This is a genomic window from Arthrobacter sp. 01T428, assembly GCF_056398685.1.
Map to the genome: position 1 here is coordinate 113,134 of NZ_JBFTPW010000005.1, position 55,551 is coordinate 168,684.

General features: G+C 64.0%; 57 protein-coding genes (2 of these 57 cut by a window edge). 35 read left to right on the forward strand and 22 right to left on the reverse strand.

The window, feature by feature from the left end:
* From trxB to AC1DJB_RS08215, 4 genes are all read right to left on the reverse strand, one after another.
* Positions 1-237, reverse strand: the 5' portion of a protein-coding gene (trxB, locus tag AC1DJB_RS08200) for a thioredoxin-disulfide reductase (RefSeq protein ID WP_306963420.1). 720 nt of this gene lie to the left of the window's left edge; only the first 237 of its 957 coding nucleotides appear in the window; it begins with the start codon at positions 235-237; its stop codon lies beyond the left edge, outside the window.
* Positions 238-505: 268 nt separating this feature from the next.
* Positions 506-2,173 (reverse strand): ABC transporter substrate-binding protein, encoded by a 1,668-nt coding sequence (locus AC1DJB_RS08205; protein WP_441432829.1) that lies wholly within the window; start codon positions 2,171-2,173, stop codon positions 506-508.
* Between the two features lie 143 nt (positions 2,174-2,316).
* The gene (gene murJ / locus AC1DJB_RS08210; RefSeq protein ID WP_306963492.1) at positions 2,317-4,380 is read right to left on the reverse strand and encodes a murein biosynthesis integral membrane protein MurJ; all 2,064 of its coding nucleotides are present in this window, start codon (positions 4,378-4,380) and stop codon (positions 2,317-2,319) included.
* A 60-nt stretch (positions 4,381-4,440) separates the two neighbouring features.
* Positions 4,441-4,941, reverse strand: a complete 501-nt coding sequence (locus tag AC1DJB_RS08215; protein ID WP_059388857.1) for an NUDIX hydrolase — start codon at positions 4,939-4,941, stop codon at positions 4,441-4,443.
* Between the two features lie 216 nt (positions 4,942-5,157).
* Here AC1DJB_RS08215 and AC1DJB_RS08220 point away from each other — a divergent pair, with 216 nt between their 5' ends.
* From AC1DJB_RS08220 to AC1DJB_RS08240, 5 genes are all read left to right on the forward strand, one after another.
* Entirely contained in the window at positions 5,158-6,654 is a 1,497-nt protein-coding gene (locus tag AC1DJB_RS08220) for a CCA tRNA nucleotidyltransferase (protein ID WP_441432830.1), read from the forward strand.
* Positions 6,655-7,239, forward strand: a complete 585-nt coding sequence (locus AC1DJB_RS08225) for a histidine phosphatase family protein (protein ID WP_059388855.1) — start codon at positions 6,655-6,657, stop codon at positions 7,237-7,239.
* A 580-nt stretch (positions 7,240-7,819) separates the two neighbouring features.
* Positions 7,820-7,960: a hypothetical protein gene (locus AC1DJB_RS08230; RefSeq protein WP_172465581.1), complete on the forward strand. Its 141-nt coding sequence runs from the start codon at positions 7,820-7,822 to the stop codon at positions 7,958-7,960.
* Positions 7,961-8,127: 167 nt separating this feature from the next.
* Complete coding sequence (locus AC1DJB_RS08235; protein ID WP_306963423.1) at positions 8,128-9,681, forward strand: glycosyltransferase family 87 protein; 1,554 nt, start codon at positions 8,128-8,130, stop codon at positions 9,679-9,681.
* A complete protein-coding gene (locus AC1DJB_RS08240; protein ID WP_476910134.1) occupies positions 9,674-11,119 on the forward strand; it encodes a phytoene desaturase family protein in 1,446 nt (481 codons plus the stop codon). The genes AC1DJB_RS08235 and AC1DJB_RS08240 overlap by 8 nt, the downstream gene beginning before the upstream one ends.
* Positions 11,120-11,319: 200 nt before the next feature.
* On the opposite strand, the gene AC1DJB_RS08245 is transcribed toward AC1DJB_RS08240, so the two are convergent.
* Positions 11,320-11,925 (reverse strand): NAD(P)-dependent oxidoreductase, encoded by a 606-nt coding sequence (locus tag AC1DJB_RS08245; RefSeq protein ID WP_284751018.1) that lies wholly within the window; start codon positions 11,923-11,925, stop codon positions 11,320-11,322.
* Positions 11,926-12,007: 82 nt separating this feature from the next.
* Here AC1DJB_RS08245 and AC1DJB_RS08250 point away from each other — a divergent pair, with 82 nt between their 5' ends.
* Positions 12,008-12,400, forward strand: a complete 393-nt coding sequence (locus AC1DJB_RS08250) for a winged helix-turn-helix transcriptional regulator (protein WP_059388853.1) — start codon at positions 12,008-12,010, stop codon at positions 12,398-12,400.
* A 72-nt stretch (positions 12,401-12,472) separates the two neighbouring features.
* On the opposite strand, the gene AC1DJB_RS08255 is transcribed toward AC1DJB_RS08250, so the two are convergent.
* On the reverse strand, positions 12,473-13,171 hold the full coding sequence (locus AC1DJB_RS08255; protein WP_441432832.1) for an ABC transporter ATP-binding protein: 699 nt from the start codon (positions 13,169-13,171) through the stop codon (positions 12,473-12,475).
* A 39-nt stretch (positions 13,172-13,210) separates the two neighbouring features.
* Positions 13,211-14,302 (reverse strand): ABC transporter permease, encoded by a 1,092-nt coding sequence (locus AC1DJB_RS08260; RefSeq protein WP_441437806.1) that lies wholly within the window; start codon positions 14,300-14,302, stop codon positions 13,211-13,213.
* A 269-nt stretch (positions 14,303-14,571) separates the two neighbouring features.
* Here AC1DJB_RS08260 and AC1DJB_RS08265 point away from each other — a divergent pair, with 269 nt between their 5' ends.
* The 9 genes from AC1DJB_RS08265 to AC1DJB_RS08305 all read left to right on the forward strand — a co-directional run bounded on the left by AC1DJB_RS08265 (position 14,572) and on the right by AC1DJB_RS08305 (position 25,097).
* The gene (locus AC1DJB_RS08265) at positions 14,572-15,828 is read left to right on the forward strand and encodes a sensor histidine kinase (protein ID WP_284988544.1); all 1,257 of its coding nucleotides are present in this window, start codon (positions 14,572-14,574) and stop codon (positions 15,826-15,828) included.
* Positions 15,825-16,484: a response regulator transcription factor gene (locus AC1DJB_RS08270; protein ID WP_284988543.1), complete on the forward strand. Its 660-nt coding sequence runs from the start codon at positions 15,825-15,827 to the stop codon at positions 16,482-16,484. Before AC1DJB_RS08265 ends, AC1DJB_RS08270 begins: the two co-directional genes overlap by 4 nt.
* Positions 16,485-16,675: 191 nt before the next feature.
* A complete protein-coding gene (locus tag AC1DJB_RS08275) occupies positions 16,676-18,667 on the forward strand; it encodes a penicillin-binding transpeptidase domain-containing protein (protein ID WP_441432834.1) in 1,992 nt (663 codons plus the stop codon).
* A gap of 160 nt (positions 18,668-18,827) precedes the next feature.
* Positions 18,828-19,007, forward strand: a complete 180-nt coding sequence (locus tag AC1DJB_RS08280) for a hypothetical protein (RefSeq protein ID WP_441432835.1) — start codon at positions 18,828-18,830, stop codon at positions 19,005-19,007.
* A gap of 204 nt (positions 19,008-19,211) precedes the next feature.
* Complete coding sequence (locus AC1DJB_RS08285; protein ID WP_441432836.1) at positions 19,212-20,492, forward strand: FAD-dependent oxidoreductase; 1,281 nt, start codon at positions 19,212-19,214, stop codon at positions 20,490-20,492.
* Between the two features lie 23 nt (positions 20,493-20,515).
* The gene (locus AC1DJB_RS08290) at positions 20,516-21,094 is read left to right on the forward strand and encodes a TetR/AcrR family transcriptional regulator (protein ID WP_284988539.1); all 579 of its coding nucleotides are present in this window, start codon (positions 20,516-20,518) and stop codon (positions 21,092-21,094) included.
* 34 nt (positions 21,095-21,128) lie between these two features.
* Positions 21,129-22,811 (forward strand): ABC-F family ATP-binding cassette domain-containing protein, encoded by a 1,683-nt coding sequence (locus AC1DJB_RS08295; protein ID WP_284751030.1) that lies wholly within the window; start codon positions 21,129-21,131, stop codon positions 22,809-22,811.
* A 325-nt stretch (positions 22,812-23,136) separates the two neighbouring features.
* Positions 23,137-23,907 carry a DeoR/GlpR family DNA-binding transcription regulator gene (locus tag AC1DJB_RS08300; RefSeq protein ID WP_306963444.1) on the forward strand — a complete coding sequence of 257 codons (771 nt, stop codon included), beginning with the start codon at positions 23,137-23,139 and terminating at the stop codon, positions 23,905-23,907.
* On the forward strand, positions 23,904-25,097 hold the full coding sequence (locus AC1DJB_RS08305) for an MFS transporter (protein WP_307055025.1): 1,194 nt from the start codon (positions 23,904-23,906) through the stop codon (positions 25,095-25,097). The genes AC1DJB_RS08300 and AC1DJB_RS08305 overlap by 4 nt, the downstream gene beginning before the upstream one ends.
* A gap of 187 nt (positions 25,098-25,284) precedes the next feature.
* On the opposite strand, the gene AC1DJB_RS08310 is transcribed toward AC1DJB_RS08305, so the two are convergent.
* The 5 genes from AC1DJB_RS08310 to AC1DJB_RS08330 are packed head-to-tail and all read right to left on the reverse strand — an operon-like array spanning position 25,285 to position 30,042.
* Positions 25,285-25,698, reverse strand: a complete 414-nt coding sequence (locus AC1DJB_RS08310; protein WP_059388844.1) for a hypothetical protein — start codon at positions 25,696-25,698, stop codon at positions 25,285-25,287.
* A 60-nt stretch (positions 25,699-25,758) separates the two neighbouring features.
* The gene (locus AC1DJB_RS08315; protein ID WP_059388845.1) at positions 25,759-27,006 is read right to left on the reverse strand and encodes an ABC transporter permease; all 1,248 of its coding nucleotides are present in this window, start codon (positions 27,004-27,006) and stop codon (positions 25,759-25,761) included.
* Positions 27,003-27,749, reverse strand: a complete 747-nt coding sequence (locus AC1DJB_RS08320; RefSeq protein WP_306963449.1) for an ABC transporter ATP-binding protein — start codon at positions 27,747-27,749, stop codon at positions 27,003-27,005. The genes AC1DJB_RS08315 and AC1DJB_RS08320 overlap by 4 nt, the downstream gene beginning before the upstream one ends.
* Complete coding sequence (locus AC1DJB_RS08325) at positions 27,739-29,277, reverse strand: efflux RND transporter periplasmic adaptor subunit (protein ID WP_284988533.1); 1,539 nt, start codon at positions 29,275-29,277, stop codon at positions 27,739-27,741. The genes AC1DJB_RS08320 and AC1DJB_RS08325 overlap by 11 nt, the downstream gene beginning before the upstream one ends.
* 57 nt (positions 29,278-29,334) lie before the next feature.
* Positions 29,335-30,042 carry a phosphatase PAP2 family protein gene (locus AC1DJB_RS08330; protein WP_441432837.1) on the reverse strand — a complete coding sequence of 236 codons (708 nt, stop codon included), beginning with the start codon at positions 30,040-30,042 and terminating at the stop codon, positions 29,335-29,337.
* 37 nt (positions 30,043-30,079) lie between these two features.
* On the opposite strand from AC1DJB_RS08330, the gene AC1DJB_RS08335 reads away from it, so the two are divergent.
* The 6 genes from AC1DJB_RS08335 (at position 30,080) to AC1DJB_RS08360 (ending at position 37,038) form a co-directional block, all read left to right on the forward strand.
* Positions 30,080-31,585, forward strand: a complete 1,506-nt coding sequence (locus AC1DJB_RS08335; RefSeq protein WP_307055017.1) for a bifunctional phosphatase PAP2/diacylglycerol kinase family protein — start codon at positions 30,080-30,082, stop codon at positions 31,583-31,585.
* Positions 31,586-31,752: 167 nt separating this feature from the next.
* Positions 31,753-32,751, forward strand: a complete 999-nt coding sequence (locus AC1DJB_RS08340; protein ID WP_441437808.1) for an ABC transporter ATP-binding protein — start codon at positions 31,753-31,755, stop codon at positions 32,749-32,751.
* Complete coding sequence (locus AC1DJB_RS08345) at positions 32,748-33,638, forward strand: ABC transporter permease (protein WP_284988529.1); 891 nt, start codon at positions 32,748-32,750, stop codon at positions 33,636-33,638. The genes AC1DJB_RS08340 and AC1DJB_RS08345 overlap by 4 nt, the downstream gene beginning before the upstream one ends.
* A gap of 64 nt (positions 33,639-33,702) precedes the next feature.
* Positions 33,703-34,989 (forward strand): sensor histidine kinase, encoded by a 1,287-nt coding sequence (locus tag AC1DJB_RS08350; RefSeq protein WP_306963455.1) that lies wholly within the window; start codon positions 33,703-33,705, stop codon positions 34,987-34,989.
* Positions 34,986-35,681 (forward strand): response regulator, encoded by a 696-nt coding sequence (locus tag AC1DJB_RS08355; protein ID WP_059388839.1) that lies wholly within the window; start codon positions 34,986-34,988, stop codon positions 35,679-35,681. The genes AC1DJB_RS08350 and AC1DJB_RS08355 overlap by 4 nt, the downstream gene beginning before the upstream one ends.
* A gap of 55 nt (positions 35,682-35,736) precedes the next feature.
* A complete protein-coding gene (locus AC1DJB_RS08360) occupies positions 35,737-37,038 on the forward strand; it encodes a M18 family aminopeptidase (protein WP_441437809.1) in 1,302 nt (433 codons plus the stop codon).
* 1 nt (position 37,039) lies between these two features.
* Here the strand turns inward: AC1DJB_RS08360 and AC1DJB_RS08365 are convergent, their stop codons facing one another.
* Both AC1DJB_RS08365 and AC1DJB_RS08370 read right to left on the reverse strand, forming a co-directional pair.
* Complete coding sequence (locus tag AC1DJB_RS08365; protein WP_284988526.1) at positions 37,040-37,711, reverse strand: DUF1345 domain-containing protein; 672 nt, start codon at positions 37,709-37,711, stop codon at positions 37,040-37,042.
* A 171-nt stretch (positions 37,712-37,882) separates the two neighbouring features.
* The gene (locus tag AC1DJB_RS08370) at positions 37,883-38,221 is read right to left on the reverse strand and encodes a YnfA family protein (protein ID WP_059388837.1); all 339 of its coding nucleotides are present in this window, start codon (positions 38,219-38,221) and stop codon (positions 37,883-37,885) included.
* 259 nt (positions 38,222-38,480) lie between these two features.
* Here AC1DJB_RS08370 and rpsF point away from each other — a divergent pair, with 259 nt between their 5' ends.
* From rpsF to AC1DJB_RS08405, 7 genes are all read left to right on the forward strand, one after another.
* The gene (rpsF, locus tag AC1DJB_RS08375; RefSeq protein ID WP_028267876.1) at positions 38,481-38,786 is read left to right on the forward strand and encodes a 30S ribosomal protein S6; all 306 of its coding nucleotides are present in this window, start codon (positions 38,481-38,483) and stop codon (positions 38,784-38,786) included.
* Between the two features lie 55 nt (positions 38,787-38,841).
* On the forward strand, positions 38,842-39,417 hold the full coding sequence (locus AC1DJB_RS08380) for a single-stranded DNA-binding protein (RefSeq protein ID WP_078107100.1): 576 nt from the start codon (positions 38,842-38,844) through the stop codon (positions 39,415-39,417).
* Between the two features lie 125 nt (positions 39,418-39,542).
* A complete protein-coding gene (rpsR, locus tag AC1DJB_RS08385; protein ID WP_003800144.1) occupies positions 39,543-39,782 on the forward strand; it encodes a 30S ribosomal protein S18 in 240 nt (79 codons plus the stop codon).
* A gap of 17 nt (positions 39,783-39,799) precedes the next feature.
* The gene (gene rplI, locus AC1DJB_RS08390; protein WP_059388834.1) at positions 39,800-40,252 is read left to right on the forward strand and encodes a 50S ribosomal protein L9; all 453 of its coding nucleotides are present in this window, start codon (positions 39,800-39,802) and stop codon (positions 40,250-40,252) included.
* Between the two features lie 187 nt (positions 40,253-40,439).
* A complete protein-coding gene (locus AC1DJB_RS08395; RefSeq protein ID WP_441437814.1) occupies positions 40,440-41,276 on the forward strand; it encodes a PhzF family phenazine biosynthesis protein in 837 nt (278 codons plus the stop codon).
* 100 nt (positions 41,277-41,376) lie between these two features.
* Entirely contained in the window at positions 41,377-42,003 is a 627-nt protein-coding gene (locus AC1DJB_RS08400) for an FMN reductase (protein WP_284988525.1), read from the forward strand.
* A 75-nt stretch (positions 42,004-42,078) separates the two neighbouring features.
* The gene (locus AC1DJB_RS08405; protein WP_284988524.1) at positions 42,079-42,438 is read left to right on the forward strand and encodes a TFIIB-type zinc ribbon-containing protein; all 360 of its coding nucleotides are present in this window, start codon (positions 42,079-42,081) and stop codon (positions 42,436-42,438) included.
* A 25-nt stretch (positions 42,439-42,463) separates the two neighbouring features.
* Here AC1DJB_RS08405 and AC1DJB_RS08410 read toward each other — a convergent pair whose 3' ends face one another.
* Both AC1DJB_RS08410 and AC1DJB_RS08415 read right to left on the reverse strand, forming a co-directional pair.
* Complete coding sequence (locus tag AC1DJB_RS08410; protein ID WP_284988523.1) at positions 42,464-43,039, reverse strand: hypothetical protein; 576 nt, start codon at positions 43,037-43,039, stop codon at positions 42,464-42,466.
* A 3-nt stretch (positions 43,040-43,042) separates the two neighbouring features.
* Positions 43,043-43,522, reverse strand: a complete 480-nt coding sequence (locus AC1DJB_RS08415; protein WP_441432842.1) for a hypothetical protein — start codon at positions 43,520-43,522, stop codon at positions 43,043-43,045.
* A 627-nt stretch (positions 43,523-44,149) separates the two neighbouring features.
* Between AC1DJB_RS08415 and dnaB the strand changes: the two genes are divergently transcribed.
* A complete protein-coding gene (gene dnaB / locus AC1DJB_RS08420) occupies positions 44,150-45,532 on the forward strand; it encodes a replicative DNA helicase (RefSeq protein WP_059388830.1) in 1,383 nt (460 codons plus the stop codon).
* Between the two features lie 184 nt (positions 45,533-45,716).
* Here dnaB and AC1DJB_RS08425 read toward each other — a convergent pair whose 3' ends face one another.
* Together AC1DJB_RS08425 and AC1DJB_RS08430 are read right to left on the reverse strand one after the other, a co-directional pair.
* Positions 45,717-46,685, reverse strand: coding sequence for an acyl-CoA thioesterase (locus AC1DJB_RS08425; protein WP_284988522.1), 969 nt, complete (start codon positions 46,683-46,685; stop codon positions 45,717-45,719).
* Between the two features lie 104 nt (positions 46,686-46,789).
* Positions 46,790-47,224, reverse strand: a complete 435-nt coding sequence (locus tag AC1DJB_RS08430) for a DoxX family protein (RefSeq protein ID WP_059388828.1) — start codon at positions 47,222-47,224, stop codon at positions 46,790-46,792.
* A 193-nt stretch (positions 47,225-47,417) separates the two neighbouring features.
* Between AC1DJB_RS08430 and AC1DJB_RS08435 the strand changes: the two genes are divergently transcribed.
* The 3 genes from AC1DJB_RS08435 to AC1DJB_RS08445 all read left to right on the forward strand — a co-directional run bounded on the left by AC1DJB_RS08435 (position 47,418) and on the right by AC1DJB_RS08445 (position 49,743).
* The gene (locus tag AC1DJB_RS08435) at positions 47,418-48,761 is read left to right on the forward strand and encodes an MATE family efflux transporter (RefSeq protein ID WP_284988521.1); all 1,344 of its coding nucleotides are present in this window, start codon (positions 47,418-47,420) and stop codon (positions 48,759-48,761) included.
* Between the two features lie 9 nt (positions 48,762-48,770).
* Complete coding sequence (locus AC1DJB_RS08440; protein ID WP_059388826.1) at positions 48,771-49,325, forward strand: hypothetical protein; 555 nt, start codon at positions 48,771-48,773, stop codon at positions 49,323-49,325.
* 67 nt (positions 49,326-49,392) lie between these two features.
* Complete coding sequence (locus tag AC1DJB_RS08445; protein ID WP_059388825.1) at positions 49,393-49,743, forward strand: hypothetical protein; 351 nt, start codon at positions 49,393-49,395, stop codon at positions 49,741-49,743.
* Between the two features lie 128 nt (positions 49,744-49,871).
* On the opposite strand, the gene AC1DJB_RS08450 is transcribed toward AC1DJB_RS08445, so the two are convergent.
* Positions 49,872-50,420, reverse strand: a complete 549-nt coding sequence (locus tag AC1DJB_RS08450; protein WP_441432843.1) for a CGNR zinc finger domain-containing protein — start codon at positions 50,418-50,420, stop codon at positions 49,872-49,874.
* Positions 50,421-50,490: 70 nt separating this feature from the next.
* Between AC1DJB_RS08450 and AC1DJB_RS08455 the strand changes: the two genes are divergently transcribed.
* Positions 50,491-51,516, forward strand: a complete 1,026-nt coding sequence (locus AC1DJB_RS08455; RefSeq protein WP_284988518.1) for an EamA family transporter — start codon at positions 50,491-50,493, stop codon at positions 51,514-51,516.
* A gap of 40 nt (positions 51,517-51,556) precedes the next feature.
* Positions 51,557-51,829 (forward strand): DUF2277 domain-containing protein, encoded by a 273-nt coding sequence (locus AC1DJB_RS08460; protein ID WP_059388822.1) that lies wholly within the window; start codon positions 51,557-51,559, stop codon positions 51,827-51,829.
* Between the two features lie 113 nt (positions 51,830-51,942).
* On the opposite strand, the gene AC1DJB_RS08465 is transcribed toward AC1DJB_RS08460, so the two are convergent.
* From AC1DJB_RS08465 to AC1DJB_RS08475, 3 genes are read right to left on the reverse strand one after another with little or no spacing between them, the layout of a single operon-like run.
* On the reverse strand, positions 51,943-54,507 hold the full coding sequence (locus tag AC1DJB_RS08465; RefSeq protein WP_441432844.1) for a heavy metal translocating P-type ATPase: 2,565 nt from the start codon (positions 54,505-54,507) through the stop codon (positions 51,943-51,945).
* A gap of 8 nt (positions 54,508-54,515) precedes the next feature.
* Positions 54,516-54,755 carry a heavy-metal-associated domain-containing protein gene (locus AC1DJB_RS08470; protein WP_059388821.1) on the reverse strand — a complete coding sequence of 80 codons (240 nt, stop codon included), beginning with the start codon at positions 54,753-54,755 and terminating at the stop codon, positions 54,516-54,518.
* Between the two features lie 49 nt (positions 54,756-54,804).
* Positions 54,805-55,206, reverse strand: a complete 402-nt coding sequence (locus AC1DJB_RS08475) for a metal-sensitive transcriptional regulator (protein WP_441432845.1) — start codon at positions 55,204-55,206, stop codon at positions 54,805-54,807.
* A gap of 215 nt (positions 55,207-55,421) precedes the next feature.
* Here AC1DJB_RS08475 and AC1DJB_RS08480 point away from each other — a divergent pair, with 215 nt between their 5' ends.
* Positions 55,422-55,551 carry the 5' end (the start) of an extracellular solute-binding protein gene (locus AC1DJB_RS08480; protein WP_441432846.1) on the forward strand. The gene runs 1,163 nt beyond the window's last position, so 130 of the gene's 1,293 nt are visible here — the first part of the coding sequence; it begins with the start codon at positions 55,422-55,424; the stop codon falls past the right edge of the window.

Consider the following 55,551-nt stretch of genomic DNA (forward strand, 5'->3'; position numbering starts at 1 on the left):
CGCCTGCTTTTCGAAGCTCTCCATGAGATCAGGTCCCATGACGCCCTCGGGGAAACCGGGGTAGTTCTCGACGTCTGTTGTGTTCATCAGTTCGCCACCTGCAGTCACGGAACCGGCGATGAGCAGCGGGTTCATGTTGGCGCGTGCCGTGTAGACGGCCGCCGTGTAACCGGCAGGCCCTGAGCCTACGATGATGACATCACGTACGTTGGACGCGGTGTTTTCTGCGTTGCTCACTGGTGGGTGAACCTCTTCCTTAGTCGATGCACCGGATCCTTGCGGCCGGCCACATGGCACAACCCTATGTCGGCGCGGAATATTCCGATGTTCCCGGGGACCCTAATATCCGCCACCATTCAGGGTACCTTCCGGGAGCACAAGGCATCGAAGGAGCAAGACTCCGTTACCGGAGTTGACGGCCGCCCGGGACGCACGCGCCCCAAGCTCCCAGCGGAAGCAAACGCCAGAGCGGTGACAAGCGGCCGAAGGGTCTTCCCGCCGTCGGCTACTGGACCTTGATCTCCGCAAGGCGCAGGCCGAAACCGTAGCGCGTCTTCGGCGCGGTCAGCTTGGGCAGGGACTTAATGGAGATGATGACGTATTGGGCCGTTACAGGGGAACTGAGCGGCATGGTGAGCTCCGGTGAGGTGAAGCTGTTGGTGCCAACCAATTTGGCGCCGTCCATAGCCGGACGATCGTTGGTATAAACGTTGATGTTTCCACCGGAAGCGCCCAACTGGCTCAATGTGACGGATGTCACTTGCGAGGGTGCCTTGAGCTTGACGAGCAGCGAAACTCCATCAGGAGCGAGTCCACCCCAGTCCGCAGTGGCGAACTCCATGTCCGACCAGTAACTCGCGGCATTGCCGTCGTAAGCCTTGACCAGGTCTTTGTCGTAGGTCGCAGCGAACTCGAAATCGCCCATGCGAGTGACTCCATCAATGGCCGGAGGCGCTGCGACCGGAGGTGCTGATGCGCTGCTGCTCGGCTGGCCGGTCACCGTTTGGGACGCTGTGGAGGATTGCTTGGCAGCAGGCGGCCCGCCGGGGATCAGGTTGCCGAGGTTGGTGACTGCCAGGATCAAACCCACGATCAAGACGGCGGCAAGGACCCCGCCCACGAGCCAACGGAAGGAACGGGGCTCGCGTACTGGTTCCTCGTCGTAGTATTCGTCCTCGTCGAGCGGCTCTGCCTGCTCACGCGCAGTCGACGGGAAGCTCGATGCTCCTCGGCTGTATCCCCCGGTAGCGGCAGCCGCTTCGCGGGAAGCGCCTGCGCCGCGGGAGCGGGCGTCGTCGTTAACGAAGCCGTAGTCGTCTTCGGACCAGAGGGAGACCTTGGATTCCTGGGCCGGGTTCGCTGAGGTAGGCGCCGGAGGGGAGGACGCTTGAACAGCCTGCGTGGCAGGGGGCGCCTGGATTTGCTGGGGAGCGGTCCGGTTAGACTCATCGGCCCGGTTCGATGGGGCGGCAGCCGAAGCGGATCCGGGCCCCCCGGAAGGTGCGGCTTCGACGTCGTCGCTGTTTGACTTGCCGGTGCCCTTAACGGCGGCCGCGGCCGCAGCGGCAGCCGCCCCTGCTCCGGCTGCCGCAGCGGCGATCCGGGAACCGATGCCTCCCGGGGCCGACGCCGGCCGGCTGGCGGGCATGGGAGGAACCACCGGGCGGCGCGGGTCCGCGGGTGACGCGGCGCCTGGTAGTGGTTCGCCGGCCGGATTCGGCTCGACCTCGTCGTAACTGATGTACTCGGCGTCGTGCTCTTCGTCGTCGTACAGTCCGTCGTAGGTCTCGGGCTCGTGGGACCGGGCCTGGCCGAAGATCTCGCTGCCGAGGGTGTCCGTGAAGAACGGTTCGACGTAAGGCGGGTTGGTAGCCACCACGAGGTCCAGCAGGTCAGGAGCGCTGCTGTGGTTGGTGATGAGGTACGTGGTGCTGTCGCTGACGCCGAGATCGAGGATCTGGACATGCCCGGGCCGTTCGCCAGTGGCTACCTCGCGGGCGCTCTTGGCAACCTGATCGGCGTTTCCGGGGCCCGCCACGAGGATGCTGACGGGTCTGTTGAGGACCTGGTCCACGCCGTCGAGCACCAGATCTTGGTCGTGCGAAGTCAAGACGGTGGCTGTGACTTTGTAGCGGCCGCCAAGCACTGATCCGACATCGATCGGGTGGGACACGGGTTCCTCCTATGACTGTCCGGAAGCTGCGGGTCCTGAATACGGGATCCGGCCAGCCGGGTGACCCGTGGTCTGCAACTACCTGTATTAGTTTCTGATCCTAGCTGATTGGGCCGTTCTGGCTCCCGGTTTGCGAGGATGCGTCACCTTTTGCGGCGGGGTCCACCGCGGAAATAGGGGTTGTTTCCCAGCGTCCCCTGATAGGTGCGGCGGCCGGGCAACGGGATGCCTGGGCGGCCTGCGGCCCCCTGCGCGGTGCTGGGGATGTCTTCATCGGGCAGGTATGCCTTCTCGACGTCGGACCAAGCGTCCACCTTATCTTTCCCTTCGGCAGTAGCTCCATCGCGGACGTCATCCCACCCGTCCTTGGAAGGGATTGTCTGCAAGGCGGGTCCGGCGCGGAAGGATGCGGCGTCGAACTCGCCCGAGATGCGCGGAATGAGCCCGGTGTCGTCCGAAACTGTGGCGCGGACCGCCGTCGTGGGCTGCTTTCCGCCCGCGGACGGTGCCTTGGCGACCGGAACTCCCCGGCCGAGCCGGCCGAGCACCGGGCGGAGCAAATCGCGCAGCTCACTGACGTGGAAGACGCGCAGGAGGAACAGATACGCAACGAGCATGACGGGGCCGACGACGACCACCGTCACCAAAGCGGCGAGCCTGCTGCTCCAGGCGAAGCCGTCAGCGTGATAGCTGCCCAGGAGCCATAGGGCCAAGGCGCCGGCGATCGCCGATCCCAGAGCGGCGTAGCCCATGCGAATGTACGAGTTTGCGATCCGGGGGCCGTCCACGTGGCCGAGGAGGCGACGCAGGAACCAGACGCTGATGACCACGGAAAGGATATTGCCGAGCGTATACAGGACGGCGATCGCGAAGATGATCCGGCCCACCGGCAGGAATTGGATGATGAACGCGCCCACAACGTTGAGCAGGGCCAGCATGAGCTGGATGTAGAAGGGCGTCCGGGCGTCTTCGTTGGCGTAGAAGACCCGGGACATCATGAAGTTGGCGCTCATGAACGGCGTGCTCAGCGCGAGGATCGTCAGCGTCTGGGCGAGCATGACGCCGTCCTGGGGGTTCCCGCCGGAGAAGAACATGCCCAGCGGTCCGGCGAGGGCGAACAGGGCCAGTGCCCCGAAGACAGTGGCGACGGCCATGGTCCGCAGCCCGTGCGAAAGTGCTTCGCGGAGCTCGGCTTTGTTGCCTGCCTGGGAGGCGTGGGCCATCCGGTTGAACAGCACCGTGGCGAGCGACAACGCGATGATCGAGTGCGGGAGCAAGTACAGCTGGCTGGCGACTTCCAGGACCGCGTTACCGGGGAGGGTGGCGGCAGCAGGGTCCCCTTCGTGCGCCAGGCGGAGCCGCTCGGAGCCGGGAATCGTGGCAATCCTCATGACGTAAAGGAAAGCGAGCTGCCCGACGGCGGCGGTCAGGAGCGTCCAGACGCTCAGTTTTGCTGCCTGGCCCAGTCCCACGCCCCGCCAGCCGAAACGCGGCCGGAGCCCGAGCCTCAGGCGGATCACCGGGACGAGGAGTATGGCGGTCTGCGCGATCACGCCGACGGTCGAGAATCCCGCGATCAGGAAGGTCTGGAAAGGTCCCCAATTGTCCAAAGTGTGGGGGTTGGTGATGTTGGCGCCGAGGATCCAGATGAACATGCCCAGTCCAGCGATGGCCACCACATTGTTCAGGATCGGCGCCCACATGGCGGGCCCGAAGGCGCCGTTGGCGTTGAGGACCTGGGTCAGGAGCGCATACAAACCGTAGAAGAAGATCTGCGGCAGGCAATAGAACGCGAAGGTTACGGCCAGCGATTTCTGCTGGGGTGAATAGCCCTGGGTCGTGAGGTCGATAACGATCGGCGCGGCCAGTGTGACCAGCGCCGTCAGCGCCAAGAGAACCAGCACCGCCAGCGTCAGGAGCCGGCTGATGTAGTCCGCGCCGCGGTCCGGGCCCTTGCTGGCTTTGATGATTTGCGGGACAAGCACGGCGTTGAACACACCGCCCGCCACCAGGAGGAAGATCAGGTTGGGCAGGTTGTTGGCGTTGATGAACGTGTCGTTAACCGTCGATCCCAGGCCCAGCGCGGCGCCAAGCATCCAGGTTTTGGCGAAGCCGAGGAACCGTGAAACGAGCGTCCCTGCGGCCATGACGGCGCTGGAACGGGTTTCTCCGGACTGGGTTGACTGGGTTGTTTTGGCGGCAGACATTGTCATTATCGTCCCATGAGCCGGGCTGCCTGATGCGTCAAGACCATATAAAAGGCCGCGTTAGAGGTGTTCGGGCAGGACTTCCCGGGCAAGATCGGCGATGCGCCGCTCATTGGGAAAGGACAACTTGCGGGCCAATTCCTGGAGCGGAACCCAAGCGGCATCGATGGCCTCTTGGTCGGGATCGTTCTCGATGGTCAGCTCTCCGCCCGTCGCACGCAGGAGGAAATGGTGCACCGTTTTGTGCACGCGGTGCCCGCTTACGGTGAACCAGTAGTCGATGCTGCCGAGCGGAGCGAGGACGTTGCCTTCGATCCCGGTCTCCTCCGCAATCTCGCGCACGGCTGCTTCTTCGTTGTTTTCCTTGCCCTCCGGGTGCCCCTTCGGCAGGCACCACTCGAGCCGGCCACCCCTATTAAGGCGGGCGATGATCGCAACCCTCAGTTCGCCGTCGGACGTGTCCACTACGACGCCGCCGGCGGAGACTTCTTCCACGGTCGGAAGGGCGGCCTGTGCCGGGTGCGGAGCGGGCGCGACGTGGGCACCAATTGCCGACGGCAATGGTGCGTTCGTCCTCCTGCCAGGAGCACTCGGGATCGGGTTGGCCATGAAGTCCACTCTAACGACTCTTGCCCGTTGGTGATGACCGGGACATGGACTCAGGGTGACGTGCGGATGGCGTTCGGCCGTGATCCCGGTGCAGTCGCCATGCAATCGCAGCGCAATGACAAGGATCCGGTGGGATGGCGCAGCGAAATCTGACAAGCTTAAGGAACTATGGCGCAAGTATTGGACAGTTCTTCAGTCAATTTCCAGATGGATCCAGTGGTCCTGGACCTCGGCCAGCGGTTTGTGGACGCTGGCTTCGAACTGTCGCTGGTTGGCGGGCCCGTGCGTGACCTCTTCCTGGGCCGTGTTTCGCCGGACCTGGATTTCACCACCGACGCCACGCCGGACCAGACCCTTTCCATCATCAAGAGGTGGGCCGACAATTTCTGGGAGATCGGCCGCGCTTTTGGAACGATCGGGATGAAGAAGTCCGGCTTCCAGATCGAGATCACCACCTACCGCGCCGAGGCCTACGACGCCGATTCCCGCAAGCCCGCGGTGGCCTTCGGCTCCTCGCTCCTGGACGACCTCCTACGCCGCGACTTCACCATCAACGCCATGGCGCTCCGGCTGCCCTCCTTGGAACTCGTGGATCCATTCGGCGGGGTCCGCGACCTCCACGCCTCGGTGCTTGCTACCCCTGGCTCTCCCGAATCGTCATTCTCCGACGATCCCCTGCGCATGATGCGTGCTGCCCGCTTTGCCGCGCAGCTCGGCGTCGCAGTGCACGACGACGTCCGCCTCGCCATGTCCGGCATGGCCGAGCGGATCAAGATCATTTCCGCCGAACGCGTGCGCGAGGAACTCGTCAAGCTCGTCAACGGTGCGCACCCGCGTGCGGGCATAGACCTCCTCGTGGAGACCGGACTGGCCGAATTCGTCCTCCCCGAGGTTTCCGCGCTGCGCCTTGAAGCCGATGAGCATCACCGCCACAAGGATGTCTACCAACACTCCCTGCAGGTCCTGGAGCAAGCCGCGTCGCTCGAGACGGGCCCGGACGGCCCGGCGCCTGGTCCGGACTTTGTGTTGCGCTTCGCCGCGTTGATGCACGACGTCGGCAAGCCGGCGACGCGCCGTTTCGAACCGGGCGGCGCGGTGAGCTTCCGCCACCACGACATGGTGGGCTCCAAGCTGACCGCAAAACGCATGAAGGCCCTGCGCTTCGACAATGACACCATCAAGGCCGTGGCCCGGCTTGTGGAGCTTCACATGCGTTTCTACGGCTACGGAGACGCGGGCTGGACCGATTCCGCGGTCCGCCGTTACGTCGCCGACGCCGGCCCCTTGTTGGAGCGCCTGCACCGACTCACCCGGTCCGACGTCACCACGCGTAACCAGCGCAAGGCGGAGCGGCTCTCTTTTGCCTACGATGACCTTGAGCAACGGATTGAGGTCCTGGCCGAACAGGAATCGCTCAATGCCATCCGGCCTGACTTGGACGGAGCGCAGATCATGGCTTTGCTGGGACTCAAACCCGGGCCCGTGGTTGGCCGCGCCTACAAGTTCCTGCTGGAGGAGCGCATGGAAAACGGTCCGCTGTCCCAGGAGGAGGCCGAGTCCAAGCTCCTGGCGTGGTGGGCCGGGCAACCCGAGTCCGCCGTCGAACTTTCATCGGAACCAGCCGTCGATGCCAAAGCAGGCACCGCCGAACCAGAGGAGTCCTAAGTGAACCCTGCAGCCAAGCCTTCCCGGCCACAGCTCTGGATCATGCGTCACGGCGAGACCGAATGGTCCAAGAGTGGCCAATACACCGGTTTGACGGACCTTCCCTTGACGGTGGAAGGCGAACAGCAGGCGGTGGAAGCCCGCAAGATCCTGGAAGGCATCGACTTCGACCTGGTCCTGACATCGCCGCTGCGCCGAGCCCGGCGTACCGCGGAGTTGGCGGGCTTCCCCGACGCCGTTCATGAACCGCTCGCTGTGGAGTGGAACTACGGCGACTACGAAGGCATCAGCTCGGACCTCATCCGCAAAGACAACCCTGACTACCTCATCTGGTTCGACGGCGTTCCCAACGGCGAGACTCTCGACTCCGTGGCAGCCCGTGCCGACAAGATCATTGCCCGCGTCCTCGAGTCCGGAATGGACAACGTCCTGATTGTGGCCCACGGCCATTTCTCCCGCATCCTCACGGCCCGCTGGCTTGAATTGGATGCCCGGGAAGGACGCCATTTTGTCCTGGGAACAGCCAAAGTTTGTACCTTGGGATGGGACAAGCGGACGCCTGCCATTCTTCGCTGGGGACTGTAGGAAGAATTAATTTCTAAATTCTTTGTAATTGGCTGGTCAACAGTGCGATTCATGGTGTAACTTTATTTTTGATCCCAGAGCGATTCGCCGGGATTGAGGCGTGCACTATCCAGTCAGTCAACTGCGGTAGTGCCAAAGCAGAAAAGGAGGTTGGGAAAATGATTACTTTGACTAGCGGATGGAAGATGACCGTTGCTGGCACCCCGGCCTTTGCTGCTCGACGCCGTTTTGCGGCCTAACTCCCCCTGATGTACTTCCTCCCCTGATTCCTCGGGGCGGTTCACAGTGCAACAGGCTTCGAGTCGGGCCTGGCATGAGCGGTATCACGCGATCGACGTGGTGCGCAGTTTCCTCATAGTTCGGAACCAGCTTCTTGTTGGGGACGGCTGCCCCCTGGATACCAGGTACCGGAACTCCACGCTTCGGTACTGTTTACGGTCATTCGATAGATCCGCTTAATCCACCCACCATCGCCGGCATTCACATGCCTAATTCCGCCTTTGTTTTCTTCGAATTCAGGGGGGCTTAATTGTCATGCCCGAATTCCGGCAATTCTCTTCACTACGAAAGGAGGTGAACCTTGGCCAAGCGCCTCAAGGACCTGATGGTCTTCAACGGCAAGCCCGTCGTCAAAGACAAGACCCTCTTCAACGGACAACTGCTGGATCAACGCCGCGAAGATGTCTACGTCGTCCTGCACCAAATGGGCATCATCCGCTAAGTGTCCCCCCACCATTGCACTTCAGGAGGGACTGATGGCACACATCGGACCGTTCGCCTCGGAAGCCCACGCGGCTATGCGTGGGCTTCCGCCTTTTAAGGGCCCGAGTTGGGAAGGGCTGTCCTCGGCCGGATCCCGTCCCCCGCGCCTGCGCTAAGCTCGATTCCATGCAGGAGACGAAGCCGCACAGCCAGGAAAAACGTGCTCGCTTTGTGGTTCCCAGCCGTAGTGATTCCTTGCTCAGGAGCTTCACCGAGTTGATCGGAGGACCCCTCGGGCAGCGGTCCTCGCCTGGAGCGGTCTCCCCGGGATTCTTCACGGTTGAACGGGTCCTGATTATCCTCACGATCGTTGCGGCACTCCTGTCGATACTGATCAAGGGCTATTGCCGCGTTAACGGCTGGCACACTCCGCAGCAGTTCTACGCCACCTGCTACTCGGATTTCCCCGAACTTTTCAGCAGCCGGGGCCTTGCAGATGGCGTGTTTCCGCTCTTCGACCAGAAGGCCCTCTTCGAATATCCCGTGATCACCGGGCTGATAGCGGGTATCACTGCATGGCTCGTGCCAGGGCGCGGTGCCAGCCCGGACCGGATCCTTGGCTATTTCGATGTGAATGCCACGCTGATTGCGGCCATGTGGATCGTGGTTGTCCTGGCCACCGCACGCATCAACCGGCGCCGGCCGTGGGACGCGGCCATGGTGGCCCTGGCGCCCGGGATTGTGCTGGCCGGAGTCATCAATTGGGACATGTGGGCGGTGGCCATGCTTGCGGTGGGGATGTACTTTTTCGCTAAGGAACGTCCCGTCCTGGCCGGTCTGTTCATCGGTTTGGGGACGGCAACCAAGCTCTATCCGCTGCTCATACTGGGCGCAGTTCTTCTGCTCGCGCTACGCACCGGCCGGCTGCGGGTCCTGTTTGTGACCACCCTGGCCGCGACGGTGGCTTGGTTGGCAGTCAATGTGCCGGTCGCAGCGGTCAATCCGGCCGGCTGGCGCTACTTTTTCGACTACACCCGCGATCGCCCCGCGGGTTACAGCTCGCCCTGGTTCGCCTACAACCTCGTTGCGGAGCGACTTCAACTGGTGCAGCTTGGCCCGGAAGCCATCAATGCCCTGGCGATGGACATGTTCCTCATTGCCTGCGTTTTGATTGCTGGATTGGCGCTGACAGCGCCACGGCGCCCGCGGCTAGCCCAGTTGACGTTCCTGATAGTGGCGGCCTTCATCCTGAGCAATAAGGTCTATTCGCCGCAATATGTGCTCTGGCTAGTGCCATTGCTGGCTTTGGCGAGACCCAACTGGCGCGATTTCCTGCTCTGGCAGGCCGCCGAGGCGTTGCATTGGACCGCCACATGGATGTATCTGGGCCAGACGAGCAGCGGCGGGGCCGCGCAGAACAATATCGATATGCCGTATTACGTCATGGCCGTGATGCTACACATGGCCGCGACGGCATATTTGATGCTGCGGGTTGCGTGGGACATCTGGGAACCCCATCTGGATCCCCTCCGAGTCCAGGGGGTGGATGATCCTCACGGTGGTGTGTTCAACGGGGCCCAGGATTGGTTCCGGATAGACCTCAAGAGTCCGGCGGCATCAGTGCTGCCTTGGCGGAGGGCGACTGTGCTCTCGGGTGCGTCCCGGGCGACTGACCACGCCGCGCCGCCCGGGCACGACTCAGTGCCGTCTACGCACGGCGAGGCCGAACGCGATGGCTGAGGTCGCCGTCGTCGGCTCCGGACCGAACGGCTTGGCCGCAGCGGTAGTCATGGCCCGCGCGGGACTGGCTGTACGGGTCTACGAGGCCGCCGAGACGATCGGTGGGGGCACGCGGACGGCAGAACTGCTGGAACCGGGGCACGTCCACGACGTCTGTTCCGCGGTCCATCCGATGGCGCTGGCTTCGCGTTTCTTCCGGGAATTCGAACTCGAGCGGCGCGTGGAGCTGCGTTTGCCTGAGGTCCAATACGGAACTCCGCTCGACGGCGGCAGGGCAGCCCTCGCGTATCGCTCACTGGAGCGGACCGCTTCTGAACTCGGGGCCGACGGAGCTGCGTTTACGCACCTGTTGGGACCGCTGGTGGAGCGGCTCGGCGGGGTGCTGGACGTGACGCAGAACCAATTGCTGCGGATGCCTGCCGATCCGGTGGCGGCGTTGCGACTCGGCCTTGCAACCTTGGAGCAGGGTTCGCCGTGGTGGAACCGGCGCTTCGCCGGGGATGCGGCTCCCGCACTCCTGACCGGGGTCGCGGCGCACGCCGTCGCTCCCCTGCCTTCGCTCGCTGCCGCGGGGGCGGGACTCCTTCTGGGTGGGTTGGCTCATGCCGGCGGGTGGCCCATTCCCGTTGGTGGCTCCGTTGCTATTGCGGAGGCCATGGTCCGGGACATCGAGGCCCACGGCGGAGTGATTGAAACCGGGGTGCAAATAGACGCACTGCAAGAGTTGCGTCCCGCGAAGGCGATCCTGCTGGACGTTGCGCCCCCAGGACTGCTGCGCATGGCGGGTGCGGCGCTTCCCGATCGCTACCGGCGGTCGCTTGAAACATTCCGTTTCGGGAATGCAGCGTGCAAGGTCGATTTCATCCTGTCCGGGCCGGTGCCTTGGGCAGCTCCGGGGCTGGCAGCCGCCGGGACAGTGCACGTGGGTGGCACGCGCGCCGCTATGGCCGAGGCCGAGAACTTGGTAGCGGCCGGCCGACATCCCAAGAAGCCCTACGTCTTGGTGGCCCAGCCCTCCATCGTGGATCCCGGGCGGGCCCCCGCTGGGCGGCACATTCTCTGGTCCTACTGCCACGTACCCAAGGGTTCGACCACGGACATGGCCGAGGCGGTCATGTCCCGGATCGAGGAATTCGCGCCGGGCTTCCGCGACGTGGTGGTTGGCTGGAAGACGACGACGGCGGCAGGCTTGGCCGGCTACAACGCGAACTATCTAGGCGGCGATTTCAGCGCGGGCGTTATGGACATTCGAGGGCTCGTGCAGCGTCCCGTGCTCTTTCCGGTACCGTGGCGGACCCCTTTGCCGGGGGTGTATTTGTGCTCCTCGTCCACGCCCCCAGGACCCGGAGTAACAGGAATGCCCGGGTATCACGCTGCCAAATATGCCTTGAAGGACATGTTTGGACTGCAGGTACCCGGGCTGGGTTTGGGCGCGTAACCCCTCGACGCTCGCTCACGTATCTGCCCTTTTTCCTCGACGCTCGCTCACCTATGCCGTCGAAATTCGAAACGCTCGCTCACCTATGAGGCCGACCGGCGGATCGCTCCTGCAGATGATCTGCAGGAGCGATCGGTGCTTTTCCCTCAAATGTGAGCGAGCGTTGGCAAATGGGCCGTTATACGTGAGCGAGCGTTGGGTTAGTTGGCTGCCGTGAAGCGGGCCCGGCGGTGGGCAGGAGTTTCGATTTCGTCCAGCATGGCTACGGCGTAGTCCTGGGTGGAGATGGTGTTGCCTGCTGGGGAATCCTTGGCAGTGGAGTACTTTCCCGTGCGCTCACCTGGCTGGATGACAGGCGCGGGTGCGAGCACTGTCCAGTCCAGGCTCTCTGGAGCTTCCTTGACGGCGGCGAATGCTGCGGCCGCCGTGGTTGCTTCGGCCTTATAGGCCTCAGGGAAGTCGGGCGAATCGAGGAGGCGAACGCCGTCGATCTCCAGCGTGCCTGCTCCGCCCACGATCATGAGGCGGGTGCCTTCTGCGTTGCTGTAGGCGGTGTCCATTGCCGCAAGCCACTCTCCGTGGTCGCCGCCGGTGCGGCTCGGCCCGGTGGCGAGGATGACGGCGTCGTGCTCTTTGGCGATCTCCGCGAAACTCTGGCCATCAGCGAGATCGGCAGCGAGGGCCTTCGCTCCGGCAACCTCCGAGCCCTTGCGGGAGATAGCGGTGACTTCGTGGCCGCGGGTGAGCGATTCGTTGACGATCTGGCTTCCGACCATGCCTGTTGCGCCGTAGACTGCGATTTTCATGACTCTCCTTGGGTTGCTATCCTTGCAATATCAAAACAGTATCTAATTGATACTGATAGCTTCAAAGGAACTTAGTTACCTCATGGATACCAATGACCTATCGGCAAACGTCCTCGACCCTGATTGCCCGTCCCGGGTGATCTTTCAGCGCATCGGTGACAAATGGGCTTCGTTGGTAGTCCAGGTCCTCGCGGACGGTCCCATCCGTTTCTCCGAGCTTCGTAAGATGGTCCACGTCGTGACGCCCAAGGTGCTCACCCAGACCCTTCGAACCCTTGAGCGCGACGGTCTCATCACCCGGACCGTCCACGCTCAGGTGCCTCCGCGCGTCGACTACGAACTGACCGAGCTTGGAGCTTCCCTGCTGGAGCCTTTGACCCTGCTGCGTCTCTGGGCGGAGGACCATGTGCCCAGCATTCTCAAGGCCCGCGATGCCTATGACGATGCCCAGGACGAGGCTGTCATCGGGGGCTGACCGTTCGCGCTTTCGCCCAACTGACTCGCATTTGTTGTCGTTTTGAGGGCTCAGAACGACAACAAATGCGAGTCAGTTGGGTGTCCCGACGGGGACGCGCGCACCGAGGCGCCCGTCCCTCATGGTCGCGACCGAATCGGTGAGCGGCAGGAACTCGGTGTCGTGCGTGACCATGACGGTCGCCGTCGCGAACTCGTCCGTGACCTGGCGCAGCAGCCGCACGATCGATTCACTACGCTCGTGATCCAAGGCCGCGGTCGGCTCGTCGACGAGCAGCACCTTGGGTTGGCCCATGAGCGCCCTCGCGATATTCACGCGCTGCCGCTGGCCTCCCGAGAGCTGGTGCGGCCGCTTAGCGAGAGAAGGCCCGAGCCCGACGACGTCGAGCAGTTCCGTAGCGCGCTTGCGGGCCGCTTTGGCCGGCTTCCCCCGGAAATGGTCGCCGAGGATCAACTGCTCGACGGCGGTCAGCGAAGGCAGGAGGTTGGGTTGCTGGAAGATGATGCGCACCTTTTCCCGGCGCAGGGCAGTGAGTTCGGTGTCCTTGAGTTCCGTGGCAACCGTGCCGTCGACGATAACGAGCCCGGAACCCGGCCGGACCAAAGTTGCCGCCACCGCGAGAAGCGAGGACTTCCCGGAGCCGGACGGGCCCACGAGGGAAAAGAATTCGCCGGCGTCCACGCTGAGATCCACGGCATCCAGGGCCTTGAGGGTGGAATCGCCGTCCGGATACTCCAAGGTGACGTTGACGAGGTTGAGTACGGGGTTCATTGATATGCCTTTCGTGGAATATTAAGTTTCGGGGCTGGCCTAGTTGCCGCCGAGGGCAATAAGCGGATCCACTCTGGTGATGCTGCGTACTGCCAGCGCCGCACCGCCAAGCCCAAGGAGCACGATCCCGGCGATCGGGACGAGGGTAGTTATCGGGTTCACGAGGAACGGGGCCGCCTTGGCAGCAAAGAAGCCGCCCAGAACGCCAAGGCCGCCACCCAGTCCCGCGCCGGCGAGCAAGACGATTCCTGCTTGGACCAGCGCGTCCCGCACCACGTAGCCGGACGAGGCGCCCATGGCCTTGAGCACCGCGATGTCGCGCGTGCGCTGGACAGTCCAGACGGTCAGGAATGCAACGATGACAAGCGCGGAGATGCCATAGAGGAAGGCCTGCATGAGCATGAGGGAGCCGTTTTCGCTCTTGTAGGAGCCGAGGGCCTGGAACGAGCCGCTCGGGGTGGCGCTGACAGTGCCTGCCACCGCATTGGCGGCGTCAAGATCCACGGTGGCTCCGGCGTCGTACTCCACGGCAAGAACTGTCCCAATCGATTCCCCGGCAGGAATATGTGCGAGCTTCTGCCACGTAGCCCGGGAGGTCCAGACGACTCCGGTGTGTGAATACCACTCGTCCTGGGTGATGACGGAAACCGTCAGACCCGTACCGCCTACCGTCACCCTGCTCCCGGTACTCAGCAAGAGTTCCTTCGCCAAGGACTCCCCGACCACCACCTCGCCTTCCTTCACCGCCACAGGTGAGATGTCGCCGTCGGCCCCGAAGACCGCCACGTTCGCAGTGCCGGCAGCATTATTGGCGGAATCGAGGGACTGGAACCGCGTCTGGCTAATACCAATGGCTTCGGCAGAGGCAACACCCGGCCGGTTCCGCCAAGCTTCGAGCTGCTTGTTGGAGACCTCCGATTCCGTATAGGAGGCCTTGGCCTCGGCTCCAGCCGGCGCGCCGAAGGCAATTTGCTGCACAGGAAGGGCCGCGATGGCCGACGTCGACTGGTTGCCAAGGCCCGCTGTAAGCCCGGAGAGCATGACGAGGAGGAGTGTGATGAGGGCGACGACACTTCCCATGAGGGCGAAGCGGCCCTTGGCGAAGCGGATGTCGCGTATGGCGAGAAACATGGAATTCCTTTGGGTCGGAGGCGATCTTCTGGTCCTGTTTCAACTCTCCGGGCAGGGGGCGCGTGAAACATCGGGAAGTGGATGGACTCCTCCGGTCGCCTTGATTGACCCGCGGATCAACCATTCGGTTGATTGGGCCCGCATACCGCCGAATCGGGGTAAAAGTGTCGGCGGGCGAGGCTACGCTGGAAGGCATGCAGGGAGACGATTCGCCCCAACCCACGGCGCAGCCGCAGCCAGCGCCACATCAGCAGCCAAGTGGCTCGGCCATGATTTTGCGCGTCCTGCGCGTCAGCCTGCACGTTGGTTTTGCGGTGCTTCTCTTCGTGGCAGTCGTCAGGCTTGCGATCGCGGGCCTTTCGCCCTTCGCCACTTGGGCAGGCCTCGGCCTTGCCCTGCTGCTGGCTGCCGTCTACCTCTTGGGGACGGTCCTTGAAAAGAGGCACGCCGGCCATCCTGAGCGCTTCGATCCGAAGCCTTACGCGCGGTGGTGGCTCGCCGTCGTTGGTTTCCTGTGGCTGCTGCTCATGCTCATCAGTCCGGATTTCGCTTGGATAGCTTTCCCGTTGTTCTTCCTGCAACTGCATATCCTGCCGCGGCGCATCGCCCTCCCCGCGATTGCTGTCAGCACCGCACTCCTGATCGCGGCGATGTGGTTCCACAACCGTGGTGCCGGGGCGGATGCCCTGCAACTTGCCATGGTCCTCGGGCCTCTTTTCGGGGCCGCCTTCGCGGTTGTCACCGGCCTGGCGTATCGGGCGCTGTACGTCGAGGCGGAGAACCAGCGACTCGCCGCTGAGGAATTGCGCCGGACCCGGGCCGAGCTGGCACAAAGCCAGCACGACGCCGGTGCGCTGGCCGAGCGCGAAAGGCTCGCACGTGAAATACACGACACCTTGGCACAGGGATTCTCGAGCATCGTCTTGATGGGGCGCTCGGCGGAGAAAGCCCTCGACGCCGGTGACAACGCCGCGGCCCGCGATCGGCTCAGGACTGTCCGCGAGACAGCGGCCAGCAACCTGGCGGAAGCCCGCAATTTTGTCCGGGGACTGGGGTCCCCGGAGCTGGTCGAGTCCTCGCTCGCAGACACGCTGCGGCGCCTCTGCACCAAGACCGAGGCCGAGGCGGCCGCACGCGGAGCTACGTTGCGCTGCCGTTTCGAGCTCCAGGGCACGCCAGTGGCGCTGCCCAACCCTTACCAGACCACCTTGTTGCGCGCGGCTCAGTCTTCCCTGGCGAACGTGTGGGCGCATGCCCAGGCGAGGACCGCCGTCGTCACCCTGTCCTTCCTGGATGCCGAGGTAACCATGGACGTGTTCGACGACGGTGCGGGCTTCGATCCCGCAGCGGCCGCTGCCGCGGCAACCCGTGGCGACGGAACCGGCGTCGGGCTCAAAAGCCTGCGCGAGCGGCTAGCGGCCCTGAATGGAACGCTCGACGTCGAGTCGGCTCCCGGCGAGGGGACCGTGGTGGCAATCCGGCTGCCGCTGGGCACTAGCAACGCAGCCCTTGAGGCGTCCCCATGACCAACAACATCAGGGTTTTGCTGGTTGACGATCATCCCGTGGTGCGGGCGGGGCTCCGGGCCATGCTTGCCGACTTCGAAGGAGTCCAGGTCGTGGCGGAAGCGGCCGACGGCGGAGCCGCATTGGCGGAACTCTCGAAGCTCCACGCCCTCGGCGAACCGGTGGACGTAGTCCTCATGGACTTGCAAATGGGCTCGGGGATGGACGGCGTCACCGCCACCGGCAAGATCAAAGCCGGTGAGGCGGGCACTCCCCCGCCGCCGGTCCTGATCCTGACCACATATGACAACGACGCCGACATCCTCGCCGCAGTGGAAGCCGGAGCGAGCGGATACATGCTCAAAGACGCTCCACCTGAGCAAATCCGGCAGGCCGTGGTGGCTGCGGCCGCGGGTCAGACGGCCCTTGCGCCCGAGGTTGCCGCGCGGCTCATGGGCAGGATCCGCAATCCGGTGCACGCCCTGAGCGCGCGTGAAGTCCAACTCGTGGAACTCCTCGCCACCGGAATGAGCAACCGTGCGATGGCGAAGCAACTCTTCATTTCCGAGGCCACGGTCAAGACCCATTTGGTGCACATTTACGGCAAGCTGGGTGTCGACAACCGGACCGCGGCCATCGCGGCGGCAACCCAGCGCAGGATCATCCGGAGTCAGTAGGGTTGGCGCGCAGCCTGGGTGCCTGTCGGGCCCAACTGACTAGCGGCAAGTGTCGTTTTGGGGCCCGAAAACGACACTTACTGCGAGTTAGCTGGGCGAGGCCTGGTTCTTGAGCGCCTCAACCATCACAAAAGCGCAACGTGCTGTGATTTGTATCATTCCTGTCGGCCCGAGAAGGCATAATGGCGCAAATGGGGAAAACCAAGAATCTTGTCCTGGGGCTTGCCGCCCTGATGATCGCCGGCTCGCTGGCCGCTTGTGATGACGGCCGCTCCGGAGCGGAGGGCGCTGCCAAGCAGCTCGCGTCGTCCCTCGCGGCGCTCGACGTCGGATCGCTCGCCGTCGACGGCAAGGATGCCGCAGCGGCGAATGAACAGCTCAAGGCGGTGTTCGCGGCCCTCGATCCGGCCAAGCCTTCGGTTGAAAGCGGCGCGGTAAAGCTCGACGGCGACAAAGCCTCGGTTCCGCTCAACTTCACGTGGAAGATCGGAACTGCGGAGTGGAAGTACACCTCCCAGGCCGCCCTGAAGAAATCGGGCGACAAATGGGCCGTCCAATGGAATTCGGCACTCTTGGAGCCGGATCTTAAGGACGGCGAGGTACTGGACAAGACCGTCACTGCGCCATCCAGGGCCGAGATCCTTGGCGCAGGGGACGCGAAATTGATCAGCTACCGTCCAGTGGTTCAGGTGGGCATCGACAAGAACGCGATTGGATCGGCGGATCCCGCGGCTTCGGCGGCGAAGCTCGCGCAACTGGTCGGCGTGGACGAAGCCGCGTATGTGAAGCAGGTCCAGGCGTCCGGCCCACAGGCATTTGTCAGTGCCATCACCCTGCGTCAAGAGGGCCGCACGATCACCGACCAGCAGATTGCTGCGATTCCGGGGGCCCGTGGCATTCCTGATTCCCTGCCTTTGGCACCGACGCGTACCTTCGCCCGCGCCGTGTTGGGTAGCGTCGCTGAGGCAAGCGCCGAACAGATCCAAAAAGCCGGGGGTGCCCTCAAGGCGGGAGATGTCGTCGGGACCGGCGGCCTGGAGGAACAATACGACAGCCAGCTCCGTGGCCAGGATGGGGTCTCCATCAAGGCCCGGCCGCAAGGCATGACCGACGACCAGATCAAGGCCGCGAAGCCCGACCCCCGCCGGGTGCTTTTTGCCGCCGACGCCAAGGCCGGCGATCCGCTGAAGACCACCCTGGATCCGCGCTTGCAACAGCTCGCCGAAGACACCTTGGCCGGGGTCGGCCCGGCCTCGGCAATTGTGGCGCTCCGCCCCTCCACCGGCGCCGTCCTGGCAGCGGCCTCCGGGCCCGGAAGCAACGGCTACAACACGGCAATGCTGGGCCAATACGCTCCGGGTTCCACCTTCAAGATCGTCGATTCCCTCGCCTTGATCCGCAATGGAATGACGCCGGATTCCAAGGTGGAATGCACGCCGACAATTACGGTGGACGGCCGGACCTTCAAGAACGCCGAAGGCTATCCGGCGTCGTCTCTTGGTTCTGTTGCTTTGCGTGACGCTTTCGCGCATTCGTGCAACACGGCCTTCATCAGTTCCAGGGACAAGGTCAGCCAAGCGCAGCTCGAGTCGGCGGCAACTTCATTGGGAGTGGCAGTCCAAGCCCCGAAGCTGGGGGCCGATGCCTTCCTGGGATCCGTCCCGGGAAACGCCGACGGCACCGAGCACGCAGCTTCGATGATCGGCCAGGGCAAAGTGCTGCTCTCTCCCCTCGCCGCAGCTATCATGGCCGGTTCGGTGGCACATGGCGCGCCGGTGTCGCCGCAACTTGTCCTGAACCCCGGCTCAGTCTCACCGTCCGCGGGTGCCACCCCGACGGCGTCCGGCGCGCCGTCGTCGTCGGAATCCCCGGCCGCGCCAGCGTCTCCCGCAGCGCCGGCGTCCGACAAACCGGTCACCCCGGCGGAGGCAGCAGCACTTAGCGACATGATGAGGGCTGTGGTGACCTCCGGCCACGCCGGTTTTCTCGCCTCGGTGCCGGGGGCGCCCGTGGGCGCGAAGACCGGGACGGCCGAATTCGGAAACGACAACCCGCCCAAGACGCATGCCTGGATCGTTGCAGTGCACGGAGACCTCGCCGTGGCAGTGTTCGTGGAAGACGGCGGCCTCGGTGCAACAACCAGCGGCCCGTTGCTCAAGTCGTTCCTGACCGCGGCCGGCTGAGCGTCGCAGACCGCTGACCCACCACCGTCCGATCAGCGCCCTGTGAGCATGGGTCAGTTGCAGTGGTACATGGAGGGCATGAGGCACGCGCGCCTGGCGGCCGTGTTCGGCGTGATCGGAATCTTCTCATTGGGCGTTGTTTTCGGACCCTTGGCCAATTATGCAGGCTAAGAAAGCCGAGGGATTCGGGGTAGCGGCCCAGGATGGAAAGATCCTCGGTTGGGTGGGGATCGGCCTGTTCATCTTATGGGTCCTGTTTTTCGTTGCCTACATTGTCCTGTTCGCAGCGATCATCGCGAACTTGCCACACACCCCGTACCCGGGCCGCACCGGCTCGTAACGGAACATTTCCTGACCGCGGCAGGCCCAGCTGCACGGGATTCGCCGCGATATGTGAGCGAGGGTCGCCCGAAAGGGGGCGATATGTGAGCGAGCGTCGCAGGGGGGAGGGGCGCCCTCTGGACAGCTATTTCCGGCGGGTGCACACTTAATTCAACGCTTGTTGAATTAGTTGCGGCAATGAAGTTCAACTCCGGGAGTGGCCATGAACCAGCCTGAAAGCACCACATGCGTCGTCGTGGGTGGCGGTCCCGCGGGCGTGATGCTCGGACTCTTGCTGGCAAGGGCAGGCGTCGAGGTCACGGTCCTCGAAAAGCATGCCGACTTCCTGCGCGATTTCCGCGGCGACACCGTCCATGCCTCCACCATCCGGCTCTTGGATGAGCTCGGGCTGGGCGAAGGATTCCGGGCCTTGCCGCAGAGCAAGCTCGGCAATTTCAAACTTCCGGCGGGCGGCAAGGAAGTGACCCTGGCCGACTTCGACCGCCTCAAGCCGCCTTACGATTACGTAGCAATGGTTCCGCAGTGGGACCTCCTGAACTTCCTGGTGGACGCCGCCCAGCAGGAGCCGCAGTTCACGCTCCGGATGAACACTGAGGCCACGGACCTGCTGTACGACGACGGCGGGAAGGTCGCCGGGGTGGCGTACCGCACCCGGGACGCGGCAACCGGCGTCGAAACCGGGACGGGGGAGCTTCGCGCGACGTTGACGGTGGCATGCGACGGCCGCGGCTCGGTGCTCCGGCAAAAGGCAGGACTGGTCCCCCGCGAGTTCCCCGTGCCGTTCGACACCTGGTGGTTCAGGCTCTCCCGGCACGCGGACGAGCAGGAACAGTTGGCCTCGATCATGCCCCGCTTCTCCGGTGCCGATGTCCTCCTCAGCCTGACCCGCAAGGATTTTTACCAGATCGCCTACATCGCGGAGAAGGGCAAGGACCCGCAATTGCGCGCAGAAGGGGTGGAGAGCTTCCGTGCCCGCGTGGCCCGCATCCGCCCGGATCTCGCGGACCGCGTGGACGAAATCAGCTCGATGGACGATCTCCATTTGCTCGACGTGAAGCTCAACCGGATCAAGCCGTGGCACAAGCCGGGTCTGCTCCTCATCGGAGACGCCGCCCACGCCATGTCTCCCGCGGGCGGTGTGGGGATCAACCTCGCCATCCAGGATGCCGTCGCCGCTGCCCAGCGCATCGCCCGCCCATTGCTTCAAGGCACCCTTGGCGAGTCAGATCTCGCTTCGGTGCAGAAGCGGCGATGGTTCCCCACCGTGGTGATCCAGAATGTGCAGCTTGTCATTCAGAAAGCGGTCTTCGGTCCCGCTGTGAAAGGCCGGTTGATGGGCCCGCCGAGTCCAGTGGTCTTTGTCGCGCTCCACGTTCCTTGGTTCCGGAAATTTCCAGCACTCATGATCGCCTTCGGCCCGCGGCCGGAGCACGCCCCCGATTTCGCGCGCCGGAAGTCCGCCGTGACGCGGAAGCCGGTGTGAACAGGGGGCGCCGCCCCGGACAAGTGAGCAGCCGGGACGCAGTTCTCAGGGCGGCCCGCGAACAGTTCAGCCGCAAAGGATATGACGCCGCAACAGTCCGGGCCATCGCGGCCGAGGCCGGCGTGGATCCGTCCATGATCAACCATCATTTCGGCACCAAGGAGCAGCTGTTCATGGCTGCGCTCGAATCACCCGTGGATCCCAAGGACCACGTGTCGGCTGTCTTGAACGGGCCACGGGAGGACGTCGGGGAGAGGCTGGTGACACGCTTCCTGACCGTGTGGGACTCGCCAGCGGGGGCAGCCGGCGTCGCGGTTTTGCGCACGGCGATGCAGCACGAGTGGAGTGCCGCGCTGGTCCGCGAGTTCATCCTGAACCGCGCTATCAAACCGCTTCTCGCGGGCCTGGGGGTGCCTGCGGAAGAGGCCTCGTGGCGCGGAAACCTGGTGGCATCGCAGCTTTCCGGACTCATCCTGACCCGATACCTCGTCAAACTGGAGCCGATCGCCTCGGCGCCGCACGCCGTCGTCGTCCGGGCGTTGGGGCCGACAATCCAGCGGTATCTCACTGGCGCGGTTGGTGCGGACCACCTGGGCGGCTGAGGAGTCCCCCGCGGTCCGTGGGAAGATTGAAAATGTGGCCCATATTGACGTTTCAGGCATCGACTACTTCCTCTCCGACGGCACCCAGCTGCTCAACGGAGTGACCTTCAAGGTCCCGGACGGCAGCAAAACAGCCCTGATCGGGCCCAACGGAACGGGAAAGACCACCCTGTTCAAGATCATCGCGGGCGACCTTACGCCTGACGAGGGAGTGGTAGGCCGTTCCGGCACGATGGGCATCATGCGCCAGTTCGTCGGCCAGGTCCGCGACGAATCCACCGTGCGTGACCTGCTCGTTTCCGCTGCGCCGCCGGCTCTCGCCGCGGCCGCCAAGGCGGTCGAGGACGCCGAGCTCGCCATGATGGAGCACGACGACGAGCCCACCCAAATGCGGTACGCCCAGGCGATCGTGGACTGGGGAGACGCCGGAGGGTACGACGTCGAGACCGTCTGGGACGAGGTCTGCATGGCCGCACTGGGCATCCCCTTTGACCGCGCACAGCACCGCCCGGCGTCGAGCCTTTCGGGCGGCGAGCAAAAGCGGCTGGTACTTGAGGCGCTCTTCTCCGGACCTGACCAGCTGCTGCTCCTCGACGAACCGGACAACTACCTCGATGTTCCCGGCAAGCGTTGGCTCGAAAGCAAACTCAACGAATCCAAGAAGACCGTCTTCTTCATCAGCCACGACCGCGAGCTGCTCAACAATGCCGCAGGCCGCATCGTGACGCTGGAACCCGGCATCAACGGCGCCGGCGCCTGGGTGCACGGCGGCGGCTTCGGCACCTATGTGGACGCGCGGATCGACCGCAATGCGCGATTCGAGGAACTGCGCAAGCGCTGGGACGAGGAGCACCTGAAGCTCAAGGAACTCGTCATCATGTACAAGACCAAGGCGGCCTTCCGCTCGGACATGGCCAACAAATACCAGGCCGCCCAGACGCGGCTCGCCAAGTTCCTGGAGGCCGGGCCGCCCGAGGCCCTGCCGCTCGAGCAGAACGTGCACATGCGCCTCAAGGGAGGCCGGACGGCCAAGCGCGCCGTGGTGGCTGAAAAGCTTGAACTCACGGGACTGATGAAGCCGTTTTCCACCGAGATCTGGTTCGGAGACCGGGTCGGCGTGCTGGGTTCCAACGGCTCGGGAAAGAGCCACTTCCTGCGGCTCCTGGCCGCCGGTGGCACCGACCCGGAGCGCGAACATTTGCCGGTTTCCGACGTCGAAATCGCTGAAGTTCCGCACGAAGGCACCGTCAAACTGGGTGCCAGGATCCGACCCGGATTCTTCGCGCAGACCCATTCCCGCCCGGACCTCCTGGGCCGGACGCTCCTGGACATCCTGCACCGCGGTGACGAACACCGTTCCGGGCTGGGCCGCGAAGCCGCTTCCGGCGCGCTCGACTCCTACGGGCTGGTGGGCTCGGCCGAGCAGAAGTACGAGTCGCTGTCGGGTGGGCAGCAGGCGCGGTTCCAGATCCTGCTCCTCCAGTTGTCGGGCGCCACGCTACTGCTCCTGGACGAACCCACGGACAACCTGGACCTGCACTCGGGCGAAGCCTTGGAGCGCGCGATCGACGCGTTCGAGGGCACCGTTCTTGCCGTCACGCACGACCGTTGGTTCGCGAAGTCCTTCGACCGTTTCCTCGTCTTCGGATCCGACGGCAAAGTCTACGAGTCCGACGAGCCCGTCTGGGACGAGTCGCGGGTAGAGCGGGCGCGCTGACTTCCAGCCGACTTCGTCCGGGCGCCGAGCCCGGGTCCCGATGCGGGCCCGGGAACGCACGACGCCGTCTCGCGCCTTGGAACCCTCGCTCACCTATGGCGTGTGATCGCGGAACGCTCGCTCACCATTGGTGAGCGAGCGTCGGCCGAAAGTGCCCCATAGGTGAGCGAGCGTCGGTGGAAAGTGCCCCATAGGTGAGCGAGCGTTTGAGCCGTTCGGCACGCAGGGTGCCTGCCGGCTCACGCGACCGGTTTACACACCCCACCCACGCGGCCATATGATCACCAAAGATGATGAAATGATCATTTCTGGATAGCATATGAGCATGAGGACTGCTGACCGCCACCGGCTCATTGGCGAGCTGCTGCGCAAACGCGAAGAGATTACCGTTGACGAACTGGTTGCCGAATGCGGGGCATCGGGGGCCACTATTCGGCGCGACCTGGAAATCCTCGCGTCCCACGGTGTCCTGCGCCGGGTGCATGGCGGGGCCCGCAGCCTCGTTGACCGCGGCGACAACCCCGGCTACGGGCAGCGCGAACTCGAGGACCAGGACGCCAAGGAGAGAATCGCCGTCGGTGTCGAACGGCTGCTCCGCGACCGCGATCACGTGTGGTTGGACAGCGGTTCCACGGCAACGGAGATCGCGCGCCGGCTCGCGCAGCGTGAACTGACCATCATGCCGATGTCCCTACGCGCGGTGGAGTTCCTGGCCACGGACCTTCCCTCTGGACGGCGTCCGGGCCTCCTGTTGCCCGGCGGCAGCCTGGTTCCCGGAGAGCAGTCGTTCCGGGGACCAATGGCAGAGGCCAACATCCGCTCATTGCGCTTTGATGCCGCCATCGTGACGCCGTGTGCCATCAACCTCAAGGACGGCCTGCTGGCGCACGATCTCGAGGACGCCGCGATCAAGCGGGCAGGCTTGGAATCGGCCAGCCGGGTGATCGTGGCCTGCACAGGAAGCAAATGGAATGCACAGGCCGTGGCCTTGGTTGCAGCCATGGACGCGGTAGATGTCATTGTGACGGACCGGAAGCCAAGCACCGAAGAACGCACCCTACTTGAAAATCTCTCCGTGGAAGTTGTGATCGTATGACCACCAGCACCCGAACCGCTCCGAACGTCAAGGCCGCGGCAATCGCCACTTTCCTGGTCTTCGGCATGAACGGGCTGGTATTTGCCAGCTGGGCGGCGCGCATCCCCGCCGTCACCCAGACCCTGCACCTGACGTCCGGACAGATGGGCACCCTCCTACTGTGCACCGCCGTCGGGTCCCTTGTGGCGCTGCCCTCCGCGGGGTGGGTTGTGGGCAGGATCGGTACGGCCAATACCGTCCGCGCCGCGGGGCTCCTTGCCGCTTCCGCCGGAGCGGCTATTGCCTTCTCCTTGATGGCTGAATCCGTAGCCGGCACCGCGCTGGCGCTGTTTTTCTTTGGTGTGGGAGTCGGTCTGTGGGACGTTTCGCAGAATATTGAGGGGGCCGACGTCGAACATCGCCTCGGGCGCACCATCATGCCGCAGTTCCACGCAGCCTTTAGCGGGGGCGCCTTTGTTGGTGCGCTGATTGGTGCATGGCTTTCCGAGATAGGCGTCGGACTTCCGGAGCACTTGCTGGTCATTGCCGGCGTCGTGGTTCTTCTCACCTTGACCGCGCCGCGCTACTTCATGCCCCACGAGACCACGGGAACGGCGCCCGACGACGGCGCGCCCGCCGTGAAGGGTCCCTCCGCCTGGCGGGACTCCCGCACCCTGTTGATCGGCGTCGTGGTCCTTGGGGCGACCCTGACGGAAGGCGCCGGAAACGACTGGATCGCTAAGGCATCGGTGGATGGCCTGAATGCTTCCGAATCGACGGGCGCCCTGTTGTTCGCGCTCTTCGTGGCGGCGATGACCTTGATGCGTTTCGTTGGCGGCCGTGCGATCGACCGGTTCGGACGCGTAGCCGTGCTGCGGGTCAGCATGGCCGCCGCAGCGGTGGGCCTGGCTCTCTTCGTTTTCGCGGGCAACCTCGTCCTTGCCGGGGTGGGTGCGGCCCTTTGGGGTATCGGCGCAGCCCTGGCCTTCCCGATGGGCATGTCCGCTGCTGCCGATGACCCGAAACACGCGGCCGCACGCGTCTCGGTGGTCTCGACCATCGGCTATGTGGCGTTTCTAGCCGGCCCGCCGCTTCTGGGATACCTCGGCGACCATACCGGTATCCACATGGCACTGCTTGCCATCGGGGTGCCGATCCTGATGGCCCTGTGGCTGGCCGGCGCCGCGAAGCCTCTGGCTAAAAGCAACTGACTCGCAGTTGTTGTCGTTATGACGCGTCAAAACGACAACAACTGCTGGGCCCACGCCGCCAGGGTTCCCTGGCCGAGGGCCCACAGCCGCAGGGTTCCCTGGCTGAGCTTGCGAAGCTAGGGGGCGGCTGGGGACTTGCGAGGCGAGGGTGGCGGTGGGGACCGTTGGGTGGCTACAACGAGCGGTGCTACGGGGCCGAGGTGGCGGGAGCCGTAGGAATGGCGCTCGGCGATGCCCCGTTGGTGGGAGCTCCGCTCTGCCGATTCCGGCCCTGGCCGCCCTGGCCGTTGAAGTTCTGGAACTGGCCGCGGCCCGGACGGGCCTGGCCAGCATCCATGAGCTTGGTGACGCCGACGCCTCCGAAGAAGCCCACGGCGACGAGAAGCACGGCAAGGAGGATCTGCGTCAGACGGCCCATCTGGAAGCGCTTCTTGGGCACGAACGGCTCGGGCGCCTGGGGTTGGCCCCAACCCTGCCCGGTGGGTTCCTGGCCGGTGGCCTGCAGGACCGCGGTGGGCTGTCCGGCGTGGGGCTGCTGGGTGTAGGGCTGCTGGGGCTCCGGCTGGTTCGTGGTGCCGGGCTCCGGTGCTGAATAGGACATTTGTAGATCTCCTGTTGGCTGTTTCTTTTTTGAGTTGCTGGGGGGTGGAAGTGTGGGCGGCTATTCGTACCGCAGGGCGTCGATCGGCCGTAGTTTCGCCGCCTTGTTGGCCGGGTAGATTCCGAAAATCAGGCCGATCGCAGCGGATACCAGGAACGACAGCCACACGGTCCACCACTGGACTTCGGGTTGCGTTCCGAGCAGGGGGAAGGCGCTGCCGATGTAGCCCGCGGCAATTCCCAGCACCCCGCCGATCAGCGAAATGATGAGCGATTCGATCAGGAACTGGCTCACGATGCTGCCGCGCGAGGCTCCGATCGCCTTGCGGATGCCGATTTCGCGGGTGCGTTCAGTGACCGTGACGAGCATGATGTTCATGACGCCGATTCCGCCAACCAGGAGCGAAATGCCGGCCACGGCCCCCAGGAGGATGGTCAGCGTGGCCGTGGTGGTGGTGGCCGTCGTGAGGATCTGCGCCTGGTTCCGCACCTGATAGTCACGATTGGCGGAGGTGACGTTGTGCCTGGCATCGAGGATCATCTGAACCTCGTTCTGGGCCTGGTTCATCACGTCCGCTGACTTCGCCTGGACCGTGATGGAGGCAAGGGACGGCGAGTACCCGGTGAACTTGTCCTGGGCTGCGCTGTAGGGGATCACCACAATGTCGTCTGGATCGTTGAGCCCCGAGGACCCCTTTTGAGCCAGGACGCCGGAGACCACGAAGTTCTGGCCGTTGAGGGCGATGGTCTGCCCAACGGCCGAGGTCACAGAGCTTCCCACCAGGTCTTGCGCCACGGTATTGCCGATCACGGCCACTGCGGTGCCGCTGCTGGCGTCACCGTCGCTGAAGTAGGACCCCGCCGCGAGCGTGTCGTTCGAAATGGAAAAGTACGACGGCGTGGTCCCCACGAAGGTTGCGACAGCATGGGTTGCGTCCTGGTAAGTACCCGTGACGTTCTGTGCCGTGACTACCGGCGCTGTTGCGGCGACGTCAGGGGCCATAACGGGATCTGTCAGCGCGGCCATGTCCTGGAGCGTGAGGTTGGTGCCGCGGGAGCGCGGACCGGTGACGGCTTGTCCGCCGCCTGCTGCGCGGCCGCCCGCCGTCGTCTGGCGGCTGACCGTAAGCACGTTGGTTCCCAGCTTGCCGATCTGGGCCTTGATGGCGTTGGAGGTTCCGGCTCCTACGGCCAGCAGGATGATGACGGATGCGATGCCGATCAAGATGCCTAGGGTGGTGAGGATGGAGCGCATCTTGTTGGCCATCACCCCCGTCAGGGCGAAGCGAACGGATTCGGCGATCATCATGCCGGCACCGCCGTGGCTACAGGGTGGGCATTAACGGCGCGGATCCTGTGATCCTCAATGATGTGACCGTCCTGGAAGCGCACAACGCGGTTGGCCCGCGCCGCGACGTCCGCCTCGTGGGTGATCATCACAATGGTCCGGCCGTTGGCGTGCAAGGACTCGAAGAGATCCAGGATTTCGTGCGAGGACTTGGTGTCCAAAGCTCCCGTGGGCTCGTCGGCCAGGAGCAACACCGGGTTGGTCACGAGTGCCCGGGCGATGGCAACACGCTGCTGCTGTCCACCGGACAGCTGCGAAGGCTTGTGGTCCGCCCGCTCAGCCAAACCCACTGAATCGAGTACTTCCAGGGCCCGCTCGCGCCGTTCCTTGCGGTGCACTTTTGCGTAAGCGAGCGGCATGGAGACGTTGTCCACGGCCCGCGTGCGCGGTATCAGGTTGAAGTTCTGGAAGACGAAGCCGATTTTCCGGTTGCGGATCTGCGCGAGCTGGAATTCATCCAGGGTCCCGGTATCGATGCCGTCCAAGTGATACGTCCCCTGGGTGGCGCCGTCGAGGCAGCCGATGATGTTCATCATGGTGGACTTTCCGGAGCCCGAGGCGCCGATGATGGCCACGAAGTCGCCCCGGTCAATGGAGATGCTGACGGAATCGAGTGCCCGTACTTCGGCTTCCCCTTTGCCATAGATCTTGCTCACGGAGTCCAGTTGGATGACAGCGTCGTTCACGGCTGTTTTACCCGCCATTTCCACGTGTGCCACCGGTGCCGCCCGTAATTCCGGCGCCGCCGGTACCACCGAATCCGCCCGTACCGCCAAGTCCGCCCGTCCCGGTCCGTCCGGTGGTGCCGGTGGTGTCCAGGGTCGAAGAGATGGCCGGGAGTTCAATCTGGTCGCCCGCGCTGAGTCCGGTGAGCACCTGGGTGCGGCCGTTGTCCGTGATCCCGGTGGTGATGGTCACCGCCGTCGCCGTCCCGTTCTTCATCACGTTGACGGTCTGCCTGGTTCCCGTGGTGGTAATGGCCAGCGAAGGCACAGTCAATGCGTTCTTGGCGGTCGCCGTGGTTACGGAGATGTTTGCGCTTTGGCCGAGCCGCAGGGCGGCCGGAGGGTTCTTGATGGAGATCGTCACGGGATAGCTGACCACGTTGTTGGTGGTTGTGGCGTTCTGGGCGATCGCCGTGATGGTACCTGTGACCGGTGCCGCGGAGGGGTCGGTCTTGAGCGCCGGGAAGGTGAAGGTGGCCGAGTCGCCGGTCTTCATGGCGGCAATGTCCGATTCGGCGAAGTTGGCGATGACTTGCAGGTGCGCGGTGTCGCTGATCGTAATCAGTCCGGAGGACGAGGTGCTCGCGGCGCTCGTGGAAGAGCTGCCGGAGGAGCCGGAAGCTCCGGACGAGCCGGAACCCGAGGATCCGGAAGAGCCGGAGCTGCTGCCGGCGTTGCCGCCGACGACGGCGTTCACGGCGGTGACAGTACCTGAAACCGGGGCCGCGAGTGAGCAGGACGCCAGGTTTTTGGTTGCGGTATCAACGGCAATCTGGGCAGACGTGGTGTTGGATGTGGCGCCGCCACCGCTTTGGGCGGAATTGAGGGCCGTCGCTGCCGAGGCAATCTGCTCCTTGTCCTTGAGGGCCGAGCTGGCTTGCTGGTTGGCTGCCTGGGTCAGTGCTTGGTTGTCCTTCGCGAGCTGGGCTTGTGCTGCGCTGAGCGCGTTCTGGGCCGGCTGGCTGCTCGGCTGGGCGCTGGCAGCGGCCTGGGCCGTGGCGACAGTCGCATTGTCATTGTTCACGGCCGTCTGCGCGGCGGCCACGGCACTGGCCTGCTGGCTCGCGTCCAGGTTGGCCGTTTGCTGGGCGTTCGTGAGGCTCTGGCTTGCCGAAGCCACCTGGTTGCTGGCTGAGGCCTGTTGTTGGTTTGCCTGCGCCGCGGCGGAATCCAGTTGCGCCTGGGCAACGGCCAGCGCGTTCTGGGCGTTCGTCGGATCAATGGTGACCAGCACCTGCCCGGCCGTGACCTGCTGACCGGTCACCGCAGAGACAGTGGCGATGGGCCCGGTGCAGTTCTGCGCATTGATGACGGTGGTGCTTGCGGGCGAGACGTTTCCGCTCGCCGTGGAAACCGCGGCGAGGTCCGCTGAGCTAACCGCGACGGTGCGGGCGGTGGTATCGGCGGCCGTTTGCGGCACACCGTTCAGCACGAAGAAGGCACCGGCGGCAATGCCCACGACGGCCACCCCGATGCCGCCGTTGATGAGTTGAGGTTTTGAGAGCATGCCCGAAGACTATTGTCGCTCTCTTGGAGAAGACCGAGTGCTACCTGATGGTTTACCCTACGTGACGCTCCGCTCGACGTGCCGCTTGCGGCGCGCGACCCTCGATCTCCACTCCAGGGCGTGCCGTGCGTCTATATTCTCCACAATGCATATTTTCTGACAAGCCAGCCACAAGAGGAGCACGACGGCGGACGCCAAGCAAGCGCCACCCACCACATCCGTGAACCAATGGGCAGCCAAATAGATCCGGCTGATCATCATGGCCAGCATTCCGCCGATCGCGAGCAGCCACGTCCAGGCGCGGCCGATGAGGAGCGCTATCACCAGAACGAATGCCGTGGTAGCGGATACGTGCCCCGATGGGTATGAATAAGTGTCCGTAGCCACATGCGCATTGAGGGGACGCGGCCTGTGGATGACCAACTTGAGCAACTGGGTCAGCAACATCACGCTGAGTCCTGCCATGGCGGAGAATACGGCCGACCGGGGTCTCCTCCGGATCAACAACGCCAAGGCGAGCAGAATGTGGAAGACCAGCATTCCCGTGTAGCCGGTCCAGTTGAGGGCGATGTTCAGGCTATCCCAGAACGGTGTGTGGAGGGTCGCCATGAATGCTTGCCATGCGTCGTCCACGCCCTGGAAAGGCGGGTTTCGATCCCCCGCAAGGAGAATGCCGCCGAGGACCGCGGCAATTGCGAGCAGCCCGGTCGAGATGACAATGGTGCGTCCCTGATCGAGCTTGCGGGGGAGAATGACCCTCACCATCTCCACATCCTAACCAGCCCGCCGATAGTCTGGTGGGATGGGAAGCAAGCTGCGATGGGGCCACTGGGACGTGAGAAACGTGGCGCGGCTCGATCGCGCCATTGTCCGGGCGGTTTCCCGGTGGCCGGAGGGCCGGCACGATGCTGTCTGGAAAAACCTCTCGGAGGCCGCTACCAAGGGCAAGCTCTGGTTTGCCGTAGCTGGCGTCTGTGCGGCAATTCCAGGTAAGCCCCGCCAGGCCGCGATCCATGGACTCCTGGCCCTTGGGGTGGCATCCGCCGTCACCAATCTGGGTTTCAAGACGCTTCTTCCACGGACGCGGCCGTTGCCCGAGCACCTTCCGGTCTTCCGTTTTGTGAACCCGCAGCCCACAAGCTCGTCGATGCCTTCGGGCCATTCCGCGTCTGCGGTGGCATTCACTCTTGGCGTCGCGCTGGTGGATCCCCGCCTTGGTGCAGTTTTGGCTCCTGTTGCGGCGGGTGTGGCGTATTCCCGGGTCCATACGGGCGCCCACTGGCCTTCCGACGTCGTGCTGGGGTCTGCGATCGGCGCCGGAGCGGCCCTCCTGACGCGAAAGTGGTGGCCGGCCCGGCCTCCGGTTCCGGACACGGACCGTTCACCGGCCGACGCGCCTGCAGTCGGCGACGGCGAGGGGCTAAGTATTGCGGTCAACGCCCTCGGCGGTTCCTACTCGCCGGACACCGAAACCCAGCTCCGAGAAATATTCCCCAAGGCGTATATAAACCTGATTTCCGATGGCGATGACGTGGCTGCCGAAATCCAGGCCACAGCAGGGCGGCCCGGGACGAAGGCCGTGGGCGTGTGGGGCGGTGATGGAACTGTCGGCGCGGCCGCAGCGGCCGCCGTCGAGCACTCACTGCCCTTGCTGGTGCTACCGGGCGGAACGCTCAACCACTTTGCTCGCGACGTGGACGCACGGTCCCTCGAAGGCGCCCTTAAGGCCGCCAAAACGGGCGCCGCGGCGTGGACAGATCTGGGCCACGTGAGCGCCGGCCGTGGGATCGACGGCAAGGACGAGGTTGCGGAGCTCATCATGCTGAATACTGCCAGCGTTGGCGTGTACCCCAACTTGGTGCGCCGCCGCGAGCGGCTTCAGCCTGCCATGGGGAAACCCCTCGCGGGACTCGTCGCGGGTCTGCGCACCTTCGGGGCGGCAACCCCCACCACTCTCCTGATCAACGGAGTGCACCACAAGCTGTGGATCCTCTACATAGGCCGCGGCCGCTACTACCCGCGGGACCTGGCACCATTGACGCGGCCCGTGCTTGACGACGGGGTGCTGGATATCCGCATGGTCACGGCCGATGAGCCCTTTGCGCGGTTGCGTCTGCTGTGGGCGGTCCTCACTGGAACCGTGAGTACATCGAAGGTGACCCACCTCAGCGAGGCCGGGGAAATCAGCATCGAAGCGATCGGAGAGCCGCTCGTGATTGCGGTCGACGGCGAGCCGTTGCCGGGTGTGCGGACCGCGGAGTTCACGGTCCGCCGTCGTGCGCTTCGGGTGTATTCACCGCTTGCCTAATGCTCTCCCAAGTGCCCTGCAAGCCCTGAGCGCGGCCGACATCATCCATAGGGACTACCCTGACCTGCCCCTGAATCATCCCTGAGACCGGCGAATTCGGCCGTACCGGTGGATAGCGTTGTACGTACAGTCACCACATAGCTGCAGCAAGCGGAGGGAACGCTTCCATGATTGAGGCAACAGGCTTGAGGAAGGTCTACGGCGCAAAGACAGCCGTGGACGGAATCAGCTTCACCGTACAGCCCGGGAAAGTCACGGGCTTTCTTGGCCCGAACGGCGCCGGCAAGTCCACCACCATGCGCATGATCATGGGTCTCGACCGCCCGACGTCGGGCGACGTCATTGTCAACGGCCGGTATTACTCCCAGCACAAAGCCCCGCTCCACCAAGTGGGAGCGCTGCTCGATGCCAAGGCGGTGCACACGAGCCGCAGTGCGTACAACCACCTGCGCGCAATGGCAGCGACCCACGGGATTCCAAACTCGCGCGTTGAGGAAGTCATCGAGATGACCGGCCTCACCGCAGTTGCCAAGAAGAAGGCCGGAGGGTTCTCCCTCGGCATGGGCCAGCGGCTTGGCATCGCCAACGCATTGCTGGGTGATCCCCAGACGCTCATCCTCGACGAACCGGTCAACGGGCTGGATCCCGAGGGCGTCCAGTGGGTCAGGAACCTCGCCCGTTACCTGGCAAGCCAGGGCAAGACCATCTTCATTTCCAGCCACCTCATGTCCGAGATGGCCCAGACCGCCGACCACCTCATTGTGATCGGTCGCGGCAAGATCATTGCCGACACCACGGTGGACGCGCTGATCGAGAGCCAGAGCCGCAAGCGCACGTTGGTCCGTACCTCGGAGACCACCCGCTTGTCCGAGTTGCTGGCCCGCGACGGTGTCCGGGTGGAGCAGAACGAACGTGAAACCCTGGAAATCTACGGGGTGGAGCCGATCCGCATCGCAGAGCTCGCCCTCGACAACCGCGTGCTGGTTTACGAACTCACTCCGCTCACGTCGTCACTGGAGGAAGCCTACTTCCAGCTGACCAAGGACGAGGTGGAATACCACTCGCACATCACCGGCGGACCGGCAGCGCCAGGCGGGACGCTGAACGGAAGCCCTGCCAGCGCCGGCGCCACATCCGCTGCCACCATGGAAGGGATCCAATCATGAGCACCACCACCGTCAGCAAGAAACATGCGATCCCGTCAGCCGGGACCGGTGGCGTCACTTTCCTCCGTGTGCTGAACTCCGAGTCCATCAAGTTCCGGACCCTCATGAGCACCAAGATCCTGTTGCTCCTCACCTTCGTGGCCATTGTCGGCATCGGCCTGCTGTCAGCCCTCGTCCGGTGGAACTTCATCAACCAGATGGTCGAAGTCGGCCGGCAGGGTCACAAGGAAACGGTGCAGCAAGCAGTTGACTCCTTCCCGCCGGGATCGGGATTCAGCCTCTACAACCTGCCGAACGCCGGACTCAACATCGGCATCCTCGTCATGGGATCCCTGGCCGTGCTCTTCATCGCCTCTGAATACGCCACCGGCATGATCCGGTCAACCATGAATGCGGCGCCGGGGCGGCTCTCCACCTTCGGTGCCAAAGCCGTGGTCCTGGTTGTGGTCTCCTATATCCTTTCGGTCGTGGCCGGCGTCGTGACCTTCCTCTTGGCCTCACCCATGTTCGCCAACTTTGGCCTTGACCTCGGCTGGAACACGGACGGCGTCCTTTACAGCGTTTTCACCGGCGGCCTTTATGTCTCCGGTGTCGCGCTGATCGGCCTCTCGCTCGGAACACTGCTGAAGAACCCTGCCGGCGGCATCACCGTCCTGGTGGGCATCATGTTCGTCCTCCCGTTCGCAGGCCAGTTCCTCAGCTTCGCACCGGGGGACTTCTGGAAGTACGTCCCCCAGTACCTGCCCAGTGAAGCCGGCGGCCGCTTCTTGTCGATCGGCCACGTCGACGGCACCCTGGATCCGTGGGCGGGCGGCCTCGTGTTCCTTGGCTACGTCATCTTGTTCATGGTTCCTGCCCTCATTGCGCTCAAGAAGCGGGACGTCTGATTCGCAATCGCTTGATCTGCGATCCATGGACAACCTCTCCGCGCAAGGCCACTAGGCTCAAGCCATGAGTGAAGAGTTGCCAGCACAGGACGCGTCGGCCCACGTGGCCGACGCGTCCTTTGCTGAAATCACGCTGCGGCGCCGTGGCAGGATCCGCCGCTATCTCTTTGAGCACCCGCGCGTCATGGACGCGGTGGTGGTGCTTTGCTATTCGCTCCTGGCACTGCCTACGCTGATCAGCTCCATCGTGGACGGCAAATGGTTCGCCGCCCTGCTGCTCGTTGCCATCGCCGCCATCCTGTTCCTTCGACGCCGCAATCCGCTGAGTGTCACCGCGACCGTTGCGGTCCTCGAAGTGGCCGTGACGCTGCTGAATCCCTGGGGTTCGAACGTCTCGGCGGGATTGTGGTTTGCGCTGTATGCGGTGGCCGTGGCGAGGGCCCGGACCTTCGCGTTGACGGTGTTCGGCGCGGCGAGCCTGCCCCTGACGCTCGTGTATCTCTTCATGTGGACCAGTCCGGCGGCCCCTGCCAACGGAGAGGCGATTCCGGAGAATTTCCACCTCATCAGCAACATCGCGGCCGCGGTCAGCATCTTGTTGTCCAACCTGATCGCCACCGGCATCGGCATTTCGGTGCGGCAGCGGCGTGAGCATGAGAGCGAAATCAGGGCCTGGGCTGCCCGCACGGCTCGCTTGGGTTCCGTCACCGAACGCAACCGGATCGCCCGCGAGATGCACGACGTCGTGGCGCACTCGCTGACGGTCATGATCAGCCTCTCGGACGGTGCCGCCGTCGTGGTCAAGAAGGATCCTGAGCGCGCGGGTGAGGTGCTTGGCGAACTCTCGCGCACCGGCAGGACTGCGCTGGCTGATATGCGCCGCGTCCTCGGCGTGCTGCGGGAAGACTCCGCGCGCCCGGCGCCCCTGGAGCCCTTGGTTTCCGGGCACGACTTAAGCAAGCTCCTGGACGGATTCCGGACGGCGGGGCTGCCGTTGCACTATTCACACACGGGCCCTGCCCTTCCTGAAGACCCGGCGTTGCAACTCACGGTCTACCGGATCGTGCAGGAATCCCTGACCAACGTGCTCAGGTACGGGCGCTCCTTGAGTCAAGTGGATGTGCGGATCGTGCGGGAGGGTGACTCGGTCACCATTGAAGTGCTCGACGACGGCAGGGGCTCCCGGGAGCCGGGAACCGAAGAGGCGGCCTTGGGCACGGGCCAAGGCATCGCGGGAATGCGTGAACGTGCGGGAATTTATGCCGGAACCGTGGATGCCGGTCCTGGAATCCACGGCGGATGGCGGGTCCATGCGGAGCTGAAATGGAATGGCGACAAGGGGAAATCATGACAGACAATGCTCCCATCAGGGTTCTATTGGTCGACGACCAGCCCCTGCTACGCATGGGATTTCGGCTCATCCTCGAAGGCGAGGACGACCTCGAAGTGGTGGGCGAAGCCTCCGACGGTGCCGAAGCCGTGCGGAAGGTGAAGGAACTGGAACCCGACGTCGTGCTCATGGACGTCCGGATGCCCGCCATGGATGGAATCGAAGCCACACGGCGGATCACGGCCTCGTCAACCAACGCCAGGATCATCATCCTGACCACTTTCGACCTCGACGAGTATGCCTTCTCCGGCTTGCAAGCTGGGGCTTCCGCCTTCCTGCTCAAGGATGTTGCGCCTGCCGAGTTGGTCCAAGGCGTCCGGCTCGTGGCCAGCGGCGATGCCGTGGTTGCTCCGAGGGTCACCCAGCGGCTCCTGGAAACCTACGTCCGCGGGGGCCGCGTTCCCGGCCAGGCCGCAGCCCCGGCCCGCGATCCACTGCTCGAAGAATTGACGCCCCGCGAAACCGAGATGCTGGAGGCTATCGCCGGAGGGCTGTCCAACGCCGAAATCGCCCACAAATTCTTTTTGTCCGAAGCCACGGTCAAGACCCACGTCCGGCGCATCCTCACCAAGCTGCACCTGCGGGACCGGGTCCAAGTGGTGGTCTACGCCTACGAAACAGGACTCGTGATCCCGAGCAACCCGGATTACTAGTGACGCGGATACCGCCTCGCCGGTGACATCCGCGGCCGCGGCTAGACTCGGAGCCATGCCTTCGAACTCCGCTGCAGAACACATCCAGGACCTTGGCGCGTATGTCAGCGCATCGCCGTCGAGCTTCCACGCCGTCAACGAGGCCGCGCGGCGGCTCGATGCGGCCGGTTTCACGGCCCTTGATGAACTTCAGCATTGGGAAGGCGGGGCTGGCAGCTTCTACGTGATCCGGGACGGCGCCCTCATTGCATGGGTGACGCCGGAAGGCGCCACTCCGACCACGGCATTCAATATCCTTGGCGCCCACACGGATTCTCCGTCTTTCAAGCTCAAGCCCAAGCCGACAACGGGCAAGTTCGGTTGGCTGCAGGCCGGCGTCGAAGTCTACGGCGGACCCTTGTTGAACTCCTGGCTGGACCGTGAGCTTCGGCTCGCAGGGCGCCTCGTGATGCTGGACGGCACCCAGCACCTCACGGCAACCGGACCGCTCCTGCGCTTCCCGCAATTGGCCATCCACCTGGACCGGGCCGTCAATGACGGCCTCACGCTGGACAAGCAACAGCACATGAACCCTGTGTTCGGCCTCGGCGATCCCGATTCCGCGGATGTCTTGGCAATCCTGGCGGACTCGGTGGCTGGGGTTTCCGTGGATCCGGCGCAGATCGGCGGCTACGACATCGTCGTCGCGGACACCCAGGCACCTGAGCAGTTCGGTGCCAAGGGCGAACTGTTTGCATCGGGGCGGCTCGACAACCTCTCCTCAACCCACGCCGGGCTCGCGGCACTCATTGCGCACGCAACCGCGGGCGCGCCGGCTGCCGGCCCCATCGCGGTCCTGGCCGCCTTCGACCACGAAGAAATCGGCTCTGCCTCGCGCTCCGGCGCCTGCGGACCCATCCTCGAAGACATCCTCACCCGGATCTCCGACGGATTGGGCGCAACGGTGAGCGAACGGCGCCAGGCGTTGTCGGCGTCGTTCTGTGTTTCCGCGGATGCCGGCCACGCCGTCCACCCCAACTACCCGGAGCGGCACGATCCGGCCAACCGACCGATCCTCAATGGCGGACCGCTTCTCAAGATCAACGCGAACCAGCGGTACGCCACGGACGCTACCGGCGCGGCATTCTGGGCGCGGCTCTGCGGCGAGGCGGGTATCCCCTACCAGGAGTTCGTCTCCAATAACGACGTCCCGTGCGGCTCCACCATCGGTCCGCTGACGGCCACCCGCCTGGGGATCCGGACGGTCGACGTCGGCGTGCCCCTTCTGTCGATGCACTCGGCACGCGAGCTATGCGGCGTTGAAGATCCGCGCCACCTGGCCACGGTGACGGAGTTGTTCTTCCGGACGGCGCTCTAGCTCAGGACGCCAGGCTCACTACGAGGTTGATGGTGGTGGCCAGGATCCCGACGCCGAAAACGTAGGCGAGCAGGCTGTGCCGCAAGGCGGCAGACCGCATTGCCCTGGTGGTGATCGATGTGTCCGAAACCTGGTACGTCATCCCGAGGCTGAAGGCCATGTAGGCGAAGTCCGTGTATTGCGGCGGTTCCTTTTGGTTGAACTCGATGCCGCCGGGCGGATCGGACGTGTAGTAAACCTCGGCATAGCGCAGGGTGAAGAGGGTGTGCACCAGCAGCCACGACGCCACGGCACCGACGAGGGCCAGCAGGGCGAGCATGAATTTGTCGACGCCGTGCGCGTCCTTCGCGCCGAACATCACCAGGACGAAGGCTGCGAGGGAGCCGACGGCGGCACACAGGATCAGGAGATCGGCCGTGGAACGCCGTGGATCTTCTTCCCTGGCGTGGCTTCTGGTCTGATCGGCCTTCATCCGAGTGATGACTGTCCACACGAAGATGTTGTAGACCACCGCGGCCACTGCCCAGCCCGCCGCGGGCGCGTAGATCCACTGTCCCCAAATTCCGGTCGCCACTGCGGCAGCGATGCCGGTGACGATCATCAGCAAGAATCGCAATCGGGAACGTTTGGCACGGGCAGACTTCGGACCTGGGTTCTTTGCTGCGGCGTTCATAGTCAGATCATGGCACGCCTGGCTGGAGGCTCAGGCGTCACGCCACGCAGACTTTTGGGCTCAGGCATGGAGCAGCGCCCCGGAAAACCGGGGGATCCCGACGTCGGACGGTCCAGAAAGTTGCACAGCGTGACGGCTTAGCGGCGTTGACGGCTTAGCTGCCGTGACGCCTTAGCTGCCCGGCCGGGGCGCGAACATGATGACGGCCACTCCGAAGATGCAGATCATGGCGCCGATGATGTCCCAACGGTCCGGGCGGAAGCCATCCATAAGCATTCCCCAAGCCAACGATCCGGCGATGAACACCCCGCCGTAGGCGGCAAGCACGCGGCCGAAGTGCGCGTCAGGCTGGAACGCCGCCACGAAACCGTAGATACCCAGGGCTGCGATACCGAGGCCCGCCCACCACCACGGTTTGGCCTCCCTGACTGATTGCCACACGAGCCAGGCCCCGCCGATCTCGGCGATGGCCGCGAGGATAAAGAGTGCGACGGATTTGAGGACGGTCATGGGTTCAGTCTGCCTGAGCCTGGCGTCGCCGTTCCACGCGGGTTATCCACACATCTGGGTTATCCACATACGCGGCGCCGCGCATTCCACCATGCCGACACGCCGAATAGGCTTAGAGGCGGGAAATGGACTAAGATATTGAAGTCTGTGCTGCGCCTGCTTCCGCTTCTGGAAGCGGTCATCAGCACTGTTCATCGCAAATGAACCTCCTGTTACGGAAATGCCGTAACCGCTTAGCCCAAAGGAGGTGGGTTCACATATGCGTCCTTACGAATTGATGGTAATCATCGACCCCGAGGTCGAAGAGCGTACCGTAGAGCCGTCGCTTCAGAAGTTCCTCAATGTCATCACCACCGATGGTGGAACCATCGAAAAGGTTGACATCTGGGGCCGCCGTCGCCTCGCTTACGACATCAAGAAGAAGTCCGAAGGTATCTACGCTGTGGTGAACTTCACCGCCAAGCCGGAAACCGCCAAGGAACTTGACCGCCAGCTGAGTCTCAACGAGACCATCATGCGCACCAAGATCACCCGCCCCGAAGAGCAGAAGGTCGTTGCTGAGTAATTTCAGCTCCAGGCTTTCATTCTTTACCCCGCAGGAACGAACAAGGAGGCAGTAGATGGCAGGCGAAACCACTATTACGGTCATCGGTAATCTCACCAATGACCCCGAACTGCGGTTCACACCGTCAGGCTCGGCGGTAGCGAACTTCACCATCGCTTCTACTCCCCGGACCTTCGACCGCCAGTCCAATGAGTGGAAGGACGGGGAAACCCTGTTCCTCCGCGCATCGGTATGGCGCGAAGCGGCCGAAAACGTCGCCGAATCCCTCACCAAGGGCATGCGCGTGATCGTTTCCGGCCGCCTGAAGAGCCGTTCCTACGAAACCAAGGAAGGCGAGAAGCGCACCGTTATCGAGCTCGAAGTCGATGAAATCGGCCCGAGCCTGCGTTACGCCAATGCCAAGGTCAACCGCACCCAGCGCTCCGGCGGTCAGGGTGGCCAGGGCGGCTTCGGCGGCGGCAACAACAGCGGCGGCTTCGGAGGTGGCGGCGCTGGTGCAAACCAGGGCGGCAACTCCGGCGGAACGTGGGGCGGCGGCCAATCCGCACCGCAGGAAGACCCCTGGGCTACCCCGGGCGTCAGCAATGCGGGTGGATGGGGCAACGGCCCGGATTCCGAACCTCCCTTCTAAATACTCATAAAAGTTCGACGCCGGAACCCGCCGGACGTGCCGCAAGGCACCCGGGTGGCGACCGCCGTCGAGCACCACCATCCCGTGGATCCATTCCACGGGCTCCATAGAAAAGGAGCTCCACGATGGCTAAGGCTGAACTCCGTAAGCCCAAACCAAAGTCCAACCCCTTGAAGGCCGCTGACATCACCGTCATCGACTACAAGGACGTAGCATTGCTGCGCAAGTTCATCTCCGACCGCGGAAAGATCCGCGCCCGTCGCGTCACTGGCGTCACGGTGCAGGAACAGCGCAAAATCGCCCAGGCAATCAAGAACGCCCGCGAAGTTGCTCTGCTGCCTTACTCCGGCGCTGGCCGCGGCTAAGGAAGGGATTAACTAACATGGCAAAGCTCATTCTGACCCACGAAGTAACCGGTCTCGGTGCTGCTGGCGATGTTGTCGAGGTCAAGGACGGTTACGCACGTAACTTCCTGCTGCCCCGCGGCTTCGCTCTGACCTGGACCAAGGGTGGCGAGAAGCAGGTTGAGTCCATCAAGGCTGCCCGCGCTGCTCGTGCCCACGCTTCGGTTGAAGCTGCACAGGCCCAGGCTTCTGCGCTTTCTTCCAAGAAGGTCAAGCTCGTAGTGAAGGCCGGCGAGTCCGGTCGTCTCTTCGGCACCGTCAAGCCGGCTGATGTCGCTGCTGCAGTTGAGGCCGCTGGCCTCGGCTCCATCGACAAGCGCAACGTTGAACTGCCGAACCACATCAAGTCCCTTGGTTCGTACCAGGCCAACGTCCGCCTGCACGAGGACGTTTCCGCTGTCATCGACCTTGAGGTCGTTGCAGGGAAATAATCTCTGACGTAGCTCGAAGGACCCCCGTCCCCGGTTTCCGGAGGCGGGGGTCCTTTGCTATATGCGCTTTCGGGGGCGCGAACTGGCAGTAGATGCCCTCCGGCGGCCTCGCTACGGGCATTAGCTGCCAGTTCGCGCTAAGGAAGACGGGGGAACTTGATAGCCTGCCGGGGTGAACCTTGAAACCATGCGCACCAGGCCCTTCTCGCAAGTGGATGTCTTCACCGACGTGCCGTACCTCGGCAATCCGCTTGCAGTCGTCGTCGACGCTGAGGGGCTCAGCCCCGAGCAGATGCAGCACTTTGCCCACTGGACCAACTTGTCCGAGACCACCTTCCTGCTGCCGCCGAGCGATCCTGCTGCCGACTACCGCGTTCGCATCTTCACCGGCAGCGAGGAATTTCCTTTCGCGGGACATCCGACGCTTGGCTCGGCGCATGCCTGGCTGGCGGCCGGCGGAGTGCCGAAACAGGACGGGATGCTGGTTCAGGAATGTGGCGCAGGCTTGGTCAAGGTAAAGCTCGACGGCGGCCGGCTCGCGTTCGCTGCGCCGCCACTGACCCGCTTCGGGCCCGTGGACGAAGGAACCATCGAACAGCTGGCCGCCGGCCTCCGGCTGCCCCAAGCGGCGCTCCTGGATGCATCGTGGCTGGTCAACGGGCCTCAATGGATTGGCGTGCTCCTCGAGTCGGCCGAGCAGGTCCTTGGCCTTGAGCCGGACCTTGCGGCGTTGGGGGATCTGAAGGTCGGTGCGATCGGTCCTCATGAACCGGGCGCCGGAGTCGATTTCGAAGTCCGGACGTTCATTCCGGGAGACGCCATGGTGGAGGACCCCGTCACGGGAAGTTTCAATGCGGGGGCTGCCCAGTGGCTGATCGGCAGCGGCCGGGCTCCGGAGCAGTACGTCGCCGCGCAGGGCACCGTGCTGGGCCGGGCGGGACGGATCCACGTCGCGGTGGAAGACGGCGAGACCTGGGTGGGTGGGAGCTCGGTGATGTGCATCCAGGGAACGGTCCGCCTGTAGCGGGGGAATAAAAGGCGCGGAGCTGCAGTTTGGGAGTATAGATGCAAACGCATGTACTCTGGTTTGAAGCCATCGAACCGCCTAGCAACAGGAGACAGCCATGGAGACCCGCCGCATAACCGTCCTTTCCGCCGGACTTGGCGTACCGTCGTCGAGCAGGCTCCTTGCAGACCAGCTCGCCGCGTCGGCCAAGCGCCAGCTGGGCGATGCCGGCTACGAGGTCCGCGTGGACATTGTCGAACTCCGGGACCTTGCCGTGGATATCGCCAACAACTTCGTCACCGGCTATGCCGCGCCGCGCCTCGCGGAGGTGATCGCCGGCGTCGAGGATTCCGATGGCATCATCGCCGTCACTCCCGTCTTCAGCGCCTCCTACAGCGGGCTGTTCAAGTCCTTCATCGACGTGCTGGACCCCAAGTCCCTGGACGGGAAGGCAGTCCTCCTGGGCGCCACGGGCGGCACCGACCGGCACCAAATGGTGCTCGACTACGCCATGCGTCCGCTCTTCACCTACCTTCGGACCCGGATAACCCAGACGTCCGTTTTCGCCGGACCCCAGGACTGGGGAAACACCGACGACGGCGCGTCGCCGCTATCGGTCCGCGTGGACCGCGCGGCCGGCGAGCTTGCCCGGCTCCTGAGCGGCGAGCAGCCGCACCGCAAGGCGGACGCGATGGAATCCCTGCCTTTTGAGCAGCTCCTCGCGGGGATCACCGCGGCACGCTAGGCGAGGTAGTCCGAGGCCGGTTCGTACAGGGCGAGCCGGCCGAACTTTTCCGGCGGCCGGCTCGTTGACCCGAACATGAAGTGTCCCGTGGATTCAATTGACCTGGTAATGAGTGAGCGCAGCGGTGTGGAGATCGATTACTGCCCGCAGTGCAGAGGAGTGTGGCTGGACCGCGGCGAGCTCGACAAGATTATTGACCGTGCCGCCGGCGGATTCGGGGCTGGATCCACCGCGCCGCCGGCTCCGGTGGACGGACTCACGCCACCGCCGCTGTATGGCAACCCGGCCTACGAGACCCAGGATCCCCGCTATGCCGGGAATGACAGGCCACGCCTTGACGACCGGAACTACGGCAAGCAAGGTCACAACCGCGACTATGACCGTCGGCGGCCCAAGAAAAAGGAAGGCTGGTTGGGGGACCTGTTCGACTTCTAGGACGTGAGGGCTCGCCCGGCCCGGGCTAGTCCTCCAGCAGCTCGATGAACTCCCTGGCCTGCTTCATGCTGATGTCGGAATGCTTGGTCAGGGCCAATGCCGCGGCTTCGACGTCGCCGCTCTTGGCCAGGGTGCGGATCCGGCCGTAGATCTCGTCATTGAGCATATTGCTGCTCACTTCACGCGTGACGTCGCCCTTGCTGACGATTGCGCGGTACCGGTACGGGAAGTGCTCCGGCTCGTCGTCGTCGGGCATGAGGTCCTGCGGGGCGGGTTCGGGCTTGCGGAAGGGCTGCGGGTGCGCCGCAAGGGCGCCGACGGCGTCCCGTGAGGCGCGCAGGCCCTCTCCGGTGGCGCTGAGGTACAGCTTGATGGCCGCCATGGCCTGACCTTGGGCGATCAGGGAATACAGCTGCCGGTGTTGATCCTCGCTGAGCTTCGCGGCGGCCTCGCGGGCCAGCTCGACGGGATCCACGGCAGCTTTGTGGGTGGCCGCATTTCCGCGGAGTTCCGCTGAGCGGCGGGCGAGCACACGGCTCATCAGCAGCACGCCGACGACGACGGCCGCCAGGATCAAGACCGGAACGAGTAGGGAAGACATGCGCTAAAGCCGATCTATGTAGTTCTTGGCGGTCAACAAGTCCGAGTGGGTCGTCTGGCGCAGGAGCTTGATGGCCTGGATTTTCTGCCCGCCGCGGACCATGCCCTGCAGCTGCAGGGCGAACTGTGGATTCAACTGCCCGTTGGGGAGGATGGGACCGTTGTAGCCGGCCTGGCCGACTCCCGGGCCAGCCCCGGCTTGAGCCCTCAGTGCCGCCCGCGACTGGCTGTCCTGCTGGGACTGTTGCTGCGCATTCTGGCTGGGCCGTGTGGATGCATCGATGCGGGCCCTCGCTGCCGTCGCCGCTTGCACTTGGGCGGCCTGGTGGGCTGCCGAGCGGGCGGCCAGCTCCCGTTGATATCGTTCGGCGTCTGACAGCCCCGAGTTGCGTGGCTTGAATGCCGCCGTCAGGGCCCAAATCACGGCCACAAGGATGACAACGGGCATTGCGACCAGCAGTACATCCCCAATGGTGAAACCCATACCTAGAGCTTATGTCAGAACGCGGTTATCCACAGCACATTCCTGCTTTGGCATAGCTTCTGAGAGCCGACTGTCAAATTTCAGGCTGATTTGTGGGGAGTATCACATTTTTGGCATATTTATCCCCCTTTCGGCCGTCAGGCGGGGACCGGAGCCTGGATTGAGCGAATCGCCCTGTGGATGATCCGTGGAGGAAAATACTTTTGATCCACATGGCTCGAAGAACGTTTTCCCAGCTCAGAGGCTATTTGCCGGAAAAAGAATTTCTCTTTCCACAGGGTCATGCACAGACTGTGCACAAGTAGGGGTATGTATTCCACACTTTATCCACAGGTCCGGCTTGGTGCCTCGGAAAAGCAGGGCTAACGTGGCTGAGTACCTGCTTTAGGTACTTGGAAAACCCCTGTTTCTTGTGGACGGCACCTTGGTGCCGTTGAAAAGCAGCGCGCCTGCGGACCTTTCTGTGGATAAGTTGTGGAAATCTTGGGAAAACCAAAATTGTCGGTGCCCTACGGAACAGTTTGGACCAGCCGGCATAAACGGCGCGGTCGGAGCAACCCACACGGGACATTGGCCTACCGCACCGCCGGGAACAGTTATCTTCGCGGTACACAATGGAGGACGGCTTTGTCAGTTACGCACTTGGATTCGATCGAGGGCGGCCGGACCTCGGACGCCAGCCGCAAACCTCCCCAGGACATCCCCGCTGAACAATCAGTTCTCGGCGGCATGATGCTGTCCAAGGATGCCATCGCCGACGTCGTGGAAATTGTGCGCGGACATGACTTCTACCGTCCCGCCCACGAGACGATCTACGAGTCCATCATCGACCTCTACGGCCGCGGCGAACCTGCCGATGCCGTCACCGTGTCCGATGAGCTCACCAAGCGCGGCGAGATCAACCGGATCGGCGGCCCTGCCTACCTGCACGAACTGATCCAGACCGTGCCCACGGCGGCCAACGCTGGCTACTACGCCGAAATCGTTGCTGAGCGCGCCGTCCTGCGCCGGCTCGTGAATGCCGGCACCAAGATCGTCCAGATGGGGTACGGCCAGGACGGAGAGGTCGAAGACCTCGTCAACCAAGCCCAGGCCGAGATCTATGCCGTGGCCGAACGCCGCACTGCGGAAGACTACGTGGCGCTCAAGGACGTCATGGAATCCACCGTTGATGAGATCGAGGCATCCGGCCACCGCGGGGAGGGCATGACGGGCGTACCCACCGGGTTCTACGAACTCGATGAGCTCACCCATGGTCTTCACCCCGGCCAGATGATCGTCATCGCCGCGCGCCCCGCCGTCGGTAAGTCCACGTTCGCGCTTGACTTCGCCCGTTCCGCTGCCATCAAGAACAACCTCGCCACCGTGATGTTCTCCCTGGAAATGGGACGCAACGAAATCGCGATGCGCCTGCTGTCCGCGGAAGCCACCATCGGCCTCCAGGACCTGCGCAAGGGCACCATCAAGGACGAGCAGTGGTCCAAGATCGCCACCACTATGGGCCGCATGAACGACGCTCCGCTGTTCATCGATGACAGCCCCAATATGTCCCTCATGGAAATCAGGGCAAAGTGCCGTCGCCTGAAGCAGCAGCACGACCTCAAACTGGTGATCCTCGACTACCTCCAGCTCATGAGCTCCGGCAAAAAGGTGGAGTCCCGCCAGCAGGAAGTCTCCGAGTTCTCGCGTGCCCTCAAGCTGTTGGCCAAGGAGCTCCAGGTTCCGGTCATCGCGCTCTCGCAGCTCAACCGTGGATCCGAACAGCGCCAAGACAAGCGGCCCATGGTTTCGGACCTCCGTGAATCGGGTTCCATCGAGCAGGACGCCGACATGGTCATCCTTCTCCACCGCGAAGACGTCTACGACAAGGAATCCCCCCGTGCCGGAGAGGCCGACATTCTCATCGCCAAGCACCGTAATGGTCCCACCAAGGACATCGTGGTTGCCTTCCAGGGACACTACTCCCGCTTCGCGAACATGGCGGGCGAGACCGGCGGCGGCGGGTTCTAGCCGCTGGTTGCCTAGTGGTGCGCAGACCCTACGAAGTCGAGGGCCTCACGGGCCAGTGCCAGCCACGACTCGTGATCCTCGGCGGTGACCGTGAGCCACTCCTTCATCGGACGACCCTTTCCTCGGGCACCATGAGGACATCTTCCCGCCCTGAACTTCGCGGCGCCAGACCCGGACGAAACGCCTACCGGCCGTTAAGCAAATGATCCGGCCTTCGGTTTCCGGGAGCCCGTCCCCGGATCTCCAGCAGTTCGCGGGCATGGGCATGAAGGCGCCGGTCCTCGTCGGTTTCCGGCACCCAGGGAGGTATAGGAACAGACGTGCCGGTTTCGTCCCTGGCAACCATGACCGTGAGGCAGTAGGTGGTGAGATTCATCTCACGGCTCTTCGGGTTCCCGGAGCGAACGTGCACGGCAATATGCATGCCTTTATGGCCTGTGTAGACGAGGCGGGCTTCGACTTCCACCACATCGCCGATCAACAATGGCCGGTAGAAGCGCACGCCCCCGGAGAACACGGCCACGGTGTCCTTGCCGCAATAGCGGGAAGCGCAGACGTAGGCGGCCTCATCGATCCACTTCATGACAATGCCGCCGTGGACTTTTCCGCCCCAGTTGACGTCAGTGGGGGCCGCCATGAAGCGGAGGACAACGCGTTCGGCTGTGCCGGCGTCGGTATATTCCTGCGCGTTCATGGCTTCGACAATCTTTTCCCGCACGGCAATCCGCGCGAGGGCGTTGTCGCGTTGCTCGATTTCCTCCGGCGTCGAAGGCTCGAACTGGGGGACTGGAACCGGCCGCCCGTCGGGACCGACCGCGACGAAGATCACCAGGCACTGGCTGCGCATCGTGGCCGGCCCGCCCTTGGGATCGCCGGAGGACACGATGGTCCGGATGTGCATGGAAGAGCGGCCCGTATAGACGATCGTCGCTTCGACCTCGACCATGTCTCCGCTGTTCACGGGGTCGGCGAAATGGATGTTGCCCACATATGCCGTGACGCAATAGGACTTCGCCCAGCCAACGGCTGCCGCGTAGGCGGCCTTGTCCACCCACTCAAGGACTGTGCCGGCGTCGACGGACCCGCTATGTCCGACGTCGGTGGGGGAAGCAAGGAACCGCAGGGTGACGGAGTGGGAGGGGAGCTCGCTCATGACGTGAGTGTATCGACGGCGTGGATACCGGCGCGCTGTATGACGGGCTGGGGACACCCAAGCGGACAGGCCTGGGTGTCGCCAGCGATGTGGTGCACGCGATCCTAGGCGAGAATACGCAGCTTTGAACCCCTCCGGCCGAAGACCGCGGCGTCGATGGAGATCCGTCCGGCGCCTGTCAGGGCCACAGCCGCGGCTGCGGCAGCGAGGGCCAGGACGAGTTCATACCCGCCCTTGTCCGCAAACAGGCCGGCCGGAGCGTGGACCAGGAACAGGGCGCCGAGCATGTCCAGCGCAAGGACGGCGGCGAAGACGCGTGTCAGCACGCCCGCAATGAGGGCAATGCCCCCGACAAGTTCGATGGTTGCCACGATCGGGGCCACGACATCGGCGGCGGGGACGCCCATCTTGCCGAAGGCGGCCTGAGTGCCGGCGATGGTGAACTCGTTGAATTTCTGCCAGCCATGCGCGGCGAAGATGAAGCCGACGATGACGCGCAGGACAGTAAGGGCTGTGTTGGTCAGGGTGGACTGGTTCATGTTTTTGCACCGTTTTCGGGTAGCGGTTGGCTGTCGTGAAGCTCCAAGGCCAAGGCCCAATTTGTTGAAGCTTCAACTCAAGCCTTTCGAACTTTGCTGGAAGTGTCAAACAACGGTGACGCAGTCAGACCGCCTCCGCGGTCCCGCATAAGCCCCCAAGCTGCGTGTCGGCGGCTCCCGCTAGGCTGGGAAAGTGCCCCAAACAGTGACCCGTCCCATCGCGCCCTCCACTGCCCGCGAGATCCTGCGCTTGGCTGTCCCCGCCTTTGGGGCGCTCATCGCGGAACCCCTCTTCCTTTTGGCCGATTCCGCCATTGTGGGCCATCTTGGCGTCCCTCAGCTGGCGGGCGTGGGGCTGGCCTCTACCCTGCTGTACACCGCCGTCGGACTTATGGTGTTTCTGGCATATTCGACAACTCCCGCGGTGGCCCGGGCCATCGGGGACGGAAAGCTCGCCAAAGCGCTGGCCGCAGGGCGCGACGGCGTGTGGCTGGCGTTGCTGCTGGGTGCCGTCCTCGCAGTGGCGGGCTTCTTCGCGGCTGAGCCGCTGGTCGGGTTGCTTGGAGCGAGCGGCGAGGTGCGCGCATACGGTGTGGAGTACTTGCGTTGGTCCATGCCGGGACTCGTCGCCATGCTGCTGATCTTCGCCGGAACCGGCGTGTTGCGCGGATTGCAGGACACACGCACGCCTTTGGTGGTCGCAACAGCGGGGTTCGCTATCAACATCGCCCTGAATTGGTTCCTGGTTTACGGCCTCCATTTGTCCGTGGCGGGGTCAGCCATCGGCACCAGCATCGCTCAATGGGCCATGGCCGCCGTCTATTTGGCCATAGTGGGACGGAACGCCCGGCGCCACGGCGTTTCGCTGCGCCCGGATTGGCGCGGAATCCGCACGATGACCACCGTGGGTTCATGGCTCATGCTCCGCACCCTCAGCCTGCGCCTGGCTATCCTGGCCACGGTCCTGGTGGTCACGTCCCAAGGGTCCGTGAACCTCGCCGCGCACCAGCTCGCGATGACCATTTTCTCCTTCCTCGCCTTCGCCCTGGACGCCTTGGCGATTGCTGCGCAGGCCCTCATCGGCAAGGAACTCGGCGCCTCCCATCCGGCGCGTGCGCGCGAACTCACCCGCACCATGATCCGCTGGGGCGTGGGCTTCGGCGTCGTGACCGGTGTAGTCCTCGCGGGCGCCGCTCCGTGGGCGGGCTTCCTGTTCACCTCCGACGCCGGCGTCCAGTCCGCGCTCACCGCGGCACTGTGGGTACTCGCCGTCGGGCAGCCCCTCGCCGGATACGTCTTCGTCCTGGACGGCGTCCTGATCGGCGCGGGCGATGCCCGCTACCTGGCGCTTGCCGGCGTCGTGAACCTCGCGGTCTATCTGCCGCTGTTGGCGGCAGTCCACCTGACCAGGCCCGACGGCGCGGCGGGGCTCGTGTGGCTCTGGGCCGCGTTCGCGCTGGGCTACATGCTGGCCCGCGGGGTCACTCTGGGGCTACGCGCCCGCTCCGACAAATGGATGGTCCTCGGTTCGCACTAAACTGGACTGGTGACTCTCCCCGCCTCTTCAGCGACTTCATCCACGCCCGCAGCAGCCGCCCTCTGGAAGCCCGTACTTCTCCGCGCCGGTGCTGCGCTGGTGTTTGGAGCCGTGACCGTCTTCTGGGGCTCGCCATCCGTTCACGTTCTGGCCTGGGCTGCCGGGCTCTATCTGCTCGCAACCGCGGGCGCCGCGTTCCTGGCTACGAGTGTTCCGGCGGCCGCGGCCGCCGTCGTTGGCCTGGCAGGGGTGGGTGCCTTGATTACGCAGTCCGACACGGGCGTTGGCGTTTCCGCGCTCGTCGGGTTGCTGGTGCTCGGGGTGTTTGAGCTGGTCAAGGGATTCCGGCACCGCGGACGTCACCTGCTTGCCCGCGACTGGAGCATTTCCGGTGTGGTGGGCATCGGCACCGCCCTTGCGTTGCCGTTTTTCATCAGCCTTGGAGCGCACGCGCTTCTCGGTGTTGCCGGCGGTGGCGCCATCATCTCGGGAGTCTTGTGGGTGCTGTCCGGCCTGAGCCTGCGGCACGATGGGCGAACCCCCTCCGCTGAGGCCGTAAACTAGTAGTCGTACGTTCTACCCTGCGTAGAACTCTCGAGGCGCAGACGGCGCCAGCACCCACATTGGAGGAATGACCTTGGCTGACCAAAAACCAGGAGAGCCGCGCAAGATGCGGACCTCGGTTAAGGGACCGCTGATGTTCTCCGCGTTCTGGGGCGTCGTGATCTTCTTCGCTGTGCTGATTTTCGCCTCCGGCGGCAGCGCCCGCACTCCGCGCTTTGACCTCGCCTTTACCGGCGCCGGCATCGCCTTCATTGTGAGTCTCGTCCTCGCCGCCATGCTTTCCATGAGCCACAAGGAAAACGCCGAGCACCTCGGCAAGGGCTCGGGCGTCAACCTCAGTTCCAGGAAACCGGGCCAAGGTCACGGTTCTGCGGCCCCCCAAGCGGGCAGCGAAACGGAAACCCCCGACGCCGACTAGGCCGTCCTAGCCTCCTATCGCATCACGCCACGCAACTTTTTGCCGGCTGGCCACCGCCGCAACCCGGGAAACTCGGGGCAGGCCGCCGTCGTGCACCTTGAAAAGCTGCACGACGTGACGCCCTCCCCTTATTCGGCCCCCGATGCTTTCCGGGCCCGGTAAGCGGCGACGTGCGCCCGGTTGGCGCAGTTGCCCGTGTCGCAATAGAGCTTGGAGCGGTTACGGCTCAGGTCCAGCACGACGGCGTCGCAATCGTCCGCTGCGCACACCCGCAGGCGGTCCATTTCCTTGCTGCGGATGACGTCCACAAGTGCCATGGCAGCTTCCGTGCCCATGCGTTCCGCGAGGGGCGCCTCAGGGGTGGTTGCGTGTAGGTGCCAATCCCAATGATCATGCTTGACCAGCTGGGGAAGTGCGCGCGCGTCGGTGAGGAGTTGGTTGACGGTCTTTGCGGCCGCGTCCTCATCCGCTGTCCACAAGGAGGTTAGCTGGCTCCTAAGTCGCTTCACGCTGGCCAATTCCGCCTCGGTTCCCTCCCTGGTCCCCGTGAATTCTTCCGCGTCAAGGAAGGCGTGAAGCTCGGCGGCACTCGTGAGGGATTCGGTCCCGTTGGCGGCCGTATTGATCAAATTGACCACGGTTCGAAGCGCGACTTCAGTGTCAGGTGCAAAAAGCACTTTGACTCCTTACATCTCTCGGGAGTATTGTCAGCAGCGTAACCCATTTTACTCCTGACAGGAGGCTGCTGTGTCAGCTGCAACAAACCGGGCTGGTGCTGCGGGCTTCATGGCGTCGGGCCTGGGGCTCGCGCTCTTTTCCTCAGCGGTTTTCGGCTTGTCCGGCTCGTTCGCCAAGTCCCTCCTGGAAACCGGGTGGACCCCCGGCGCGGCAGTTGCCATCCGATTGAGCGGCGCATCACTCATCTTGGTAATCCCGGCCGTCATCGCTCTCCGGGGCCGTTGGCACCAGCTCAAGGACAACTGGCTCACCATCCTGTTGTTCGGCGTGATCGGTGTTGCGGGGTGCCAGCTTTTCTACTTCAATGCGGTGTCAAGGCTGTCCGTGGGGGTCGCCCTCCTGCTCGAATACCTCGCGCCAACCATGATCGTCTTGTGGCTGTGGGCCGCGAGCCGACGCCGACCCAGGGCCCTCACCGCCCTTGGAACGCTGCTTTCCCTCGGCGGACTCGTCCTGGTGCTCGATCTCACCGGCGCCGTGAAGGTCGACTTCGTCGGCGTCCTGTGGGGCATGGCCGCGGCCGTCTGCCTGGTCATCTACTTCTTCATCACGGCCAAGCAGAACGACACCTTGCCGCCCATCGTGCTGGCCGCCGGCGGTCTCATGGCAGGCTCAATCCTTATCTGGATTGCCGGCGGGACCGGTCTGGTATCCATGACTTTCGCCACGGCGGATACGCACCTCGGGCCGTGGACCACGCCGTGGTGGGTCTCGATCGCCGGCCTTGTCATCCTGTCCACCGTGCTGTCCTACGTCACGGGGATCATGGCAGCCCGAAGCCTTGGGTCCAAGGTGGCATCTTTCGTCTCGCTCACTGAAGTGTTGTTCGCCGTGGTGTGGGCCTGGCTGTTGCTGGCCGAACTGCCCGGAGCCATCCAGCTCGTGGGCGGGGCACTCATTGTGTGCGGAGTGGTCTTGGTGCGAATCGACGAACTGCGGGCGGACAAGCGTGATGCTGCCGGCTTCGGCGAAGTGGCCCCCGAGCTTGACCACGCGAACGACGTCGAGCCGGTGCCCTCGGAGAGGGTGCTCTAAAAACCGAGCCTTGATAGGGGACTGGGCCTAGCATGTTGATATGTGCCGGAACATCCACACCCTCCACAATTTCGAGCCACGAGCCACCTCCGCAGAGGTAGAAGCCGCAGCGCTGCAATACGTGCGCAAGATCAGCGGCACCACCAAGCCGTCAAAGGCCAACGAGGAGGCCTTCGCCGAGGCTGTCCATGAGATCGCGCATATCACCCAGCATCTGCTCGATTCGCTCGTGACCCATGCGCCAGCGCGCAATCGCGACGAGGAGGCGGCCAAAGCGAGGGCACGCGCGGCCGTTCGGTTCGGAACGGCCTAGCTGCCCCCAAACTGCTAGCTCCCCCAACTGACTGGCAGTTGTTGTCGTTTTCGCGCCGGATAACGACAACAACTGCGAGTAAGTTGGGTGGGCCGGGACTTCGGTGGGCGGGGCTACTTTGCGAAGGAGCGCAACCGCAGCGAATTCGCGACCACCAGGACCGAGCTCGCAGCCATGGCCGCACCGGCGAGCATCGGGTTGAGCAAACCAAGGGCTGCCACCGGGATACCGATGGCGTTGTAGAAGAACGCCCAGAACAGGTTTGTCTTGATGGTGGACAGCGTCTTCCGGGACAGCTCGATGGCTTGCACCAGCTGGCCAAGGTCACTGCCCATCACGGTCAGATCCGAGGCCTCGATCGCCACATCCGTGCCCGATCCCATGGCGATGCCAAGATCGGCTTGCGCCAGGGCTGCGGCGTCGTTGACTCCATCCCCGGCCATGGCCACAGTGGACCCCTGGGCCTGGAGCATCCGCACCGCGTCCACTTTGCCTTCCGGCAGGACGCCCGCGAACACATCTTCCGGGGAGATCCCGACGGCGGTGGCCACTTGGGCGGCGACCGCAGCGTTGTCTCCAGTCAGCAGGAGAGGGCGAATCCCGAGTTCCTTGAGCTTCGCGATGGCTGCCGCCGAACCGGGTTTGACAGTGTCCCTTAGCGTAACAATTCCAGCGGGCTTCCCGTCGACAGCAACCCAGATGGCGGTTGCGCCGCCGGCTTCCTCAGTTGCCAGGGCCCGGCGCTGTGCATCGTCGGGGAAGATTCCGTTGTCTTCCAGCCAGCCGGTCCTGCCGGCCACGACCGTTCGCTCAGTGCCGTTTCCGGCTCCGTTCAGCGCAACCATTCCCCGGACTCCGCCGCCCGGGGCGGAACTGAAGTCCTTCAGTGCGAGGAGCGGGCCGGCGTCGGGCATTGCGGACTTGGCGGCAGCGGCAATCGCGTGGGCGATGGGATGCTCCGACGCTGCCTCGACGGCGCCGGCGAGAGAGAGCACGTCGGCGGGGGAGTGCCCGTTCAAGGCCAGGGTATGTCCGACGGCCAGCTTGCCGCTGGTGACGGTTCCGGTCTTGTCCAACAGGATGGCGTCCACAGTGCGCGTATCTTCAAGCACCTGTGGGCCCTTGATGAGGATGCCGAGCTGCGCACCCCGGCCGGTCCCGGTCAGGAGGCCAACGGGAGTCGCGAGCCCAAGCGCACACGGGCAAGCAATCACGAACACCGCCACGGCAGCCGTGAACGAGGCATTGAGGTCCCCGCTCAGCGCGAGCCAGACTACGAAAGTAGCCAGGGCGATGACCAGCACGACGGGCACGAACACGGCGCTGATCCGATCGGCGAGCCGTGCGATCGGGGCTTTGCCCGTCTGCGCCTGGCTGACCAACCGCCCCATCTGGGCCAGCGTCGTCTCGGAACCGACGCGCGTCGCGCGGACCAGCAAACGGCCCGAAGTGTTGATGGTGGCGCCCGTGACCTGGCTTCCCGGGCCGACCTCCACGGGCACCGATTCACCGGTGACCAAGGAGGCATCCACGGCGGATGAACCGCTCGTCACCAGGCCGTCCGTGGCGATCTTCTCTCCCGGGCGGACCACGAAGATGTCCCCGGCTACGAGTTGCTCGGCCGGGATCTTGTGCTCGACGCCGTCGCGCAGCACCGTAGCGTCCTTCGCCCCCAGGTTCAGGAGGGCCTTAAGGGCGTCGCCGGCCTTCGCTTTGGCGTTGGCCTCGAGATAGCGGCCCAGAAGCAGGAACGTGGTGACCACGGCGGCAACTTCGAAGTACAGCCCGCCGCCCATGCCTCCCGTGGACTCCATGCCCGGGTGTTCGGTCATCATGGGGTTGGCAAAGAGTTGCCACGCGGAGTAGAGGTATGCGGCCAAGACACCAATCGAGACGAGCGTGTCCATGGTCGAAGCGAAATGGCGTGCGTTAATGGCGGCCGCACGATGGAAGGGCCAGGCAGCCCACGTCACCACGGGAAGTGCCAGTGCAGCGGCGACCCATCCCCAGTGCGGGAACTGCAAAGCTGGAACCATCGAGATGGCGAAGACCGGAACCGTCAGTATGGCGGCGGCAATCAGTCTTGGCCTTAGCTGGCGGGACGCGGGGCCGTGATGCATGTGGTCTTCGTGGGCGCTGTGGTCGCCTTGCGCGCCGCCACCGGCGCCATGCTCGGCGTGCTCGGTCGTTCCTCCCTTAGACGCACGCTGCCGCATAACACCGGCACCGTCGCTGTGGTCATGTTCCGGCGCGCTATTGCTGCGGTCATGTTCTACAGCGCCGCCGTCACCGGTGCTGCCTTCGTTGCTGGACTCGATCGCGGGGCCGGTATGCGGCAGCGCGCGTCTAAGCGACGAAGGAGCGAGCGCGCCGAGCATATCGGTTTCGCGATCGTGGGTGTGGTCGGCGGAGGGGGCCGTGGACGGACTGGGCCTCGATTCGCGGATCCAGGCTTTGTAGCCCGTTGCGTTTACTGTGTCCACGATTTGTTGGTCCGTGACGTTGTCCGGGACTGTGACGTGGGCTGATTCGAGGGGGAGATTGACGGAAGCCTCCACGCCGTCGAGCTTGCCCAGTTTCCGCTCCACGCGGGCCACGCATGATGCGCAGGTCATGCCCTCGATGTCGAGTTCGATGATGCGGGTGCCCGTTTGGTGGAGGATCTCGTGATTGCTCACATTGGCCCCTAGGCCTCGTTGGCGACTACCAGGTAGCCGGCTTCGGCGACGGCTTCGCCGATTTCGGACGGCGACAATTCCTGGGTGGAGGTGATGGTGACGGTGGAGATTCCGCCGGCGTTCAGATCGATCTCGACATTTTCCACTCCCGCCAAGGACTCAATTTCTTCGCTCACTGCGGAAACGCAGTGCCCGCAGGTCATGCCGGAAACGCTGACGTTCGTCTGGATGGTGGCGGTGTGGCCCATGGCGTGCTCCTTGGTGGTGAGTTGAATGGTGTGGTGAGTGCTTGCGGGGTTACCGCAGCAGGCGCCCGATGGCATCGGCTGCCTCCTTGACCTTGATGTCGATTTGCTCCGCGCGCACGACGGGATCCGACTCGGAGGCGGCTCCGACGACGCAGTGCCCGATGTGTTCCTCCACGAGCCCGAGACTCACGGCATGCAGGGCTTTAGTGACTGCCGAGACTTGGGTGAGGATGTCGATGCAATATTTGTCCTCTTCCACCATCCGCGCAATACCGCGTACTTGGCCCTCGATCCGCTTAAGGCGCCGCAAGTAGGCGTCCTTGTTGGAAGAGTAGCCGCGTTGGGCATGCGCTCCATCCTCGACTTCGATGCCCGGCTGGGCGATGTTCAGGTCAACCGGGTTCAAATCCGTGGACTTCAAATCTGTGGGGTTCACATCGATCGTGCTCATGGTGCCAATGTATACCCCCTAGGGGTATGAAGCAAGTACCCCCCGGGGGTATGTGACCTGTCATGAGAGATGGAACTATTTACAAATTCCCGTTTTGCAATGCAAACCTTTTGCCGCTTGTGCTTCCGCTCACAAAAGTATGTTTGTAAAGTTTCCTTCCATACCCGAAGCGGGGGACCGCCGGGCACCTAACCCTTTTCTCCATGGAGGATCCATTGAAAATCGCACGCTCTGCGGCTGCCATTGCCCTCGCCGCCCTCGCGCTGACGGCCTGCGCCCCGCCCACGTCGAACAATGCCGCGTCATCTTCGGATGAGAAGTCCGGCACCATCCGCGTCTGGCTCT

What these genes read in the sequence shown, in the direction of transcription:
- rplI (WP_059388834.1), top strand. Translation starts at nt 39,800, where the DNA reads ATGGCAAAGCTCATTCTGACCCACGAAGTAACCGGTCTCGGTGCTGCT.
- AC1DJB_RS08305 (WP_307055025.1), top strand. Translation starts at nt 23,904, where the DNA reads ATGACCACCAGCACCCGAACCGCTCCGAACGTCAAGGCCGCGGCAATC.
- AC1DJB_RS08330 (WP_441432837.1), bottom strand. Translation starts at nt 30,042, where the DNA reads ATGGTGAGGGTCATTCTCCCCCGCAAGCTCGATCAGGGACGCACCATT.
- AC1DJB_RS08370 (WP_059388837.1), bottom strand. Translation starts at nt 38,221, where the DNA reads ATGACCGTCCTCAAATCCGTCGCACTCTTTATCCTCGCGGCCATCGCC.
- AC1DJB_RS08415 (WP_441432842.1), bottom strand. Translation starts at nt 43,522, where the DNA reads ATGGGTTTCACCATTGGGGATGTACTGCTGGTCGCAATGCCCGTTGTC.
- AC1DJB_RS08320 (WP_306963449.1), bottom strand. Translation starts at nt 27,749, where the DNA reads ATGGCGGGTAAAACAGCCGTGAACGACGCTGTCATCCAACTGGACTCC.
- AC1DJB_RS08275 (WP_441432834.1), top strand. Translation starts at nt 16,676, where the DNA reads ATGGGGAAAACCAAGAATCTTGTCCTGGGGCTTGCCGCCCTGATGATC.
- AC1DJB_RS08250 (WP_059388853.1), top strand. Translation starts at nt 12,008, where the DNA reads ATGGATACCAATGACCTATCGGCAAACGTCCTCGACCCTGATTGCCCG.
- AC1DJB_RS08380 (WP_078107100.1), top strand. Translation starts at nt 38,842, where the DNA reads ATGGCAGGCGAAACCACTATTACGGTCATCGGTAATCTCACCAATGAC.
- AC1DJB_RS08405 (WP_284988524.1), top strand. Translation starts at nt 42,079, where the DNA reads ATGAAGTGTCCCGTGGATTCAATTGACCTGGTAATGAGTGAGCGCAGC.
- AC1DJB_RS08265 (WP_284988544.1), top strand. Translation starts at nt 14,572, where the DNA reads ATGATTTTGCGCGTCCTGCGCGTCAGCCTGCACGTTGGTTTTGCGGTG.
- AC1DJB_RS08445 (WP_059388825.1), top strand. Translation starts at nt 49,393, where the DNA reads ATGACCTTGGCTGACCAAAAACCAGGAGAGCCGCGCAAGATGCGGACC.
- AC1DJB_RS08475 (WP_441432845.1), bottom strand. Translation starts at nt 55,206, where the DNA reads ATGAGCACGATCGATGTGAACCCCACAGATTTGAAGTCCACGGATTTG.
- AC1DJB_RS08410 (WP_284988523.1), bottom strand. Translation starts at nt 43,039, where the DNA reads ATGTCTTCCCTACTCGTTCCGGTCTTGATCCTGGCGGCCGTCGTCGTC.
- AC1DJB_RS08300 (WP_306963444.1), top strand. Translation starts at nt 23,137, where the DNA reads ATGAGGACTGCTGACCGCCACCGGCTCATTGGCGAGCTGCTGCGCAAA.
- AC1DJB_RS08325 (WP_284988533.1), bottom strand. Translation starts at nt 29,277, where the DNA reads ATGCTCTCAAAACCTCAACTCATCAACGGCGGCATCGGGGTGGCCGTC.
- AC1DJB_RS08430 (WP_059388828.1), bottom strand. Translation starts at nt 47,224, where the DNA reads ATGAACCAGTCCACCCTGACCAACACAGCCCTTACTGTCCTGCGCGTC.
- AC1DJB_RS08285 (WP_441432836.1), top strand. Translation starts at nt 19,212, where the DNA reads ATGAACCAGCCTGAAAGCACCACATGCGTCGTCGTGGGTGGCGGTCCC.
- AC1DJB_RS08270 (WP_284988543.1), top strand. Translation starts at nt 15,825, where the DNA reads ATGACCAACAACATCAGGGTTTTGCTGGTTGACGATCATCCCGTGGTG.
- rpsR (WP_003800144.1), top strand. Translation starts at nt 39,543, where the DNA reads ATGGCTAAGGCTGAACTCCGTAAGCCCAAACCAAAGTCCAACCCCTTG.
- AC1DJB_RS08240 (WP_476910134.1), top strand. Translation starts at nt 9,674, where the DNA reads ATGGCTGAGGTCGCCGTCGTCGGCTCCGGACCGAACGGCTTGGCCGCA.
- AC1DJB_RS08350 (WP_306963455.1), top strand. Translation starts at nt 33,703, where the DNA reads ATGAGTGAAGAGTTGCCAGCACAGGACGCGTCGGCCCACGTGGCCGAC.
- AC1DJB_RS08280 (WP_441432835.1), top strand. Translation starts at nt 18,828, where the DNA reads ATGCAGGCTAAGAAAGCCGAGGGATTCGGGGTAGCGGCCCAGGATGGA.
- AC1DJB_RS08355 (WP_059388839.1), top strand. Translation starts at nt 34,986, where the DNA reads ATGACAGACAATGCTCCCATCAGGGTTCTATTGGTCGACGACCAGCCC.
- AC1DJB_RS08245 (WP_284751018.1), bottom strand. Translation starts at nt 11,925, where the DNA reads ATGAAAATCGCAGTCTACGGCGCAACAGGCATGGTCGGAAGCCAGATC.
- AC1DJB_RS08360 (WP_441437809.1), top strand. Translation starts at nt 35,737, where the DNA reads ATGCCTTCGAACTCCGCTGCAGAACACATCCAGGACCTTGGCGCGTAT.
- AC1DJB_RS08260 (WP_441437806.1), bottom strand. Translation starts at nt 14,302, where the DNA reads ATGTTTCTCGCCATACGCGACATCCGCTTCGCCAAGGGCCGCTTCGCC.
- AC1DJB_RS08470 (WP_059388821.1), bottom strand. Translation starts at nt 54,755, where the DNA reads ATGGGCCACACCGCCACCATCCAGACGAACGTCAGCGTTTCCGGCATG.
- AC1DJB_RS08315 (WP_059388845.1), bottom strand. Translation starts at nt 27,006, where the DNA reads ATGATGATCGCCGAATCCGTTCGCTTCGCCCTGACGGGGGTGATGGCC.
- AC1DJB_RS08400 (WP_284988525.1), top strand. Translation starts at nt 41,377, where the DNA reads ATGGAGACCCGCCGCATAACCGTCCTTTCCGCCGGACTTGGCGTACCG.
- murJ (WP_306963492.1), bottom strand. Translation starts at nt 4,380, where the DNA reads ATGTCTGCCGCCAAAACAACCCAGTCAACCCAGTCCGGAGAAACCCGT.
- AC1DJB_RS08345 (WP_284988529.1), top strand. Translation starts at nt 32,748, where the DNA reads ATGAGCACCACCACCGTCAGCAAGAAACATGCGATCCCGTCAGCCGGG.
- AC1DJB_RS08365 (WP_284988526.1), bottom strand. Translation starts at nt 37,711, where the DNA reads ATGAACGCCGCAGCAAAGAACCCAGGTCCGAAGTCTGCCCGTGCCAAA.
- AC1DJB_RS08340 (WP_441437808.1), top strand. Translation starts at nt 31,753, where the DNA reads ATGATTGAGGCAACAGGCTTGAGGAAGGTCTACGGCGCAAAGACAGCC.
- AC1DJB_RS08460 (WP_059388822.1), top strand. Translation starts at nt 51,557, where the DNA reads ATGTGCCGGAACATCCACACCCTCCACAATTTCGAGCCACGAGCCACC.
- AC1DJB_RS08425 (WP_284988522.1), bottom strand. Translation starts at nt 46,685, where the DNA reads ATGAGCGAGCTCCCCTCCCACTCCGTCACCCTGCGGTTCCTTGCTTCC.
- AC1DJB_RS08335 (WP_307055017.1), top strand. Translation starts at nt 30,080, where the DNA reads ATGGGAAGCAAGCTGCGATGGGGCCACTGGGACGTGAGAAACGTGGCG.
- AC1DJB_RS08235 (WP_306963423.1), top strand. Translation starts at nt 8,128, where the DNA reads ATGCAGGAGACGAAGCCGCACAGCCAGGAAAAACGTGCTCGCTTTGTG.
- AC1DJB_RS08310 (WP_059388844.1), bottom strand. Translation starts at nt 25,698, where the DNA reads ATGTCCTATTCAGCACCGGAGCCCGGCACCACGAACCAGCCGGAGCCC.
- rpsF (WP_028267876.1), top strand. Translation starts at nt 38,481, where the DNA reads ATGCGTCCTTACGAATTGATGGTAATCATCGACCCCGAGGTCGAAGAG.
- AC1DJB_RS08220 (WP_441432830.1), top strand. Translation starts at nt 5,158, where the DNA reads ATGGCGCAAGTATTGGACAGTTCTTCAGTCAATTTCCAGATGGATCCA.
- AC1DJB_RS08255 (WP_441432832.1), bottom strand. Translation starts at nt 13,171, where the DNA reads ATGAACCCCGTACTCAACCTCGTCAACGTCACCTTGGAGTATCCGGAC.
- AC1DJB_RS08395 (WP_441437814.1), top strand. Translation starts at nt 40,440, where the DNA reads ATGCGCACCAGGCCCTTCTCGCAAGTGGATGTCTTCACCGACGTGCCG.